Source organism: Aliifodinibius sp. S!AR15-10, from assembly GCF_031569985.1.
Classification (GTDB): Bacteria; Bacteroidota; Rhodothermia; order Balneolales; family Balneolaceae; genus JAMQKA01.
Window position 1 is genome coordinate 1 of sequence record NZ_JAMQKA010000036.1, and the last position, 57,671, is coordinate 57,671.

General features: G+C 46.5%; 43 protein-coding genes and 3 pseudogenes (1 of these 46 running past the window's edge). 15 read left to right on the forward strand and 31 right to left on the reverse strand.

Translation table 11 applies throughout. The features are described 5' to 3' along the window. The first annotated feature begins 312 nt into the window (after window positions 1-312). Complete coding sequence (locus NC796_RS18825; RefSeq protein WP_310686680.1) at window positions 313-1,515, forward strand: efflux RND transporter periplasmic adaptor subunit; 1,203 nt, start codon at window positions 313-315, stop codon at window positions 1,513-1,515. A gap of 51 nt (window positions 1,516-1,566) precedes the next feature. After that, window positions 1,567-4,710 (forward strand): efflux RND transporter permease subunit, encoded by a 3,144-nt coding sequence (locus tag NC796_RS18830; protein WP_310686681.1) that lies wholly within the window; start codon window positions 1,567-1,569, stop codon window positions 4,708-4,710. Window positions 4,711-5,534: 824 nt separating this feature from the next. Here NC796_RS18830 and mutY read toward each other — a convergent pair. After that, window positions 5,535-6,629 carry an A/G-specific adenine glycosylase gene (mutY, locus tag NC796_RS18835; RefSeq protein WP_310686682.1) on the reverse strand — a complete coding sequence of 365 codons (1,095 nt, stop codon included), beginning with the start codon at window positions 6,627-6,629 and terminating at the stop codon, window positions 5,535-5,537. A gap of 314 nt (window positions 6,630-6,943) precedes the next feature. Between mutY and NC796_RS18840 the strand changes: the two genes are divergently transcribed. Then, window positions 6,944-8,242: a peptidoglycan DD-metalloendopeptidase family protein gene (locus NC796_RS18840; protein WP_310686683.1), complete on the forward strand. Its 1,299-nt coding sequence runs from the start codon at window positions 6,944-6,946 to the stop codon at window positions 8,240-8,242. Between the two features lie 193 nt (window positions 8,243-8,435). Here NC796_RS18840 and NC796_RS18845 read toward each other — a convergent pair whose 3' ends face one another. Both NC796_RS18845 and NC796_RS18850 read right to left on the reverse strand, forming a co-directional pair. Continuing rightward, window positions 8,436-10,007, reverse strand: a complete 1,572-nt coding sequence (locus tag NC796_RS18845) for a putative Ig domain-containing protein (protein ID WP_310686684.1) — start codon at window positions 10,005-10,007, stop codon at window positions 8,436-8,438. A gap of 14 nt (window positions 10,008-10,021) precedes the next feature. After that, complete coding sequence (locus NC796_RS18850) at window positions 10,022-10,999, reverse strand: NAD-dependent epimerase/dehydratase family protein (protein ID WP_310686685.1); 978 nt, start codon at window positions 10,997-10,999, stop codon at window positions 10,022-10,024. Between the two features lie 83 nt (window positions 11,000-11,082). On the opposite strand from NC796_RS18850, the gene NC796_RS18855 reads away from it, so the two are divergent. The 6 genes from NC796_RS18855 (at window position 11,083) to NC796_RS18880 (ending at window position 20,022) form a co-directional block, all read left to right on the forward strand. Next, window positions 11,083-12,237: a glycosyltransferase family 1 protein gene (locus NC796_RS18855; protein WP_310686686.1), complete on the forward strand. Its 1,155-nt coding sequence runs from the start codon at window positions 11,083-11,085 to the stop codon at window positions 12,235-12,237. A 63-nt stretch (window positions 12,238-12,300) separates the two neighbouring features. Further along, entirely contained in the window at window positions 12,301-13,380 is a 1,080-nt protein-coding gene (locus NC796_RS18860; RefSeq protein WP_310686687.1) for a glycosyltransferase family 4 protein, read from the forward strand. Window positions 13,381-13,482: 102 nt separating this feature from the next. Further along, window positions 13,483-14,727 (forward strand): aminotransferase class I/II-fold pyridoxal phosphate-dependent enzyme, encoded by a 1,245-nt coding sequence (locus NC796_RS18865; protein ID WP_310686688.1) that lies wholly within the window; start codon window positions 13,483-13,485, stop codon window positions 14,725-14,727. 4 nt (window positions 14,728-14,731) lie between these two features. Continuing rightward, complete coding sequence (locus NC796_RS18870; protein WP_310686690.1) at window positions 14,732-15,877, forward strand: hypothetical protein; 1,146 nt, start codon at window positions 14,732-14,734, stop codon at window positions 15,875-15,877. A gap of 143 nt (window positions 15,878-16,020) precedes the next feature. After that, entirely contained in the window at window positions 16,021-17,406 is a 1,386-nt protein-coding gene (locus NC796_RS18875) for a class II fumarate hydratase (RefSeq protein WP_310686693.1), read from the forward strand. 156 nt (window positions 17,407-17,562) lie between these two features. Continuing rightward, window positions 17,563-20,022, forward strand: coding sequence for a thiamine pyrophosphate-dependent enzyme (locus NC796_RS18880; protein ID WP_310686695.1), 2,460 nt, complete (start codon window positions 17,563-17,565; stop codon window positions 20,020-20,022). 43 nt (window positions 20,023-20,065) lie between these two features. On the opposite strand, the gene NC796_RS18885 is transcribed toward NC796_RS18880, so the two are convergent. The 6 genes and pseudogenes from NC796_RS18885 to NC796_RS18910 form a co-directional block, all read right to left on the reverse strand. After that, window positions 20,066-21,349, reverse strand: a complete 1,284-nt coding sequence (locus NC796_RS18885; RefSeq protein ID WP_310686697.1) for a DUF58 domain-containing protein — start codon at window positions 21,347-21,349, stop codon at window positions 20,066-20,068. A gap of 47 nt (window positions 21,350-21,396) precedes the next feature. Then, window positions 21,397-22,413 carry a MoxR family ATPase gene (locus tag NC796_RS18890; protein WP_310686698.1) on the reverse strand — a complete coding sequence of 339 codons (1,017 nt, stop codon included), beginning with the start codon at window positions 22,411-22,413 and terminating at the stop codon, window positions 21,397-21,399. Beyond that, a complete protein-coding gene (locus tag NC796_RS18895; protein ID WP_310686699.1) occupies window positions 22,410-23,600 on the reverse strand; it encodes a DUF4350 domain-containing protein in 1,191 nt (396 codons plus the stop codon). Before NC796_RS18895 ends, NC796_RS18890 begins: the two co-directional genes overlap by 4 nt. Further along, window positions 23,597-24,331: a DUF4129 domain-containing protein gene (locus tag NC796_RS18900; protein ID WP_310686701.1), complete on the reverse strand. Its 735-nt coding sequence runs from the start codon at window positions 24,329-24,331 to the stop codon at window positions 23,597-23,599. The genes NC796_RS18895 and NC796_RS18900 overlap by 4 nt, the downstream gene beginning before the upstream one ends. A gap of 13 nt (window positions 24,332-24,344) precedes the next feature. Continuing rightward, on the reverse strand, window positions 24,345-25,208 hold the full coding sequence (locus NC796_RS18905; protein ID WP_310686703.1) for a hypothetical protein: 864 nt from the start codon (window positions 25,206-25,208) through the stop codon (window positions 24,345-24,347). A gap of 4 nt (window positions 25,209-25,212) precedes the next feature. Continuing rightward, window positions 25,213-26,167, reverse strand: a pseudogene (locus NC796_RS18910) (stage II sporulation protein M). A gap of 139 nt (window positions 26,168-26,306) precedes the next feature. Between NC796_RS18910 and NC796_RS18915 the strand changes: the two are divergent. Together NC796_RS18915 and NC796_RS18920 are read left to right on the forward strand one after the other, a co-directional pair. Next, window positions 26,307-27,038, forward strand: a complete 732-nt coding sequence (locus NC796_RS18915; protein ID WP_310686705.1) for an RDD family protein — start codon at window positions 26,307-26,309, stop codon at window positions 27,036-27,038. Window positions 27,039-27,218: 180 nt separating this feature from the next. After that, on the forward strand, window positions 27,219-27,965 hold the full coding sequence (locus NC796_RS18920) for an MBL fold metallo-hydrolase (RefSeq protein WP_310686707.1): 747 nt from the start codon (window positions 27,219-27,221) through the stop codon (window positions 27,963-27,965). A gap of 40 nt (window positions 27,966-28,005) precedes the next feature. On the opposite strand, the gene cyoE is transcribed toward NC796_RS18920, so the two are convergent. Next, complete coding sequence (gene cyoE / locus NC796_RS18925) at window positions 28,006-28,911, reverse strand: heme o synthase (RefSeq protein ID WP_310686708.1); 906 nt, start codon at window positions 28,909-28,911, stop codon at window positions 28,006-28,008. Between the two features lie 202 nt (window positions 28,912-29,113). Between cyoE and NC796_RS18930 the strand changes: the two genes are divergently transcribed. Next, window positions 29,114-30,052 (forward strand): COX15/CtaA family protein, encoded by a 939-nt coding sequence (locus NC796_RS18930; RefSeq protein ID WP_310686709.1) that lies wholly within the window; start codon window positions 29,114-29,116, stop codon window positions 30,050-30,052. A 403-nt stretch (window positions 30,053-30,455) separates the two neighbouring features. Here NC796_RS18930 and NC796_RS18935 read toward each other — a convergent pair whose 3' ends face one another. The 12 genes from NC796_RS18935 to NC796_RS18990 form a co-directional block, all read right to left on the reverse strand. Continuing rightward, window positions 30,456-30,758 carry a cytochrome C oxidase subunit IV family protein gene (locus tag NC796_RS18935; RefSeq protein WP_310686710.1) on the reverse strand — a complete coding sequence of 101 codons (303 nt, stop codon included), beginning with the start codon at window positions 30,756-30,758 and terminating at the stop codon, window positions 30,456-30,458. A 30-nt stretch (window positions 30,759-30,788) separates the two neighbouring features. Further along, window positions 30,789-31,433: a cytochrome c oxidase subunit 3 family protein gene (locus NC796_RS18940; protein WP_310686712.1), complete on the reverse strand. Its 645-nt coding sequence runs from the start codon at window positions 31,431-31,433 to the stop codon at window positions 30,789-30,791. Window positions 31,434-31,498: 65 nt separating this feature from the next. Next, complete coding sequence (gene ctaD / locus NC796_RS18945; RefSeq protein WP_310686714.1) at window positions 31,499-33,253, reverse strand: cytochrome c oxidase subunit I; 1,755 nt, start codon at window positions 33,251-33,253, stop codon at window positions 31,499-31,501. A 1-nt stretch (window position 33,254) separates the two neighbouring features. After that, complete coding sequence (gene coxB / locus NC796_RS18950; RefSeq protein ID WP_310686716.1) at window positions 33,255-34,205, reverse strand: cytochrome c oxidase subunit II; 951 nt, start codon at window positions 34,203-34,205, stop codon at window positions 33,255-33,257. Window position 34,206: 1 nt separating this feature from the next. Further along, a complete protein-coding gene (locus NC796_RS18955; protein ID WP_310686718.1) occupies window positions 34,207-35,064 on the reverse strand; it encodes an SCO family protein in 858 nt (285 codons plus the stop codon). Then, window positions 35,039-35,602 (reverse strand): hypothetical protein, encoded by a 564-nt coding sequence (locus tag NC796_RS18960; RefSeq protein WP_310686720.1) that lies wholly within the window; start codon window positions 35,600-35,602, stop codon window positions 35,039-35,041. Before NC796_RS18960 ends, NC796_RS18955 begins: the two co-directional genes overlap by 26 nt. Before the next feature lie 39 nt (window positions 35,603-35,641). Then, window positions 35,642-36,826, reverse strand: a complete 1,185-nt coding sequence (locus NC796_RS18965; protein ID WP_310686721.1) for a hypothetical protein — start codon at window positions 36,824-36,826, stop codon at window positions 35,642-35,644. 17 nt (window positions 36,827-36,843) lie between these two features. After that, entirely contained in the window at window positions 36,844-37,899 is a 1,056-nt protein-coding gene (locus NC796_RS18970; RefSeq protein ID WP_310686723.1) for a c-type cytochrome, read from the reverse strand. A 53-nt stretch (window positions 37,900-37,952) separates the two neighbouring features. Next, window positions 37,953-38,498, reverse strand: a complete 546-nt coding sequence (locus NC796_RS18975) for a DUF3341 domain-containing protein (RefSeq protein ID WP_310686724.1) — start codon at window positions 38,496-38,498, stop codon at window positions 37,953-37,955. 12 nt (window positions 38,499-38,510) lie between these two features. After that, on the reverse strand, window positions 38,511-39,944 hold the full coding sequence (gene nrfD, locus NC796_RS18980; RefSeq protein ID WP_310686725.1) for an NrfD/PsrC family molybdoenzyme membrane anchor subunit: 1,434 nt from the start codon (window positions 39,942-39,944) through the stop codon (window positions 38,511-38,513). Between the two features lie 23 nt (window positions 39,945-39,967). Then, window positions 39,968-43,033: a TAT-variant-translocated molybdopterin oxidoreductase gene (locus tag NC796_RS18985; protein ID WP_310686727.1), complete on the reverse strand. Its 3,066-nt coding sequence runs from the start codon at window positions 43,031-43,033 to the stop codon at window positions 39,968-39,970. Window positions 43,034-43,079: 46 nt separating this feature from the next. Then, on the reverse strand, window positions 43,080-43,727 hold the full coding sequence (locus tag NC796_RS18990; RefSeq protein WP_310686728.1) for a cytochrome c3 family protein: 648 nt from the start codon (window positions 43,725-43,727) through the stop codon (window positions 43,080-43,082). Window positions 43,728-44,062: 335 nt separating this feature from the next. On the opposite strand from NC796_RS18990, the gene NC796_RS18995 reads away from it, so the two are divergent. After that, window positions 44,063-44,632: a DUF420 domain-containing protein gene (locus NC796_RS18995; RefSeq protein ID WP_310686729.1), complete on the forward strand. Its 570-nt coding sequence runs from the start codon at window positions 44,063-44,065 to the stop codon at window positions 44,630-44,632. Window positions 44,633-44,724: 92 nt separating this feature from the next. Here NC796_RS18995 and ppk1 read toward each other — a convergent pair whose 3' ends face one another. Further along, window positions 44,725-47,130 (reverse strand): polyphosphate kinase 1, encoded by a 2,406-nt coding sequence (gene ppk1, locus NC796_RS19000; RefSeq protein WP_310686731.1) that lies wholly within the window; start codon window positions 47,128-47,130, stop codon window positions 44,725-44,727. A 159-nt stretch (window positions 47,131-47,289) separates the two neighbouring features. Then, window positions 47,290-47,991 carry a metal-dependent hydrolase gene (locus tag NC796_RS19005; protein ID WP_310686733.1) on the reverse strand — a complete coding sequence of 234 codons (702 nt, stop codon included), beginning with the start codon at window positions 47,989-47,991 and terminating at the stop codon, window positions 47,290-47,292. Window positions 47,992-48,236: 245 nt separating this feature from the next. Here NC796_RS19005 and NC796_RS19010 point away from each other — a divergent pair, with 245 nt between their 5' ends. Both NC796_RS19010 and NC796_RS19015 read left to right on the forward strand, forming a co-directional pair. Next, complete coding sequence (locus tag NC796_RS19010) at window positions 48,237-48,914, forward strand: L-threonylcarbamoyladenylate synthase (RefSeq protein WP_310686735.1); 678 nt, start codon at window positions 48,237-48,239, stop codon at window positions 48,912-48,914. After that, window positions 48,911-49,987, forward strand: coding sequence for an ATP-dependent 6-phosphofructokinase (locus NC796_RS19015; RefSeq protein WP_310686737.1), 1,077 nt, complete (start codon window positions 48,911-48,913; stop codon window positions 49,985-49,987). Before NC796_RS19010 ends, NC796_RS19015 begins: the two co-directional genes overlap by 4 nt. Window positions 49,988-50,024: 37 nt before the next feature. Here the strand turns inward: NC796_RS19015 and NC796_RS19020 are convergent, their stop codons facing one another. The 7 genes and pseudogenes from NC796_RS19020 to NC796_RS19045 all read right to left on the reverse strand — a co-directional run. Beyond that, window positions 50,025-52,502: a FlgO family outer membrane protein gene (locus NC796_RS19020; RefSeq protein ID WP_310686738.1), complete on the reverse strand. Its 2,478-nt coding sequence runs from the start codon at window positions 52,500-52,502 to the stop codon at window positions 50,025-50,027. A gap of 197 nt (window positions 52,503-52,699) precedes the next feature. Continuing rightward, window positions 52,700-53,758 (reverse strand): S-methyl-5-thioribose-1-phosphate isomerase, encoded by a 1,059-nt coding sequence (mtnA, locus tag NC796_RS19025; protein ID WP_310686739.1) that lies wholly within the window; start codon window positions 53,756-53,758, stop codon window positions 52,700-52,702. 454 nt (window positions 53,759-54,212) lie between these two features. Then, window positions 54,213-55,916 (reverse strand): gamma-glutamyltransferase, encoded by a 1,704-nt coding sequence (gene ggt, locus NC796_RS19030; RefSeq protein WP_310686740.1) that lies wholly within the window; start codon window positions 55,914-55,916, stop codon window positions 54,213-54,215. A 96-nt stretch (window positions 55,917-56,012) separates the two neighbouring features. Beyond that, on the reverse strand, window positions 56,013-56,198 hold the full coding sequence (locus NC796_RS19035; RefSeq protein ID WP_310686741.1) for a hypothetical protein: 186 nt from the start codon (window positions 56,196-56,198) through the stop codon (window positions 56,013-56,015). Between the two features lie 576 nt (window positions 56,199-56,774). Then, a complete protein-coding gene (locus NC796_RS19040; RefSeq protein WP_310686743.1) occupies window positions 56,775-56,903 on the reverse strand; it encodes a hypothetical protein in 129 nt (42 codons plus the stop codon). A gap of 3 nt (window positions 56,904-56,906) precedes the next feature. Continuing rightward, window positions 56,907-57,029 (reverse strand): annotated as a pseudogene (locus tag NC796_RS26860) (hypothetical protein); the annotation flags it as partial. 317 nt (window positions 57,030-57,346) lie between these two features. Beyond that, a pseudogene (locus NC796_RS19045) lies at window positions 57,347-57,671 on the reverse strand (protein kinase domain-containing protein) (its annotated part continues 1,517 nt past the right edge of the window); the annotation flags it as partial.

The following is a 57,671-nucleotide window of genomic DNA, read 5'->3' on the forward strand; positions in this document are numbered from 1 at the left end:
TAAGGAGTTGATCTTTGACTTGTTGAGAGAGGTCGGGAAAGGTGAGTTTATCCATGATGTTTTATTCGAAAAATACAAAAACCCAATCACATTTACCCCTTTTATTTAGTGGTAATGACACTAGTATGGCATTGTTTACAAGTGTTACCGCAATGTTGGCCAATACTGGCCCTGGCACATCATTTATATGAATTCGCATTTCAATGTGTTGTAAATGAAACCGTGTTTGTGGAATGATCTTCGGCACATTCCAATTACAACAATATAATTAATCGCAATTATTGGGGATCCAGCATTAAATATTAGGGTTATATGAATAAGAAAAAGACGCTTCTCATCTGTTTTATTATTCTGCTGGTGGGGGGAGCGTTCACAACGCTTATTTTCTCTACCGAACCAACGGCACAACGCTCTGGGGCAACGGCAGAAACGGCAATGCTTGTCAATGTTACCGAGGTTCAGCGGGATACATATCGTCCCACCATCCGTGTGATGGGCACGGTGGAACCTTCGCAGGATATCGTTCTGAGTCCACGAGTAGACGGTGAAATTATTGAACGGTCGGACTCTTTTACTCCTGGTGGTTATGTGGAGAAGGGGGACAAGTTGTTGCAGATCGATCCTTCAGATTATAAAAATGCCTTGCAGCAACGCAAGAGTGAGCTGACCCAGGCTTTATCCAATATGAAAGTGGAGATGGGACGGCAGGAGGCCGCACAACGGGAATACCAGCTGTATGGGGATACCCTCTCCAAACAGAGTGAATCACTTGTGCTGCGCGAACCCCAACTTGAAGCTGTTAAATCACAGGTGCAATCGGCGCGTGCAGCTGTTGAACAGGCAGAGCTTGAACTCCAGCGAGCGACGATAAGAGCCCCTTTTGATGCGCATATCCTCAGCCGTAATGTGAATGTTGGTTCGCTCGTGGGACCCGGGGACAGCCTCGGTCGCTTGATCGGTATGGATACCTACTGGGTGGAAGCAACGGTGCCGTTGTCACAGCTCCGCTGGCTCAACTTTCCCGATGGTAACCAGGAAGGTTCTGAGGTGCGGATACGAAATCGTACGGCTTGGCCACAGGATGAATATCGCGTCGGGCATCTCCACAAGCTGGTTGGTGCTCTTGAGAACCAGACACGGATGGCACAAGTACTGATATCGGTTCCAGACCCACAATCCCGAGATGCTGATAACCTGGGACAGCCTGCTCTCATGGTTGGTTCATTTGTTGAAGCGAGCATCAAGGCCCGGGAGCTGCCGGATGTTTTTCGGCTAAACCGCGATTATATCCGCACAGGAGAGACGGTATGGGTCATGGAGGACGGCAAGCTGCGCATCCGTGATGTCGATATCGTCTTTCGCGATGCCCAATATGCATATATCGGTGATGGTCTGAATGAGCAGGACCAGGTAGTGACCACGAACTTATCTACTGTCGTTGATGGGGCAAGCCTGAGACTGGAGGGTTCTGAAAGTGAAGCACAGCAGGATCCGCCACAAAATACGGCCGAGTAACAAGGAGCATTAGATGAGAAACAGAAATTTAACCTTCAGAATTTTTTCTAAATGAGTAATTCTGATTCAAGTAACGAACAGGGTAGCAGCTTCAGTGGGCCTATTGCGTATATGGCCCGTAACCCGATAGCCGCCAACCTGTTGATGATCATTTTGCTGGGCGGCGGTATCTGGACGATGTTCAATATCCAGAAAGAGGTTTTCCCCCAGTTCCAGCTTGATATCGTAGAAGTGAACGTGGTTTATCCGGGTGCCGCTCCGGCCGAGGTTGAGCAAGGTATTCTCCGACCAGTTGAAGAAGCGATACGGGGTGTGCAGGGCATCAAAGAGGTGACCTCTACGGCTGATGAAGGTTCCGGTGAAGTGATGATAGAGCTCGTGGCTGGAACCGACCGGATGAAGACGTTCCAGGATATCGACCAGGCCGTTAACCGAATCAATACCTTTCCTGACGATATTGAGGAACCTGAAGTGCGGCTTCAGTCGAACCAGCAGGAGGTAATGTCACTGGGATTATATGGCGATGCGGATGTATGGACGCTACGAAAGATGGCGGAAAATCTTCGCGACCGTTTACTTAGCAGTGAAGAGATAACGCAGGTTGAAATAGGCAATGTCCCCGATTACATGACGCATGTGGAAATTCCCAGGGATAAGCTTCGCGAATACAATCTTACACTAGGCGATGTTGCCAACCTGATTGCGGAATCAAGCGAAGATATTCCCGCAGGAGCCGTTGAGACCAATGCCGGAGAAATTCTTTTGCGCATGCAGGAGCGCAAGCAGTGGGCCGAGGAGTATGGGAATATAGAATTAGTAGCTTCACCAGAGGGCGGAACCGTAACACTGGCAGATATAGCCGAGATCACTGATGGTTTTGAGGAAACAGGTTTCCACGGGGAATTCAATCGCCAGCACTCCGTCGAACTTCAGATTTATCGCATTGGTGACCAGTCTCCCCTTGAGATCGCTTCCACCGTTCAGCAAATCATGGATGAGGCCCAGGCCTCATTCCCACCCGGCGTGCAGTATCGCATCGACAGCAACAGTGCCGATGATTACCGAGAGCGTCTCTCCTTACTAACTGAAAACGGGGTCATAGCAATTTTGATTGTGATGTTTATCCTGGCGCTGTTCCTGGAGTATCGCCTCGCGTTTTGGGTGATGATGGGAATGACAATCTCCTTTGTGGGTGCGCTGCTGTTTTTACCGATAGTTGGTTTGAGCATCAACATGATTTCGATGTTTGGATTCCTTGTAGTGCTCGGTATCGTGGTTGATGATGCCATTGTAGTGGGGGAGAATGTCTACGAGTACCGGCAGCGCGGCATGAGCTTTATTGAAGCTGCGATTGCTGGAACAAAGGATATAAGCAAGCCGGTTACATTCAGCATTTTGACAAATATTATCGCCTTTGTACCGCTTCTTTTTATCCCGGGTGCGACCGGTAAATACTGGTGGCCGCTGCCTGCTGTTGTTATCATTGTGCTGGCAGTCTCCCTGTTTGAAGCCCTCTTCATCCTGCCGGCCCATCTCGCTCACAGTTCTAAAGAGGAGAGTAAGTTCAAAATCGGGGCAACAGTGCATCGCTGGCAGCAGGCTTTTGCGGAGCGTTTCAACCGGTTTGTTGACACCTATTATCGCTCATTCCTTGAACTGTGTCTCAGTAATCGATATATCACCCTCTCATCGGCCATAGCCCTGCTGATTGTAGTTGGAGGCTACGGCTACAGCGATCACATGGGGATGGTGATGATGCCGGAAGTTTCTGCTGATGAGATCGAAGCCGGCGTGAGCCTACCGGTTGGAACCACCCCAGATCAGGCAGCTGTGGTTGCCAATGAAATTACCAACTCAACCTACCGGATGTTTGAAGAGCACAACCTGTTTGAGGTGGCTGAGGGTATTAAAACCAATGTCCGGGGACAGAGTTTCATTGATGTCGAGATCGTTATGAGACCTCCCAGTCAACGTGATATGTCGGCCCAGGAAGTGATCGAGTTGTGGCGTGATAATATTGGCGATATAGAGGGGCTGGACCAGATCACATTTGAAGCCGAGCGGGGCCCGGCCGGTTACCAGCAGGATATCAGTGTGGATCTGAGTCATTCCAACATTGAAGTACTGGAGAAGGCAAGCCAGGCCTTTTTTGAACGCGTGGAATCGTTTGAGGCCACCCGTGATGTCAACGACAATTATAACCGGGGCAAAACACAGTTCGATTTCCAACTCCTGCAGGAAGGCCGAAAGCTTGGTCTGACACCCTCGGATGTGGGAGAACAGATTCGGAATGCTTTTTATGGAGCTCTTGCCATGCGTCAGCTGCGTGGTACCAACGAAATTGAAGTACGTGTGAAGCTGCCGAAAGAGCAGCGAAAAGATATCCATCACCTGGAAGACCTGGTGATTCAGGCACCCAATGGTACGGAAGTTCCCCTGATGGATGTTGTGAGCCTTGAAGAGGGGGAAGCGTTTACTTCAATCAATCGCCGCGATGGGCGCCGGGTCGTAACAGTGGGGATGGATGCCGAACCGGCCAACGCCGTAACACGGGTGCTGGAATCGATTCAACAGGAAGTGTTGCCGCAGCTCAGGGCCGACTTCCCGGGAATTACCTGGAGCTTTGAAGGCAGCCAGGCCGAGATGCGAGAATCTACCCAGGCACTTTGGGGTGGATTTGCCCTGGCCATGGTGGTAATCTACGCGCTTCTTGCAATTGCATTCAACAGCTATATCCAGCCCCTTATTGTGATGGGGGCCATTCCGTTTGGAATAGTAGGTGCTGTAATCGGGCATATTCTGCTGGGCTATGACTTGTCGCTGGTAAGCCTGATGGGGGTAATCGCATTGTCGGGCGTGGTGCTTAACGACTCCCTGATTATGATTGATTATGCGAATAAGAAACTTGCCGATGATCACTCGGTGTTTGAGGCAATTCACGAGGCTGGACTGCGTCGATTCAGGCCCATTATGTTGACGACATTTACTACATTTGGTGGCCTCACGCCGATTATCCTTGAGACTTCACGACAGGCTTATCACCTCATCCCGATGGCGATCTCCCTCGGTTTCGGAATTGTTTTCGCTACCTCTATTATTCTGGTGATTGTCCCCTGCCTCTATATGATTTTGGATGATGTGGTTAAAAGCTTTAAGGAAGATAAACCCAAAGTTGTGGAAGAGACGGTATCCTAAATTTATTTGGAATATCTTTGTGTCTCTTCTGGGCGACTCAATAAAGTCAGCTTCATGGAGCCTGGAAAAGGTGTCCATTTTTTTAGCGACAAAATCCGCCGGTAGTCGGACTAAAGAAATGAACGAAAAAAGTCGCCGTTCTGACAGCTGTCGGAATAAAAAAATCACAGATTTTTTCTTTACGCCTCACTCCATTTCCTTCCGGGCGGTCAGCTTTTCAAGGCCAGAGATTGGATCACCCAGAGGTCAATAATCGTAACGCTACTGCTCCGTTCTCTTTGTACAGCGAAATTTACATTATGACGGATGGGGAGTTAAATCTTTAACCTTCCAGCTTTGGACTTTTTGACCTTCAAACCCTCTCGTATAACCTCACAGGGTTCGCCTCACCTTGCCTGGTGGTGACATAGTCTATGTCTACCCTAGACATTGCCTCCGTCTAGCCTAGACACAGCCTGTGCCTACCCTACGTAAAGCCTTTGCGTAGGGTAGGAGTGAGCTTTGCGTAGGCTACGTATAGTATCAAAATAGCTTTAAAATAAAGAACCAAAAAACTCAGGTGTAGGAAGGCAGTGAATGTTAGGCTTCAGCAGGTTTTGAAAAAGCAATATCCAAGTCTCCCTTACAAAAGAGTACGAAAGAGATCAATAATTGGTGAAAAAACAACAAAGCCGTGGTGTCATCCCGGACCTCGTTCCGGGATCTCGCGGGGAATCGAAGCGTTGATACGATTGGGTAAATGATCAAAGTTAAACGACCTTACCAGATCCTGAAACAAGTTCAGAATGACATGTGAATCGTGTGCTGGAAAGAAATGTTGATTATTAAAGATCCAATTGTTGCTGACCTTTCCCCAGTTTCATCAGTTTTTCGGTGAGTCGGCGGTTGGCTTTCGGGAAAGGATAATCCTCGAGCTCGTCGATTGAAATCCATTTAACCTGTTGACTGCTGTTCGGTTCGGGTGTGCCATCTTGTAGTTCGCAGAGAAAGGCATGCATGGTGATTTTGAAGTGAGAGTAGGCGTGGTCGAGTTTCATAAACGGTTTTGAGATCTCTACCTGTACGCCGAGCTCTTCTTGCAGTTCACGCACCACGGTTTCTTCGATCTCTTCACCGTCCTTTTGCTTCCCGCCCGGGAATTCCCACAGTCCACCAAGCATAGCGTCATCAGGTCGCAGGGCTATAAGCACCTGGTCATCTTTATTTTTTATGATGCCCACACCAATCTGGTGATGGGGCCGCTTTTTGGCGGGAGACTTATACGGAATTTCATCAGTTTTGACCGTCTTGTAGGCGACACATTCCGCATTGACAGCGCAGTTTTCGCAATCGGGATTAGATGGAGCACAGACCGTGGCCCCCAGCTCCATCAGCGCCTGGTTAAAATCGCCTGGACGCTCATCGTCAATCAGGTCATCCACCAACTCCTGTATCCTGTTTTTGGTAGCGGTCCGGCGCACGTCATCTTCAATACCAAAGTACCGGCTTATTACGCGGATGACGTTGCCATCTACTACGGCATAAGGTTTTTCAAAAGCAATGCTCAATATCGCCGAGGCGGTATAGGGTCCGATCCCTTTCAAGGAGGTGATCCCGTCCCAGGTTTCTGGTAATTGGCCATCGAAATCTTCAACTACTTTTTGTGCCGCATGATGCATATGTCGCGCCCGGCTGTAGTATCCAAGTCCTTCCCACACTTTGAGTACTTCCTGCTGGTCTGCTTCTGCCAGGTCTTCAACGGTAGGGAAGCGCTCGATAAATCGATGAAAATAGGGCGTCGCCTGGTCTACCCGCGTCTGTTGAAGCATAATTTCCGAAACCCAGACTTTATAGGAATCACCGCAGTCGCGCCACGGGAGGTCACGCTTGTGTTGATCGTACCAAGAGAGAAGTTTGTCACTAAAAAAATGTTCAGACACAGAACTTAAGGTTTGATTATATTAAAAATATTCATTCAACAGATTTGAAGCACAAAAATTCATTTTAAAGAAAATAAATATTTCCCAGCGTAGTTTTGTAGAGTGTATGGGATGTTTTCTTTATTATGCTGAAGTTAATGGATTGTTCAGGGATTGGAGTGATACAGAAGTCATTTCTACCCAAGGGAATACGCCGGTGAAAATAGAAAAATCTATCCGTTGTAAAAAAGTGGTAGACCAATTATAATGCACCGGTAAATTTGAATACAATTATACGGGACTAACTAGTAACTCTTCTAAAAATTCCAAGGTGCATGCGCGAACTGTTTTTACTATTTCTTATCCTCTCAACCGGCATTTTTATTTCTTGCAACAACCAGCAATCGCCTCAAAAGATGGCACAGGATGAGGAGTTAAAAGCTGATACGATCTCAACACAGCCGGTAAAAATAAATTATGATTCATTCGGTTTTCCCTTCGATTCCGCCCGTGTCAGTGATTATAAAGTAAAACGAAATGAAAGTCTCTATGAAATTCTGGCTCGGTATGAGGTCTCTCCACAACAGATCTATTCCATTACGCGCAAAGCCAATGATGTAGTGAACCTCCGCTCATTCAGGCCGGGACAAAACTACCGGATTTATGCCTCTGCAGATTCAAACAGTCAAATTTCACGGATGGTATGGCAACCCAGCCCGGTCGATTATGTAGTGTTTGACTGGCAGGATTCCCTCAAAGTGTATAAAGAGAAAAAAGAGATTACTACCAAGCGGGTCGGAGCTTCGGCCCTTATCACGAGCTCACTATACGAGGCGATGATGGAGCAAAAGCTGAGCCCGTTACTGGCAAACAAGCTATCTGAAATTTACGCATGGGAGATCGATTTTTTTGGTCTGCGGGATGGAGACAGCTTCAAGGTATTTTATGAACAAAAGTTTGTGGATGGGGATTTTTTCGGTACTGGCGAGATCCTGGCAGCGGAATTTACGCACCGCGGAGAAACCCATAAAGCGTTTAAGTTCGAGAATGAGGAGATCGATGGCTATTTCGACGAGGAGGGTAACAGCGTGCAAAAAGCACTGCTGAAGGCCCCGTTCAACTATAGCCAACGAATCAGCTCCGGGTTCAGCCACAACCGGTTCCATCCCGTGCTAAAACGCCGGATGCCACACTACGGCGTAGACTATGCCGCACCTCACGGGACCCCGGTGTTATCGGTAGGTGATGGCACGGTTACCGAAGCCCAGTACCGCGGCGCGAACGGCAATATTGTCAAGATTCGTCACAACAGCACCTACCGGACTGCCTATTTGCACCTGAGTGGGTTTGCAAACGGAATCAGGCGCGGAGCAACCGTAGAGCAGGGACAGGTGATTGGGTATGTCGGAAGGACCGGGAGGGTGACGGGCACGCATCTCGATTACCGAATCTACAAAAACAACCGGCCGGTGAACCCACTGACGGTGGACCTGCCTGCCTCTCGATCAGTCCCCGGGGAGAGTATGGATCAATTTATTCAAGTCAAAAGCTACCTCGCACAGATGCTCTACCAAATAAATGATCCGGTGAAACCGGAGTCTGTTGAGCCCGTAAGTGGCGGGCTGGCACGGTAGAAAGTGGCGTAATGCGTGATACGTAATACGTAATTAGGATGAGTTCGAAAAGTACATTTTCAGCACGAACTCTTTATTTTTTAGTGTCATCTCGACCGAGAGGGAGAGATCTTTGCTGAAGAGATTTATATAGTCAGGTATTTTGCACTGCAAATTAATGGCACTGTGTCACGCATCACGCATTACGTATCAATCACTCTCCAGCATCTTCGCTCCGTTTTATTTCAATTACTCGTATTGTAATATCGATTTGTGATGCTGCCCCATACTGATCGGTAGCCACCACCTGGAAACTGTTTTCACCAACCTGACGAGCCGTTGGCGTCCAGGTGAATCGTCCCGTCTTTTCATTTACCGTTCCACCTTCCGGAAGATCAACCCCAATATAACGTATCAGCTTGGGATCATTACCGTCGGGATCGGTGGCGTTGATCGGCAGGGTAAACGCTTCCCCCACCGGTATGGTAAGTTGTCGCACGGGACTGAACCGCGGCGGCGCGTTAAATGATCGCACATCTACCACAAAGCTGGTACTGTCGACCTGTCCGTCCGATGAAGTGGCGATAATTTTGAAACTGTGTCGACCGATCTCGTTTGATTGCGGCTGCCAGTAAAACCCATTGCCCCGTATCTTTGCATTCTGAATGTTGGACTGGTAAGCAAATTGCACCCTGTCAAGCGGATAGTTGCCTTCCAGCTGAATAGCTTGCAGCACGGGCTTGGGATAGGGAACCGTAATATTGTCAATTGGCCTGAGGTTTAGTGATGAAGTAGATTCGTTTGAGGTGTTTCTGGTAGAAGATGGGGCTTGTGCCTGTGCCTCAGTGGAAGTGGTGACAGGGCTTAACTGGCCATACTCGCAAAGCCAGAGTTTATTCTGCGTTACCGTAAAATAATTGCCGGCATCACGATCCTTCTTCCACAATTGCGGAGAGCGGTTTCGGTACGAAGTCCACAGCCGATTCGATTCTCCCTTAATAATCAGCCAGTCTTGCCACGATTCCATCTTTTGCACCGGTTCGCCAATGGAGCCAAACTCCGCGAGGTTTCCATTGCTGTCGATCTCATAAATTCCCCCCGAGGAATCAGAGCCAAGCAGTTCGCCGCCGATTACAAAAATATGCTCCAGCTCCTCATCTACCCGAAGCCGTTTGGAAAGTGAAACCTGCTCATCGGAATCATTTTCATTAAAAATCAGCAGGTTTCCCTCCGATGTAAGGACGAACAACTGGCTCCTGCTGGCTTCAATATCGATCACTTCCTGTCCCTGCAGGGTCTCCCGTTCAATGCGGGTAACAGCTGAATCCACGGAGGCCGGGGTGGAAAGATCCAGGCGACCGAGTCCCTCAATGCCCATCGCTACATACAGAAACTTGTTCATACGAATGGCATCTAACGGCTGCGAGGGAAGTTGCGTAGAGGAGTAAACGCCCAGCACCGAGGTAGGTTCCAGCACCGTGAGGCGACGGGAATCCCCAAACAGGTAAGCAAAACGGATGTCGGCCGTCATTTTGTATCCTCGCCGCTCCATCCCTGTAGATGAGTACAGCCACCGCACCGAATCGGGACTGCTGCGAAACAGGACCATACCCTCAGATTCAGAAAGTACGTACATATGTGCCGGCGAACTCTCCATGGCAATGACCGATGGAATCTCCATCACATAAGAATAGTCTTTAGTAAGGTTGGGCTGCGCACTCAAGTTAGCAACGGCTAGTGTCAAGAGTAACAGAATCGAAAAAAATACGGATTGTAACTTCATCATACCTAATGTGCTGATTATAACCAGTGATGCATTTTATACCAGTGGATAGTTCTGGAAATTCCTTCTGCCAGAGTATACTTCGGTTCAAAGTTGAGCTCCCTTTGAGCTTTGTCAATCGAACAGGTCCACTCCAAAACCAATTCATTCGCCTTTTCGCGGTTAATAACGGGATACGTTCCAAAAAATGATGCAGCCTTTTCAACAGCCCCGGCAATTTTCTTAACGACACCCGGCTTAATATAAATGGGAATGGCTTTTTTACCTAAAACCTTCGTGGATGTTTCTTTGATCTCATTCCACGTATGCAGCTGCTTGCCGGAAATAAAATAGGTGTGGACGCCCGGGACTTGTTGCTTGGCAGCTTGCAGCATTCCCAGGATCACATCCATTACATAAACCATCGAAATTTTTGGTGATTCTCCGTCCCCGATGATAGGACAGATGTGCTTGTCCATCATCTTGAAGAAAGAGTATATTTGATCCTCGCGGGGACCATACACGGCGGGTGGACGCAGGATGGTAATCGATTGTTCCTCTGAAGCCACTTGGTGAATCATCTCTTCCATCTCCTTTTTGGAGCGGCCATACATGCTTACGGGCCTCATGGGATCTCGCTCCGATACCGGAGTACCGTTCTCGCTGGGGCCGGCCGCGGCAAGCGAAGAAAGTATTACCATTTTTTTAACACCCTGTTTTTGGGCAATTCGCAGGATGTTTTCCGTGGCATCAATGTTGGCACGTTGAAACTGTTGCCAACTTGGTGCTTTGACGACTCCCGCCGCGTGGAAAATAACGTCCACATCGGTCATCGCATCTTTCAGTGTGTTGAGATCGTGGAGGTCGCCGGGAACTTTTATGTAATCATTTCCCTTCAACCATTTCTCATTATTTCGCACAAGACACCGGATTTCTGAAAACTTTTGTTCATTGATCAACGTATCTACCAAATGACTACCGATAAATCCGGTTCCGCCGGTTACGAAGGCCTTCATCAAATTTCGTATATTCCGAATTTCATAAATTAAAATTATAAAGCGTTACAAGATACGAATCACACCTGTCCTTTTGAAAATTTATGAGTCAGCTAAGAGTAGCAATTTTTACCGGGAATTATAACCACATCCGAGATGGCGTTTCATTGACGCTGAATCGCCTGGTCGATTTTCTTGAACGCAAGGGTATTGAAGTTCTGGTATTTGGGCCAACCATCGACGATCCACCAATCGACCACAACGGGGAGCTGGTACCGGTGCCCTCCATACCTATGCCCGGCCGATCAGAATACCGTGTAACCGTTGGATTTCCGGATGCGGTCCAGGAACGACTGGCAGCCTTTAATCCCAACCTTGTTCACATAGCCACACCGGATCTGCTGGGATTTCGGGCGATGCGTTATGCACAGTCACACAATATTCAGATTGTGGCCTCCTATCATACCCATTTCACGAGCTACCTAAAGTATTACAACCTTGAGATGCTGGAGATGCTGGGTTGGAAATACTTGGTCTGGTTTTACAGCCAGTGTAAACACGTGTACGTGCCTTCACCCTCAATGGCCGATGAGCTGAATGAGCAGGGTATAAACAACGGGGTCAGGATCTGGGCGCGCGGTGTAAATACAGAGAAGTTTCACCCGGACAAGCGGGACATGAAATGGAGAAAATCGTTGGGAATCGCAGATGATGAGCTGGTTGTCACATTTGTCTCGCGTTTGGTGTGGGAGAAAGATCTGCAAACCTATGTGGATACGATCAAGAAGCTAAAGAACAGGGATCTGAACATTCGGGCGATGGTTGTGGGCGACGGCCCTGCCAAGAAAGAGCTGCAGCAGATGTTGCCTGAAGCCCATTTCACCGGTTTTATAACGGGAGAAGAGCTGCACCGGGCATATGCCAGTAGTGATATTTTCCTGTTTCCCTCTGATACCGAAACATTTGGGAATGTAACGCTTGAAGCGATGTCCAGCGGGCTCCCGTGTGTGGTCGCTGATGCCACCGGCAGTAGATCACTGGTGGAGGCGGGCATCAATGGATTTTTGGCACCGCCGCGCAACACCAGTGAATTTGCGAATGGAGTGCAGAAAATTGCTGAAGATGAAGAACTTCGTAAGAAAATGGGGAAGACCGCGCGTCAAAAAGCGCTCGCATATTCGTGGGAAAATGTGAATGAGAAGCTGTTGGAAGACTATCGCGAAGCCCTCAGTGAGCCGATGCCAGAGCTGAAATTTTAAATGGCGGGAAATAATTTGAAAGTATTGTACGTCTCACATACGCACCCCCCAAGAGGGGCTATTATGGAAAATGTAGGCGGTATGCAGCGTGTCAGCCTCCATCTGATCAACGAGCTGGAAAAAATGCAGGGAGTTTCGGTTCATCAAGAAACGATTAATGTTTCGGGCAAAGGCTGGATTGGGCTGAGCACCTTCTCTTTTTTGTTACGTAATCTTTTTTCATTGCCAGCCCTCGCAAAAAGGGTCAATGCCGATGTGATCCTCTTTTCTTCCATGGTTACCGCAAGCCTGGCTGTTTTTATCAGGAACCGGGTATCGGTGCCTATGGTTACAATTAACCACGGGCGGGATGTTACGCTTCCCAACCCGTTATATCAGAATTTTGTCCCCCGGATTTTTGCCAGCCTCGACGGTGTGATCTCGGTATCATCCGCCACGCGCGAGGAGTGTATTAAACGAGGAATGGATCCGACAAAAGGTGTTGCGCTTGGGAACGGTTTTAATATGGAGCGGTTGAACAACTTTCCGGACAAGCTAAAGTCGAAGAACGATCTCCAGGAAGAGTTCGGAATAGATCTTGAGAACAAGTTTTTACTACTTTCGGTGGGGCGCCAAGTCAAAAGGAAAGGTCATGAGTGGTTTATCAGGAATGTGTTTCCCAAACTAAGGAAAGACCTGGTGTTTGTGGTTATCGGGGATGGTCCCGAAAAGGAAAATATCCGCCGAGCGGCTAAAGAAATTGAGGGTGGAGATCGCATTTTTTTGCTGGGCCGGCAGCCGGATGAGATTTTGAACAAGACCTATGCTGCTGCCGACCTGTTTATGATGCCTAATATTCCCGTGGAAGGTGATATGGAAGGTTTTGGGATTGTGCTCCTGGAAGCGAACATGGCCCGCACACCAGCTGTTGCCGCTGACTTGGAGGGCATCAAAGATGTCATCACCGATGGTGAAAACGGTTATCGCTTGCCGACGATGGACGACCAGGCTTTTGCTGACAAAATTAATACGATACTGGAGAACGGGTTGACCGAGTTTGCGGAACACACTCGTTCATTTGTGCTTGAGCAGTTCAGTTGGAACAATGTGGCAAAAAAGTATATTGAGTATATGCGTACAGTAATTGATAAGTATTCAACATAGCCACGCAAAATTAACACTATCATAATCATAATTTGATTGGTGCTTATAATGGAGGTATATTTGCCTAGATAAGCACCAATCAGAAGCCGAAACTTGGAAGGAATGGCCGAATCTAACACCGATCTGAAAAAAAACGATATTTTTTCAAAAGCTTTTGATTTCACGAAAGCGGATGAAGTGAAAGCTGAAGGCTTATACCCCTATTTTAAGCCTCTGCAGGCTACTGATGGGACCACAGTAAAAATTGAAGGCCGCGAAGTAATTATGGCCGGGTCCAACAACTATCTTGGTTTAACCAATGATCCGCGCGTGATAAAAGCTGCACAGGATGTCATTACGGACTACGGCACAGGCTGTACGGGCTCTCGATATCTGAACGGAACACTCGATCTTCATCTTGAGCTGGAAGAAAAGCTCGCGGATTTTATGCGTAAAGAGGCATGTGTGTTGTTCAGTACAGGATATCAAACCAATGAGGGTTCCATTCAGACTATTGCCGGTCGCAATGATGTCATCTTTTCTGACAAAGATAATCACGCTTGTATTGTCACAGGTACGCTGGTCTCCAATGCCAAGACGATGCGTTACCAACATAACGATATTGAGCAGCTCCGTATGCTGATGGAGCGGGCTGACGAGGACGCCGGCAAGCTGATTGTCAGCGATGGCGTTTTTTCTATGTCGGGAACTATTGCCAAAGTTCCCGAACTTGTGGAGCTAAAGAAAGAATTTGGAGCTCGTCTCTACCTGGATGATGCCCATGCTATCGGAGTTATCGGCGAAGGGGGGCGGGGTTCGGCTTCCACATTTGATCTGATGGACGAAGTTGACCTGATAAGTGGAACTTTCTCCAAATCATTTGCTTCTCTCGGTGGATTTATTGTTGGTGACAAAGAGGTTATCGAGTATATCCGACACCACTCTCCCGCTCACATCTTTAGTGCTTCGATGCCACCCGCTAATGTTGCTACTGTGCTAAAAGCGCTCGAAATACTGAAGGAAGAGACATGGCGCCTGGAACGGCTGCAGGAGATCTCTGACTACATGCGGAAAGAGCTCCGGGAGATGGGCTTTAATGTTTGGAGCAGTCAAACTCCCATTATTCCCGTAGTGATCGGTGAGATGATAGAGTGCTTTAAATTCTGGAAAGCTCTTTTTGAAGCCGGTGTCTATGTAAATGCTGTTGTGCCTCCGGGAGTGCCCAGGGGACAGTCCCTGATGCGTACCAGCTACATGGCTACTCACACCGATGAACATCTTAACCGGATTCTCGAGGCTTTCCGAAAGGTTGGGATCGAACGTGGTTTAATCGATAGAAATGGGCATTCACTTATAGATATCGATTAATTCTGTGGGGCAGACGAAAATAAACGGCGTTAGCATCGTCACTACCAAAAAGGAAAAACAGCAGTTCGTGGAATTTCCCTATCGGCACTATGACGGTGATGAACACTGGATAGCTCCACTGAAGATGGAGCAGAAAAAGTTGATCGACACTGAAAAAAATCCTTTCTACAACAACGCTGATATAGCCCTGTTTCTAGCGGAGCAAAATGGTGAAATCTGTGGCCGGATTGCTGCAATTGAAGACCGCCGGTATAATGAATTCCACAATTCCAAGACCGGTTTCTTCGGTTTTTTTGAGTGTATCAACGATCCTTCCGCGGTAAAACTGCTGTTTAAAGTGGCTACCGACTGGCTCAGGGACCGGGGCTTGAATAAGCTACTCGGGCCGACCAATCCCAGCATGATGGATGAAATCGGCATTTTGGTGGATGGGTTTGAATATGACCCCAGCATCCTGATGCCGTACAATAAACCCTATTATGATAATCTGCTTACCTCGGTGGGGTTTGAAAAAGAGATGGACCTGTTTGCCTTCCGGGTTAACCAGGATAATGTGGCACTGGACCGGATGAATCGGGCTGCCGAGATCATGAAGAAACGATATCCCTCACTGTCGGTTCGCAGCGTTGACCTGAAGAATATTAAAAAAGAAGTCGAGATTGTCCGCGAAATATTTAACAAGGCCTGGTCAGATAATTGGGGCTTCATACCGCTGACCAAAGAGGAATTGAAAACGTTGGCGGACGACTTGAAAATGATCCTGGATGAAGACTTTGCCCATATTGCAGAGATTGAAGGGGAGCCGGTGGCCTTTTCGATTGCGCTGCCTGATCTCAACCAAGCGCTGAAACATATGGACGGCACGCTCTTCCCGTTTGGCATTTTCAAACTGTTGTGGCACAAGAGGAACATCAACCAGGTCCGGACGGCCTTAATGGGCGTTTTACCGGAATACCAGGGAAAAGGATTTGACGCCCTGTTCCATCGCCTGGCCATTGTTAACGGTCGTGAAAAAGGAATCTACTCATCCGAACTTAGCTGGGTACTGGAGACTAACACCAATATGGTGCGTGTGGCCGAGCGTTTGGGAGCGGAAAAGGAGAAAACGTACCGTATGTACAAAATGAGTGATTTTGATTCGCGGTTTTAGCTTGCACCCGGATTTTTCAAGAAGTAGTATCGGCTTAGTTCATTTTTTATTCATAGAATTTCCCTACCTTTTAACTCCCGTGATCTGTTTGTGCCACAGGTCCTTGTAAGTAAAATCTTCAATTAATTAAGGATATTGTTATCATGAGCGAATTTCGTATCGAAAAAGATTCGATGGGCGAAGTACGAGTACCAAAAGATGCATATTACGGTGCACAAACACAGCGAGCTGTAGAAAACTTTCCCATTAGCGGAATAACATTTCAAAGGGAATTCCTGGAAGCACTTGGGCTGGTAAAGAAGACAGCTGCAAAGGTGAATGCTGAGCTTGAGATGATTGATTCAGAGCTTTCAAAAGCGATACAGCAGGCTGCCCAAGAGGTCATTGACGGCAAGCTGGATGACCATTTTCCCATCGATATTTTTCAGACCGGTTCCGGAACTTCTACTAATATGAACTCTAACGAGGTAATAGCCAGCCGGGCAAACGAAATTCTTGGAAAAGACAGTATCCATCCCAATGATCATGTCAATTTCGGGCAGAGCTCAAATGATGTGATTCCCACTACGATACGAATTGCAGCTGTACTTGGGGTCCGCAATAAACTGATCCCAGCCCTGCAGCATCTCAGGGAAGCGTTTCTTGCAAAAGGGAAAGAATTAGCTGATGTCGTAAAGACTGGTCGCACCCACCTGATGGATGCAATGCCGGTAACGATTGAACAGGAGTTCAGCGGTTATGCACGTCAGCTTGAGCTTGGCATTCAGCGACTTGAAAGTACACTGGAGCGTCTTCAGGAGCTACCCCAGGGTGGAACAGCCGTGGGTACGGGACTCAATACCAATCCCCAATTTGGTGAAGCATTTGCTCGGATCATTTCAGAGGAAACCGAGTTTACTTTTACTGAGGCTGCGAATCATTTTGAAGCACAGTCAACAGTCGACGCCCCGGTAGAGCTAAGCAGCCAGCTAAAGACCATCGCTGTTGGCCTGATGAAGATCGGCAATGATTTGCGATGGATGAACTCAGGTCCCAATAGCGGGATCGGGGAGCTTAAATTAGAGGCACTGCAACCAGGATCTTCCATTATGCCGGGTAAGGTCAATCCTGTGATTGAAGAAGCACTGACCATGGTCTGTGCCCAGGTTATCGGCAATGATTCTACGATCACAGTAGCAGGGCAGGCCGGTAATTTTGAGCTGAACGTTATGCTTCCTGTTGTGGCCCGTAACCTGTTGGAGTCAATAACTCTTTTAGCGAATGCAGCCCGGACCGAGGCTGACAAGAGTGTGTCTCTGCTTTCAGTCAACAAAGAACATATAGATGATATGGTTGGTCGAAATCCGGTGCTCGTTACGGCGTTGAATCCGATCATTGGATATGATAAAGCTGCAAAAATTGCTAAAAAGGCATTTGCTGAAAAACGGCCTGTGAAAGAAGTAGCCCGCGAGATGACGGATCTTTCTGACGAAGAACTTGATGAGGCGCTGGACCCGATTAAATTAACGAAGGGTGGATTCAGCTCATAATTTTGTATTTTGTTTAGAAAGCAGGTTAGCTAATACACCGGTTGCGACCAATGTTGTAAATATAAACCGATTCTTTTATAATACTGTCAATCTGCGTCGTCGACCTTTTCACAAGGTGATTTCCACCGATGGGTAAACCGAAGAAAACGAGAGATAATGAGTGATACTCACACGACAAAAGGTATCTCACAAAACGGGACCAACTCTAGGAGTGGGGTTAAAACCAGTGAGAAATCCAGTAAAGTGAAAGAGGTACTCGAGGACTATCGGTTAGCAGTTATAAGTCGTGAAGTCTCGTATTTGGGGAGGAAGGAAACCCTTACCGGGAAAGCGAAATTTGGCATCTTTGGAGATGGTAAAGAGCTGCCCCAGATAGCGATGGCCAAGCAGTTTAAAGAGGGGGATTTTCGGTCCGGCTATTATCGTGATCAAACATTTATGCTTGCTATCGGTGAGTTGACTGTTCGCCAATTTTTTGCCCAGCTTTACGCTCACCCCGATACTAAAGCCGATCCCAATTCCGGCGGTCGCCAGATGAATGCACACTTCAGCACCCATAGTCTCAACCGGGATGGTAGCTGGAAGGATCTCACATCCCAAAAAAATAGCTCTCCGGATATCTCTCCCACTGCAGGACAGATGTCGCGCCTGTTGGGTCTTGCTGAGGCCTCCAAAGTGTACCGGAATGAGGAGGTCCTAAATGAAGATAGATTCAAAAAGTTTTCGAATAATGGCAATGAAATAGCCTGGGGTACTATTGGAGATGCCAGTACTTCCGAAGGGGTATTCTGGGAAACTGTCAATGCCGCCGGGGTGCTACAGGTGCCGATGGTTTTATCGGTCTGGGATGACGGGTATGGTATTTCTGTACCGCGTAAGCTGCAGACGACAAAAGCCAGTATTTCGGAAGCTCTTTCCGGCATGCAGCGAACCAGCAAGAAAGAGGGTATTGAAATTCTAACTGTCAAAGGCTGGGATTACAGCGGGTTGCTGGATACTTACGAAAAGGCAGAAGAGATTGCACGAAATGAACACATTCCGGTACTGATTCATGTACAGGAGGTGACACAGCCCCAGGGCCATTCTACTTCGGGTTCTCACGAACGTTATAAATCAGATGAGCGGCTCGAGTGGGAGGATAAGTATTGCTGTGTTAGCCAGATGAGAAAGTGGATTTTAAAAGAAGGATATGTCGATGCCAGGGAACTGGATGATATTGAAGAAGAGGCTAAACAGCATGTAAAGAGCGAGCAGAAAGCAGCCTGGAAAGCGTTTACGGGAGAGATCAAAGCCGAGCAGAACCAAGTGGTAGAGATATTAGACAAAATGATCTCTGCAAGCGCAAACGCGAAAGCCCTGAAGGCGATTAAAAGGGAGATGAATGTTCCGACTGTTACGCTGCGAAGGCATGTCATGACTGGTGTTCGCAAAGCGTTGAGGGTTACACGTAATGAAAACCTAAAATCCAGACAAGAGCTTCTAAATTGGTTGGATGATAGCAAAAAGGAGAATTACAATCGCTATCATTCGCACCTGTACAGTGAATCCGACGATTCACCATTGAATGTGCCGGTGGTTGAGCCAATTTACAGTGACAACGCCGAAGAGGTAGACGGGCGCATTTTACTGCGTGATAATTTTGACAAGCTTTTTGAGAAATATCCCGAAGTGCTGGTGTTTGGTGAAGACAGCGGGAAGCTAGGGGACGTAAACAAGGGTCTTGAAGGACTGCAGGATAAATTTGGTGATATCCGGGTTGCCGACACCGGTATCCGCGAGGCCACGATTTTGGGCCAGGGTATCGGGCTGGCTCTCCGGGGACTACGCCCCATCACTGAAATTCAATATTTGGATTATCTTCTATATTGCTTTCAGGGCCTAAGCGATGACCTGGCAACGCTGCACTACCGCAGTGCGGGCTACCAGAAAGCACCAGTGATTGTGCGTACCCGCGGACACCGGTTGGAAGGGATCTGGCATACGGGCTCACCGATGGGTATGATTATCAACGGTATTCGTGGAGTTCACGTATGTGTACCGCGCAACCTCACCGAAGCGGCTGGCATGTACAACACGCTTCTACGGGGTGACGATCCCGCTCTTGTCATAGAACCGCTTAATGCATATCGCCTGAAAGAGAAGATCCCGGATAATCTTGGGGAATTTACGGTACCTCTGGGAATTCCAAATATCATCAGAGAGGGGACGGACATCACGATTGTGTCTTACGGCTCCACGCTCAATATTTGTAAATTTGTGCTTTCGGAATTGGAGCAGGTCGATATTTCTGCCGAGCTAATCGATGTTCGAACTCTGTTACCCTTCGATCGTAACCAGCTTATCGTCGATTCACTGAAAAAGACCAACCGTATCTTGTTTGTGGACGAGGACGTCCCCGGCGGTGCATCAGCCTATATGATGCAAAAAGTGTTACAGGAGCAGGATGGGTATTTTTATCTCGATTCTGAACCGACCTGCCTGACAGCCAAAGCCCATCGGGGGGCTTATGGATCTGACGGGGATTACTTCTCAAAACCCAATGCCGAGGATATTTTTGAGGCGGTCTATGAGATTATGAACGAGGCCAATCCCGCCAAATATCCGGCTATTTACTAATTGCTGATATATTCAGTTGGTGTTGTTCGATAGGTTTCTTCCTCTAAATTAAACCTCTGGCTTTTAACTCCAGATACTTATTGATGGTACTGATGGACAGCTCATTAGGTGGCGTCAGAATGGTCTGAATTCCCAACTGGCTGAGTTCTTGAACAATGCTCCTTTTCTCGAAAAAAAACTTTTCCGCGATTACCTTTCGATATATCTCTTCTTCTGTTTTGGCTTGGCTGGTTAATACCCTCTCGAGTTCCGTATTTTGGAAGAAAATAGTGACCAGCAGATGTTCCGAAGCGATTTTTTTCAGGTAGGGCAGATGCCGGTGCATTGCCGAGAGGCTCTCAAAATTGGTGTAGAGCAAGATCAGACTTCGTTGGCGGACGTGATGTTTTAACGAGAGATAAAGCCGTGAGAAGTCGGTTTCCTTGAAATCCGTTTCGAGGTTGTAAAGGGTTTCCTGGATCCGGTAGATGTGTGTCTTTTTCGTTTGGGCGGGCACCTTGGGCCCCTCTTTGTTGGAAAAGGTGATCAGGCCTGCTTTGTCATGCTTTCGTATCGCAATATTTGAAATAACCAGGCTGGTGTTGATGGCGTAATCCAGCAGAGATAGCTCGTCAAATGGCATCTTCATAGTGCGTCCCATGTCGATGGCGCTGTATACTTGCTGGGAGCGTTCGTCTTGGAATTGATTGACCATCAGGTCATTGTGCCGCGCAGTAGCTTTCCAGTTGATTGAGCGGATATCGTCGCCGCGTACGTATTCTCTGATCTGATCGAACTCAAGTGTATGCCCGATCCGTCGTATTTTCTTGATGCCCACTTCCGTCAGCCGGTCAGAAATGGCAAACAGTTCAAATTTGTGCATCTGGATGAATGAGGGATAGACCGGTATCGTTTGTTGCTCCTCGAATTGAAACCTGCGCTGTACCAGTCCGATGGGAGAGCCTGCATATACGTTAAGAGCTCCAAAAGTGTAATCTCCCCGTTCGGTGGGGTGAAGTGTATAGGTGATTTTTTCCTGGCTCTCGGAATTCAAAGTGAGATCTGTGCCGCTGTCACGGATCTGAAATTGATAGGGCTGCTCATCGATAATCTGCAGTGTGCTTTTGAATGGATAGAAATTCTGTACCAGGATAGTGATTAGATTTGGATCGCCGTTGGAGAGTCGCTCTGGAGTCTTCCGTTGAGCATGAATGGGACTGTCGGGGCGAAATAGTAGCAACAGGTCGATCAGCAACAGCATACCGCTGCCCAGCAAAAGAGGCTTGCCGAGTGTACCAATTACGGGATAGAGATATCCCAATACGAAAATAAAAACAATCCCCGCCATGATATAGAACAGTCGGTTCGTCAGGTATAGATCTTTGAATAAGCGGATTATCGTGGCACCTCCACCTTTTCGAGCAACCTTTTAATGACCTTTTTCTCGTCCAGACCTTCCATCTCTTTTTCAGGTGTCAAAATAATACGATGGTGCAGGACTGGATAAATCATAGTTTGGATATCCTCCGGAATTACGAAATCTCGGCCATGCATGGCTGCCCACGCCTGGGAAGCACGCATGATAAATACCGAAGCCCGGGGAGAGGCCCCGATATAGATTGCAGAATCGTTACGCGAGTATTGTACGATCTCCGCAATATATTTCATTAATGACTTGTCAACATGTACCACACTAACGGTTTCTTGATTCTTGACGATCTCTTCAGCAGAAACAATTGGGTCCAGCAGGCCGGGATCATTGACGTTTTTACGCTGATGGAATCCTTCAAGAATATCGGTTTCTTCCTCCAGGTTGGGGTAAGGGACCTCAATCTTGAACAGAAATCGGTCCATCTGGGCCTCGGGCAGTTTATAGGTCCCTTCATGCTCAATTGGATTCTGCGTGGCCATGATAAAGTAGGGCCTGGCCATCTCATACGTTTTACCGTCAACGGTAACCTGCATTTCTTGCATCACTTCAAATAATGCCGCCTGTGTTTTTGCCGGGGACCGGTTGATCTCATCCACCAGAACTACATTCGAAAAAATGGGTCCTTCCTTGAAGGTAAACTCCGTAGTATCCGGATTAAAGACCGAAGTACCGATAATATCCGCCGGCATCAGGTCTGGCGTGAACTGGATGCGGGAGAAGTCCATTGATAGCACGCGTGCAAGTAGCCGGGCAGTGAGAGTTTTTGCTACGCCAGGGACACCCTCAATTAAAACGTGACCATTGGCTAGTAAGGCCGCAATAAGCTGATCAACCATCTTCTGCTGACCGACAATAATTTTACTAATTTCATTACGGATTTCGTCTGTTGTTTTTTTAATACCGGAAAGGTCGGTACGTTCTTCAAAAGAGGGAGCAAATGAGTTGTCTGCTGGCTTTTGATTGTTTTGAACTGTGCTCATCTCGAGGTTTTCTGATAAAAGTGTTCGATTTTACGATTTAATGACTGTAGTTCCCGTGAACTAAGACTCGATTTTTCCTGAACCGCGGAAATTTCGTTAAAAAGCTCGACAGCAGTGTCATAATCAATGCCCGTCCGGCTAGCTACATTGTTGAGAAACCCTTGGTCGAATGTTTCAGTATCCAGCCGGAGCCGGGTACGAATATATTGTAGAAAATAGGTAATTTTCTTTTCGGCGATATTTTTCCGGCTTCCGTGTTCAAAATAAAGTCGCCCGATTGTTTTGGTAAACTCCAGCGTGGTATTTTTGGGTCGATCAATAGCTGGGATGATCCGTTGTCGGCGTTTGGCACGAAATATCATAAACAGCAAGAGGGCGAGAAGCGCTGTCCCCCATCCCCACCGCAGGTACTCATGAGAGATAATGTACCGCATGGGAGAGCTTGTCGTCGATCTTCCCAGCTTGTAATACTCATCCCATGTTGTGGGCTGAATGGGAAGGTAGGAGAGGGCCTTGAATGCATAATTCACTCTTCTTTTATGCAGCATATGAAAATTTGAAAATACCTCTGGCATGCTGTGAAGGTACAGCGCTCCATCTCCACGGCTGATCTTAATATAGTTAATCCGATTCTGAACTGTTTTGCCGAGAATGGTAGTATTGAGAGAATCAAAACTGGTAAAATAGGCATTGGTAATCGCCTCGGAGTAAATCCACGGTTTTTCCTCTCGAAGTTGTCGATTTTGGAAATTTAGGGACAGGGAATCGGTGCCCGTACTATCTTCGAAAAAAGGGGCGGGGCGGTAGATTTTAATACCGAGTGTATCTGCCAGATTCCCAGAGATACTGTTGGCGGCGATAAAGATGTTATAGCCCATGTTGACCTGTTGGACCAATTTATCAGCCTCATATTCATCTGGTGCAAAAGATTGGTTGATGTAGATCACGTTGCGGGAGGTGGTGGAATCCCATTCTGCTGTAAAAATGGGCTCATTCTGGTTGGACAATTCTTCGCCGGGGAACAGTTGCGGCAGCATATCGCGTATGATGTAGCACCCGTATGGAATTTTATCCAGTCCTGAATAGCTCTCCGTCCAGTCGATTGGTTGAGGTTTCATCCACTCATATGTGACAAACAGGAGCAGCGAAAGGATAAAAATGCCGATATAGATACGTTCTTTATTCAATTCTGATCGGAAATAAGCTTATGTAATTGTTTAAAACGTTGATGTACAGTGCCAAACAACTCTTGGTCGAACGGGAAGTGCCCGTATTCCGCATACTCGTAGTATCGGGTAATATCCTGAAAGAGCGATCTCATGTTTTCTGTACTGAGTTCATAAAGATAATCTCGGTTTGTCTTATCTTTTTTCCAGGTGATATGTCCCGCTTCTGCCAGTTGCTTTAGAGACCTACGATACAGATGGCAAATTGCATCCCGATACCGGTTTTGTTCAATCGCTTTGTTGATTAAGGCGTTGAGTTCATCAAAAACAAGGGGTCCTGCTTCCTTAGTCGCAGGCAGCCCGTTATGGACCTTGTTTTTCGTCATCATATCGGCCAGATTACCCTTGAAATATTGCTGTATGAGTAGGATTAGGAGGGATATAAAAATCAGGTATGCAGCTATCTCAAAAATAATAGCCGCTGTTGGATTCTGCATGATATCCCCAAACCAGGAGAACAGCCAGCGTAGTACTTTTGAGATAAACGATTCGTTAGCCACCGCTTCCTGCGAATAGTCAAAAGCATTTTGTTGAGAATACGTGTCCAACTGTTGCTCAGAAGGCAACCGTACTTCAACTGCGGACGTATCAGCTGTTTGACTGAGGATGTGCGCGGTGCTGTTAATTGGTTGCAAGCATACCGTAACCACCAGAACTGCAATAAGTAAAATAACCTGTTTCAATAGGGACAAAGTAAAGTGGTGATTAAATTCCAGAAGTTTCGGTGCTAATCTGTTCGATGCGTTCTTTCATGGAAGCCCCTTCTTTGCGCTCTACCAAATTGAAGTAGTGCAGACCAAATGTGATATACAAAAGCGCATAGAATATATAGCCCAGAACAATGGCTGTACTGTAGATAACAGAAATCAGTGTATTGGCAGATGCAAGGTCACCACTGGCGAAACCTGTGAACATGGATACAATCGTAATCGGGATGGTAAGAAAATAGGACATAAAGGAAACTATCAGCCCTATTACGATGGTCAAGCCAAAGGTGAACCACCAGTGATTGGTGGTGAGGTTCCAGGATCTGGAAAATGATTTACTGATTCCCTGACGCTCATTTACATATGTAGCGGGGATGAGGGTGAACTTTACAAACAGAAAGATGCCCGGGATGATTAAAAATATCATTCCAAAAAGAATAATTAGACCGGATAGAATACTGATCCCGATCATCGCCCATATATCCTTTTTATATCGATCCCAAATTTGGTGAACGGTTGCACTGTTAGTTTCAGACTCAGAGATCAGGGCCATATGGTTATAGATTACTGCTGACATCGCCGCCGAAGCAAGCATTCCTAAAATACTTGCTCCTCCCATAGAAGAAATCATAGAGAAAAGATTGTCGATAGCATTAATAGAATCCGGATTACTGCTCATTGCTAACGTCTGTTGCATATATTGACCAAAAAAGATGCTGGCCAAAACCACTATTGGAATGACGAAGTAAAGTATGCTTTTACCGAGCGATTTGTAATAAACCCGGACATAGGTAAATGTATCTGAAATGAGATTCCCAAAATTCCGTGTGCGTGTAAGATCGATTTTAGACATTTGATTCATAGCTTTATTGTTGTTGAAAGTAGCGGTTCGGATAAAACACAAAATACCAAAGGACAAAAACCAACGATCCGCCGATGACGGCAAGGCTAAGGAGCAGGGGCATTTCAGTATGCCGGGTAACAAAAGCTTCCAGGAAACCAGCCACAATAAAAATCGGGACCAGACCAATAGTCATCTTCAGCCCCTCTTTGGCACTTTTCTGAAATGATCTCATTCGAGTGTATGTCCCTGGATACAGGATACCGCTTCCGAGGGTTAGTCCGGCTGCTCCTGCAATGATGATCGCAGATATTTCGAGCGTCCCATGAATAAGTACCACAAGCAGCGATTCAGTAATAAATCCCTGCTGAAAGAAAAGGTGAAAGAACGAACCGATCATGATTCAGTTTTGCATAAGCACCACCCCGGTGCCTAGTGAGGCCAGCAGGCCGAACACAAAGACGATAAAAGATACCCGAATATTGTTGAGTGTGATCCCCAAAAACATATCCATCTCATTGGCGGATTTATACACTGCCATCGGGTCATTATTCTGGATGTTGTGCAGTGTCATGTTCACGTAATGGTCCCCGAGTATCGATCGTACGAACATCGGATCATTTGTCGCCGAAACCACCCCGATGATAACGGCCACCGAAAATATAATTAGAGACGTCAACAGTTTGCGCCGGTGTTTAGAAAAGAGAATGGGAAGTTCATCCCGCCAGAACGTTATGATACGTTTTCGATCTTCCTTTTTGTTCCGGTAGATACTCTCATGTGCACGGATGGCTAACTGATTCAGGTACTCGGTAGTTTTTACTGTCCGGATAGTTCGTGCGCGCCCAGGAAAGATCATCTGTCAGTTGAATATACAAGTCGGCCAGCTTGTCGGGGTTTTGGGCCTTTCTTTTTTTTAACAGAGATTCAAACTCTTCCCACCGGTCTCGATTGTTTTGTAAAAATTCAACTTCTCTCACTAGAATCTTCCTGATTTCAAGTAGAGTCTTTTGTACCCCGTTATCAAATTATCACTTTAAAAGAAATAACAGAAAATCTTGAATCAAGCAAAATTTTACTGTAAAGTTATTTCTAAACCTTAAAAAATATCATTTCGGGATGCAGAGCGTAAGTATAGATACGACCCAGCAAGTACAAATTGATTATAAAATTGCCAGTATAGGTGATCGCATATTTGCTTTTATTTTGGATGCAGTAATCATGACTATTTATTTTGTGATAGCCATAATCCTGATCGTTGATCTGTCTGAAAGAATGAACTCAGTCGTAATTTTTTTGGGCATTATGTTGCCTCCGGTACTCTATCATTTCTTATTTGAGTTTTTCTGGAATGGACAGTCGCCGGGTAAACGTGCCTTGGGTATAAAAGTAGTAAAGATGGATGGTGGACGTCCTGGAATTGGAAGTTACCTGATTCGCTGGATATTGAGGATCTTCGAAATTACCTTTACGAGTGGTATGGCAGCGCTGGTCAATATTCTTTTTAACGGTAAGGGACAACGGCTGGGCGATATGGCGGCTGGAACGACAGTCATCAAAAACAAAGCTAAAACATCGCTAAGCCAAACGGTGCTAGCTGATACTGAAGCCGGGTATGAACCAAAGTTCACCTCGGTGGACAAACTGAGTGATGCTGATGTCTCCATTATCAAAGAGTTGTTGAATGCGCGATCTGAGTACGACCGAAGTACCTATTTTGTGATGCTGGTAAAGATCCAAAAGCGAATTGCCCAAAAGCTGGACCTCAATCTTTCTAAAGACATCGATTCCCACCAGTTTTTGCACACTATATTGAAGGATTATAATTACCTGCATGGCAGGAAAGCATAAAGGAATATAGGAGAGGAAAACAACAAACTCCTCCATTTGGCCGTACTGATCTATAGAAAGAGACTTACACACAAAATATTGGAGATTAATCAACGATAGCAGGGAATTATCTATCGAAGATATTTTTTGTATAAATACTTTGTTTTTAATCACTTATTAACCTGTTTCCGGGAGATTAATATGAAGTTCAATATTATTGCAATTCTTTTTCTCTTTTTAAGCACAACTGTGTATGCCCAGCGCCCATCCCCTGATCAAATTCCAACTGATAACGGCGAACTTACCATCCAGCCGATTCAGCATGGAACGCTAGTGCTCAGCTGGAATGGTACTACTGTTTATGTTGATGCCACCGGCGGGGCGGAGGCATTTGAAGGAATAGCTGCCCCGGATATTATTTTGATTACGCACGCCCATGGGGATCACATGAATATTGAATCTCTTCAAGCGCTGGATACGGAAGATGCTGTAATGATTGTTCCCCAATCAGTAGCTGATGAATTGCCGGGTGATTTCAGTGATCAGCTGGTAATTCTGGCGAATAGTGAAAATACTGATCAATCTGGCATTTCTGTCAGGGCCGTACCGATGTATAATCTACCTGATGACGATGATTCACGGCATCCCAAAGGATGGGGCAACGGGTACGTGCTGAATGTTGCCGGCAAAAATGTGTACATATCAGGTGATACAGAGGGCATACCAGAGATGCGGTCGCTGGAGAATATTGATGTTGCTTTTGTGTGCATGAACCTGCCATACACTATGGATGTAAACCAAGCCGCCAGTGCCGTGCTCGATTTTGAACCGACGATTATCTATCCGTATCACTACCGGGGACAGGACACCGAGAAGTTCAAGGAGTTAGTGAACACAAAAAACGAAAGTATCGAGGTGAGATTGAAAGATTGGTACCCAGGAGACTAGTGACAGCTCAAAGAACTCCCAATATAGATGTTATCCAATTTTACTGGATCAACTGGTCAATGAATATGATAGCCCAAACAGCCGGTAGGTAAAAGAATGAGGCAAACATCAATTTTTTTGCCTTCTCCTTGGTGCGGTCTAAGCTGAAACGAATGCCATACCAGAGAAATGCGACAGCACACAACATCCCGCCAATAAGATAGGTGATTCCGCTTAATTCAACGGCATATAGGGCCCATGTGGCGGGTAGCAGCAACAGGAGGCAACCAAGGATGAGTAGAACGGCCTTCGTGCCATTCTCATCATTTCTGGGTAGCATACGAAACCCTGCATTCCGGTAGTCATCTTTGCATACCCAGGCGATGGCCATGACATGAGGTACCTGCCACAAAAACACGATTGCAAACAGTGCCCACATACCGGCATGGCCCAAGTGTCCCACGGCGGCAGCCCATCCGCCAACTGGTGGTAATGCACCTGGTATAGCCCCGATAAACACGTTTACAGCTGATACACGCTTCATGGGGGTATATGCCCCCAGGTATATGACAGTAGTCGCTATAGAGATTAATCCTGCCAGCAGATTGACCATAAATATCATATAAGCAGACCCTGCAAATATCAAAACCAGAGAAAATGCCATACTCTGTTTCGGGGTGACTTTGCTGGAGGGCAGGGGACGTGTTTGGGTGCGCTTCATTTGGCCGTCTAACCGCCATTCAAGGAACTGGTTATGAGCCGCAGTCCCAGAGGCTATCAGCCACGTCCCAAGCGCAGCGTGAGCCATGAGTATAAAATCAATATTACTGCCGGATCCCAATAGAAAACCGATCAGCATGCTGGCCAGTACAGTAAATGTGATACCGGGTTTAGTCAACTCGTAGTAAGCTGCCAGGGTCTCAGTATCAAGCCATTTTGAAAGGGTTGTTTCGGTATGTAACTTCATGCGGAATTTCAGGTTTTATAACGGCTCAAATTTAGGGAATAATTTGTTGAATTGTTACCTGAATTGGCTTGGTTTGAAGAGCAGGAATTTCGAGACGAATATTTCACTTTGGGAACTCAAAATGAGTATAATTGTTGTCCTGTTACTGTATGAATGTGAATGAGGCGTAGTCCCCAAAAGTATAGAATAGCAAAACAGAGAAATGAAATTTAATACCTACCAAAAGACCGCAATAACAACTGTTGGTGCCACTATTTTCTTAATCTTTGTGGGGGGGCTGGTGCGAGCCGCCGGGGCCGGCCTGGGATGTCCCGACTGGCCCAAATGCTTCGGGATGTGGATTCCCCCTACCAGTGTGGCCGAGCTCCCCTCCCAATTCGATGCCTCTCAGTTTAATGTCTTTAAAACCTGGACAGAGTACCTCAATCGATTGGTAGGGGTTGTCATTGGGCTGCTAATTACGGCTACATTTTTACTTTCATTCCAATACAGAAAAAAAGAACCGCATGTGTTTTATAGTTCAGCGGCGGCCTTCGTGCTGGTTCTGGTCCAGGGTTGGCTAGGGGGACAGGTCGTGATGACAGGACTTGATGAGTGGCTCATTTCGCTCCACATGGTCTTGGCTATGATCATAATGACTGTACTACTCTATGCTGTGTTTAAAGCCACAAGTACTGATTTGAAAATTAAGGTTAAACCCAAAATTCAGAAAATCCTTTTTTGGTCCGGGCTAGGACTGCTGGTATTGACAATGGTGCAGCTGGTGCTGGGTACTCAGGTGCGGGAGGCAATTGATATTATCAAGAATAGTGTGAACCCCCCGCCACGGCAGCTTTGGATTCAGCAGGTCGGATTTACCGATGAAATACACAGGAGCTTCTCGTGGGCTCTATTCATTTTGGGAGGTGTTGTACTTTATTTCTCTAAATGGAGAAGTGAATCAAAACTGGTTAATAAGTTAGGGTTATCCATTTTTGGACTGATTCTTTTCCAAATACTGGTGGGTACAGGATTATATTATCTGGGAATGCCGCCTGTTTACCAGGTTTTTCACCTTGTAGGTGTTGCCTTTCTGATCTGTGCGGAAGTTTTATTTTTACTCGTCTTGTGGAAAGGTATGAGGGATATACGGCAGATATGAGAAGAATCTTGTAGTCAGAGGTACTGATTTTTATATGACTAAGTGTATGCCAGTAGCAAGCTCAGTTTGAGCTATGAATTTTCAAATCGTGCGGTCAATCCTCCTGTCCTCTTTCTCCAAGAGCCTGCACCGACTGCTGTTGGTGAGGAACTCTTTGAACCATGTGGTGTCAACGATAGCACTTGAAGCCCATATCCCCCCAAAGTCCTTCTTGGAGACGAGGGGTTTAGGGAGGTTGAACTTCTAAAAAATATCGTAGCTATTTTTCACAATTAACTGGTAGAACTTTTCTATCGGCGGCTGGACTTTTGTGGCCAATTAACAAAGTGGGGGATATTTCACGCCAACACAAAAGGCAGCTTCCAAGCGAAAGCTACCTTTTAAACTATTAAAACAGATCTATCTAGAATCCTGGAACGGGGTCAACCCGGAAGAGCGTATCAAGCATGGAAAGTCCCACCAAGAGCGCGAGAAATAGTATGGATGCCACAAATAGCATGGAGTTGAACTTCGCATCCCAGTAGAGGTTCATAAAGAAGAGTGCTACCAGGCTAGCCTTCATCACAGCCACGATCATAGCTACGAAAATAGACCATGGGTGGGGTAGCGCAAGGTAGTGGACAGCAACTGTTAATACTGTCAATACAAAAAGTGCTCCCGCTACTGAGAGTAATGTTTTATCCGTTGATATGTGATGTCCGCTCATGGATTAAAAATCGTTTTGAGTTATCAGTAATCAGTCAATTAAGTAGAACAATGGGAAAAGGAAAATCCAGATGATGTCGACCAGGTGCCAGTAGAGCCCGGTGATCTCAACAGGAGTGTAGTACTCACTGTGAAAAGCCCCTTTGGAAGCCTTGATAAGCAACCATATCATTAATCCAATTCCTACTAGTACGTGAATACCGTGCAAACCGGTCATCATGTAGTATAAACTGAAAAAGATATTTGCCTTGGGATGATCAATACCTTCATAGGTGTAAAATTCACCGGGAAAGATCCCAAGGTGGAATTTATGTGTATATTCAAAATACTTGATCACCATAAATACACATGCCAGGGCGATGGTAATACCCAGGTTGATGATAATCCCCTTCTTTTGATTCAGCTGGGCTGATTTAATGGCCATGGCAACAGTAAGACTACTACCGATGAGTACGATAGTGTTTACCCCACCCCATAGTGTGTCCAGTTCTTCAGATGCCATTGTATACAGTTCGGGGTACCATGCCCGGTAAATGATATATGCAGCAAATAATCCACCGAAAAAGAGGATCTCAGTTACCAAAAAGATCCACATTCCCATCTTTGCTGAATCAAATTGCTGCTCGCTGTCAACAAAGTGATGTTGAACGTGGCTTGCTGTTGAGTGATTCGCCATGATTATTGTTTGTTTTCTAAGTTGTTAAATCTTTGTTCTGGCAATTGCCGTTGTTTCAATTCCTTTTACTCTTCAGCTTCTACTTCTTCAGAATCTGACTGAACCTCCACACCATGATGCGCAGAGTGTCCATTTTGAATGAGTCCCAGTTGGAAATCTTCCATGGGCTGGTGGTAGTCGTACGGACCGTGGATGACCACTGGAGTGTGCTCAAAGTTATGAGGCGGTGCGGGGGAGGCAATTTGCCATTCCATAGCGCGACTATTCCACGGATTAGCTCCCGCTTTTTTCCCTTTGATAAGAGAATGGGTCAGATAGATAAGTACGAGAAAGAATCCGGCACCGAGGATGAATGCTCCCACGGTTGAAACCTGGTGGTAGGCAGTGAACTGTTCGAGATAGTTGTAATAACGTCGCGGCATTCCTTGCGCTCCCATAACGAACTGGGGCAGGAAGGTGACGTTAAATCCGAGCAGGATAAGTCCACAGGCAATTTTTGCCAGGGTCTCGTTGTACATTTTTCCAAACATTTTGGGCCACCAGTAGTGCAGGCCGGCCAGGAACGCCATCACCATACCACCGACCATTACAAAGTGGAAGTGTGCAACGACATAGTAGGTATCGTGCAGGTGAATATCGAGGGCTATGGTAGCCAGTACAATTCCCGTCAAACCACCAATTAAGAACAGGAAGAAAAATCCTAACACATATAACAGTGGGGTTTGTAGCGATATCGATCCCTTGTGCATGGTAGCAAGCCAGTTGAACATCTTAATGCCGGTAGGAATACCAACAAGGAAGGTAAGGAATGAGAAAATAGTTGAGGCCAATGAAGCCTGACCGGAAGTGAACATGTGGTGTCCCCAAACCAGGAAGCCGATAAAGGCGATCGCCAGTGAAGAAAGTGCAATAGCCCAGTACCCAAAAACAGTTTTCTTTGAGAAGGTCGATACCACTTCAGAAACAATACCAAAGCCAGGAACAATCATAATGTAAACGGCAGGGTGGGAGTAGAACCAGAAAAAGTGCTGGTAGAGCACAGGGTCACCGCCCAGTGCGGGATCAAAGATTCCAACACCCAGGATTCGTTCCATTCCAACCAGAAGAAGGGTAATCGCTAATACCGGCGTCGCAAGAATTTGGATAATGCTTGTGGCATAGAGCCCCCAGCAGAACAGCGGTAACTTACCCCAGGTGAGCCCTGGAGCCCGCATTTTGTGGATAGTCGTAATAAAGTTAACACCAGTGAGAATCGATGAGAATCCAATAATAAAGACGCCAAACGTCATCGCCGTCACCGCACCGCCCGTTGACGAGGAGTAGGGCGTATAGAAGGTCCAGCCGGTGTCGATGCCGCCGGCAATGATAACATAGACCGTCCCGATTGCTCCTATCATGTAAAGATACCAGCTCATCAGGTTGAGCCTGGGAAAAGCCACGTCCTTGGCTCCAAGCTGTATAGGCATAATAAAGTTACCCAGTACAGCGGGCACCGAGGGCACAAGGAACAGGAAAATCATAATAGCCCCGTGCAGGGTGAACATCTGGTTGTATCCATCTGCTGTGAGGAAACCGAGTGTTGGACCCGGTGTCCAAAGTTCCATCCGCACTAACAGTGCAAGGATTCCACCGACCGCAAAGAAGAGAGAGATGCCTGCCAGGTACAGCAAACCAATTCGCTTATGATCCAGCGTTGTCAGCCATGACCATATGCCTTTTGTAATGTTAATATAATTCTTTTCTGCTCGTTCATCCGGCTTATACCGGCGAACCTGTAGTTTTTTGGTATTAGAACCGGAGCTTGCTTCTGCCGTTGCCATGTTACTTCAGTGTTTTTATGTATTCGATAATTGCATTAATCTGTTCATCCGAGAGCACGCCCTGATAAGGAGGCATCACATTATCATATCCCTGTACAATGTGAGCACCCGGTTGCAGAATAGATTCTCTGAGGTAGTTTTCATCAACTGTTACAGTCGATCCGTCGCTCAAAGGCTCTTCACTGCCGAACTTGCCTTGCCAGGTGGGACCTGTCAATTCAGTACCGTCAGTGGAGTGACAGGTGTTACAAGCGTTTTCCTGCACCAGTTGTTCTCCCCATTCAGCAGGTGTTAAATCATCAGGTTTTGTGCCTCCACCGGCATTTTCGGCCAGCCATGTTTCAAATTCATCTTCCTCATGGACAACCACACTACCGGTCATATTCGAGTGATCGGTCCCGCAGTATTCGGTACAAAAGATCGTAGATTCTCCAGTTTCAGGGGCGTTAAACCAAACGGATGTATATCGGCCTGGCACGACATCCTGTTTGATGCGGTAATCAGGCACAAAGAAGGAGTGAATTACGTCATTGGAACTCATAACCAATCGAACCGGTCGATCAGCGGGAACATGTAGTTCTCCGGTTGAAGATGCCCCATTTTCGTATTGAAATCTCCATAGCCACTTTTGTGCGGTTACTTGCACTTCGTAGGCATCATCAGGGGGAGAGGTCATATCCAGGAAGACCTGGAATCCCCATCCAAAAATAAAAAGTACCAGAACCAGCGGTACGACCGACCAGGTAATCTCGAGAGCATTGTTATGCGTGATCACAGGGGTCACTTCATTCTCGGATTTACGCCGATACTTGATGATGAAATAGATAATGGCAGCAAGAACAGCGATTGTCAAAAGCAGGCTGCTCATGTGCACAAACTCAAAGAGCTGATCGTAATTGTCAGCTACCGTCGATTTTGCGGGAGGTAATAAGAGATCTTTAAATAAATCCATTCTAATCGTTTAACTTCCTGTCGTTGTTAGAGCCTTTTTCTTTCAGCCACAATAAACCGAGGAATATACCCAGAATTAAAAATGTTGCCAAGCCGCCAAGCTGCATAATACGCCAGGCAACTGGTACATAACTGTTGGAACTCGGATCATATTGATAGCAATACATCACAATCTTGTCTACGGTACTGCCAATTTCCCCGTCAGCCGCATCATATAATCCATTTCTTACCTGGAACTCATTAAACTTAATACCATAGAGGTATCTGGTGATGGTTCCTTTTGGGCTGAGAAAGATAATAGCAGCACTGTGTGCATACTGGCCGTTGCGTTCCACTTTTTCATATTGGAAACCAACGGCATTCGTCAATTTTTCAATAGCTTGCTGTCTTCCGGTTAAAAAATGCCAGCCGTCACCCACCTTGTCCTTGCCAAGCCTATCGATATAAACCTGCTTGGTCGAGTCAGCCAGCTGCGGATGCTCATTGGGATCAAAACTAAACGTTATGATCTCAAACTCGTTGCCGAGATTCCATTTTATATCTTGAATCCCGGAATAGATCGCATCGGTTACCATACTGCACAACATCGGGCAGTGGTAATAGACCGGGTTCAGAATAACCGGCTTGTCATTTTTCATTAACTGCCTGATGGTAACAGAATCACCGGCAGATGTCGCAAACTTCAGATCAAGCGGGATGGTGTCTCCCAAATGCTCTACAATTTCAACATTCTGGACATTTGCCGGCTTTTTATTATTCAGTTGTGCAAATGATGCTGCCGGTAGCAATAACAAGCACCCTACAAGCAAAAATTGCGTTGCAGAGATAAAAATTCTATTGTTGACCTTCTGCCATTTCATTAATAGCACTGTCGATTGGAATTCTATAGATACCGTTCTCCAAATCAACAACTCCGAAGGTATTTAACGTTTCAGTTGCCTGTCGCTTTTGCTGATTTACCTCATAATATTCCGTGCTGCCTAGTGCCGTTTCTTCAGATATAAGTCTGTTGTATTGGTACATTTCGCGCAGGGCAAAGACAAAAAGGACTACAAGCACGGTTCCCAGGACACTCCAAAACATCAGGCGGCGAATGTTGAGCCTGTCAAACATAACGCCATGTTGCAGAGAGTCTGCAATTTGTTTGTCGGAAACCTCCACCTCTACATCTTCGTGGTCGCTGATATGTTCATCCGCAGTATCCACTTCTTCACTGCTTTCAAATGCTGATTCAGCGTCTGCATGTTTCTCGAGCCGGACAGCCCAGGTGAGAATCGTGGAAACTGGCACTTCATATTTTTCAGACAGGCTATCCAGGTTCTTTTTCCCCTGGTCAATTGCCGCTTTAGCAACCTTCGTTTTAAATTCGGCGCTGTATGTTTGGTCTTCTTTCGACATATCAATCAGTTATTTGACTTCCAAAAACGTTTATCCCAATTAATGCTTACGTAACGATTTTTCCAGTTTTGGGTCGTTGACTGGTATCATTTTTTGCTGCTTAAATCGGCGGAAGAACAGTCCAAAGAATATTCCGCCCAATCCAAGGAATGTCGTTACGTCCAGCCAATTGAAGTGAATGCCATGTTCATGCAATACCGGCATGGCGATCCAGTAGAGCTCTATAAAGTGTGTCACCAAAATCAGTATCGACACACTCATAACAACCGTGTAGTTGGTTTTTGCATTCTTGTTGAGCAATACAACAAAAGGAATAACAAATCGTCCCAATAGTATTATCCAGGCCAAGTACTCATAGCCACCCTCGAAGCGGTGCAAATACCAGAGTGTTTCTTCAGGAATTGAAGCATAATAAATGAGCAGAAACTGGCTGAAAGCGATGTACGCATAAAATATTGTGAATCCAAACATTTGAACGCCAAGGTCATAGATATGACTTTCCTGGATGGTATCGGTCAGTATTCCTTTTTTCCAAAGGAAGAAAACGAGCAGAATAAAGAAAGCAAACAATCCCTGGAAGCTCATTGCAAAATAGTAGACCCCAAAAATTGTGGAATACCAGTGGGGATCAAGAGCCATAAGCCAGTCAAATGATGCAAAAGCAAGGGTAATAGCAAAAAAGAAAATTCCGGGACCACTAGTTCTTCTCAATAGCGTTTGAAGACCCCAGTCACCGGTTTTATCCATTTTTACAGAATTTTTATACAGCCGGTACCCCAGAAAACCCCAAAGGCCGAAGTAGATAACTTGTCGAACAATATAAAAGGGGACATTGAGATACGGCACTTTTACCTGAAGTATGGGATCATGCGCTACAGCGTCTGCGTGTGTCCAGTGATACAGTGAGTGCATCCCAAATAAGATGGGAATCAAGAAAAGAGCCCAGATATACAAGTTGGATGAGATCGCTTCCGGAATACGTCGAATAACAACGCTCCATTCGGAACGTGTAATATGCTGAAGCATGACAAAAAAGAGGCTTCCCAGAGCGAGACTTGAGAAAAACGTGAAGCTAACGAGGTATGAGAAGAAAAACTGGTCGTGATTAAGGAAATATCCCACACCGCTGGCCAGGAGTCCTACAATACCAACCCCAAACAGAGCATTAGTTAAGTTCTGATCGGATGAAAACTCCAGTTTGTCTGTAATTTTGGGCTTGCTCATGTTATTTTCAGAAGTTCTTACTGGTTATCACTTAATGTTTTCAGGTATTCGATGAGTGATTGGATCTCAGAATCGCTTAAATAGCTGTATGGCGCCATAACCGGGTCGTAGCCTTCAACAATCTTTGCTGATGGATTGACAATAGATTCCCTCAGGTATTCTTCATCAACAGTTATGGAAGAACCATCGGCAAGCTGTTCAGTGCGACCCATGACACCTTGATGAGTGGGTCCAATTCCGTCAGAGCCGTCACGAGAGTGGCAGGCCTGGCAGCCGTTGGCTACATAAAGCTCTTCACCACGAGCAGCAGAGACGTCTCCACCCGCAGCTGCAGCAGCTTCTTGTTGTGCCTGCTCTTTCTTTTGCTGATCTGCAAAATCACTCTGCAAACTGGCCAAGTCAACATCGTACTCCTGGATATCTTCCTCAGGAACATACTGGCTACGTTGCAGGGCTCTGATATAAGCCACAATTGCCCATCGATCTTGTACTTTAATTTGATGCGCGTATGCAGGCATATTCCGGATGCCGTTGGCAATTACCGAATAGAGATAGCCGTTTTCTACATTTCTTAGCCGCTCTTGGTGGAATGTGGGAGCTGGAACAAATCCATATTGACCAGTCATGACGATACCTTGGCCGTCCCCAACTTTGCCGTGACAGGGAGTACAGTAAACCTCATAACCATTTTGTCCCCGGTAGAGAAACGCCTTGTCTACCTCAACAGGAATTTCTGATACAAAAGAGCTGTCTTCATTGATACCCTGGTAGAAAACGGGATCCTGCCGGAGATTTCCACGTGAGATCGTCCCTTCAACTGGTTGACGCATTGAGCGATTGTCAGCAAAGAAAGAATTCTGCTCCTGTGCTTCAAAGCGTTCTTGCTGGTCCATATTCATGTTGGGATGAACAGGCTCTTGCTCAAATCGCTGTCCGCGACAAGCACCTAGAAACAGTACTACAATCAAGATGGCCAGAATCTTGGATGATTCCAGGAACATGCGAAATCCACTATTTCCCTTTGCACGGGAAACAACGGCAGATGATTCTGAGACTTTGGGTCCTTCTTTCATATTGAGTATCAATTCAGAATTTTCTTATAAGATATTTTAGATACCTACTTTAACTACTCGTCGTAAATAGTCTCGATGTGGGTTGCCCCGGCATCGCTAAACAATTTGTTTGCTTTTTCCTCATCAAAAAGATCGTCAGTGGCTTCAATGCATACGAAGAAGCCGTCATCCGTCGCTTTTTCAAATCGTTCGGAGTTAAACAGCGGATTATGCAAGCGAGGTAGCTTGTTAAGGGCGATCATACCAAAGGTGGCGGCAAATGCCGACAACAGTACGGTAAGCTCAAAGGTAATAGGGACCATAACAGGTAGATTAATATATGGTTTACCACTGATGTTCATGGGATACTCGTACCCCATAACCCATACCATAAGAGTGATTGCACCCAAAAAACCTACTAGTGCCCCGCCAAAGACAATCCATCCAAGGAAGGACTTTTTAATTCCCATCGCTTTTTCCATCCCGTGAATAGGGAAGGGAGCATAGGTGTCAAACTTTTCGTAGCCCGACTTTTCAACAGCTTCTGCTGCATCAATCAGCTCTTTCGGGTTTTGGAATTCGGCTAGAACGCCGTAAATATTTTTGTTATTCGTACTCATACTTGTTCTGTTCTAAACAGTTTCCGCTTGTTCCGGAACCACTGGTTTAGCTTTTGATTCGATAAATTCTTTGGTCTCGTCGTCGTAGTTGTGAGGATCAGCCTGTGGCATCACGCCTTTAACTTCTGCAATAGCCACCATCGGGAGGAATCGCAGGAACAGCAGGAACATGGTAAAAAAGAGACCAAATGTTCCCAGGTACGTCAGGATATCCCAGAGGGTGGGGGAATAGTAATCCCAGTTAGAAGGCATAAAGTCGGTTGCCAGGGATGCTACAGCAATTATAAACCGTTCAAACCACATCCCTACATTCACAATGATAGAGATGATAAAGGTGAGCGCAACATTACGACGAATATATTTGCTCCACAGGAACTGCGGGGTTATAACGTTACAGAACATCAAGATATAGAAGCCCCATGCATAAGGACCTGTGGCATATAACCAGAAAATTCCTTGTTCATAGATATAGCCGCTGTACCAGGCAACAAAGCCCTCCATAAGGTAGGCAAAAGCGACCAGGTTACCGGTCACCATCATCACGATATTCATTTTCTCCATGATATCGATGTTCATGATATCCTCAAGGCCATAAATTTTTCTGGCAATAAGCATCAGGGTTAATACCATGGCAAAGCCGGAATAAATAGCACCGGCAACAAAATAGGGTGGGAAAATTGTACTGTGCCACCCGGGGATTACAGAAACGGCGAAGTCAAACGATACAATAGTGTGAACAGAAAGAACCAGGGGCGTTGCCAGTCCGGCCAGGATCATATAGGCTTTTTCGTAATTCCACCAGTGGCGGAAACTACCCGTCCAGCCAAGTGAGGCGATACCATAAGATATTTTGGCAACTTTGCTCTTGGCTTTGTCCCGAAGTGTAGCAAAATCGGGAATAAGCCCAACGTACCAGAAGAGAAGAGAAACAGTGAAATAAGTACTTACCGCAAATACGTCCCATAGAAGTGGACTACTGAAGTTCGGCCAAGCCGCCATCTGGTTTGGAACCGGGAACACCCAGTAGATAACCCAGATACGACCAACGTGAATAGCAGGGAACAGGCCCGCACACATCACGGCAAAAATGGTCATAGCCTCCGCAAAACGGTTAATGGCAGTTCGCCAGCCCTGTCTGAACAGGAAGAGAATAGCAGAAATAAGAGTCCCTGCGTGACCAATACCAACCCACCATACGAAGTTAATAATAGCCCAACCCCATCCGGCCGGGTTATTGAGACCCCAGATACCGGTTCCTTCCCAGATCAGGTACCCGACAGCACCCAACATGACGATAAGCAGCAGGTTTGCAAGTCCGAATGCGAGGTACCACAGCTTGGGAGCCGGGGAAAGCGGCGTTTTGGCAATCATATCGGTGATACTGGAAAAGGAGTGATCACCTTTTACAAGCGCGGGTTCTGGTACGTATTCGTAAGATTTACTCATTTTATATGAAAAGAGATTTCGTGTTATGCCAATTTGGGATTCGGATTTCTCAGTTTCGCCAGGTAAGACGTTCTGGGCCGGGTGTTGACCTCTTCAAGCAGGAGATAATTGCGCTCGTTGCTCTTCGCTTCAACAACTTTGCTATTATCATCCGTCAGATCGCCAAATTCAATAGCCTTGGCTGGGCAAGCCTGCTGACAAGCAGTCTGGACGGCTCCATCTTCTGGCTTAGGTGATCCCGTTTCTTTTTTGGCTTCGATTTTCGCCTTGTTCACACGCTGTACGCAGTAGGTGCATTTTTCCATCACTCCACGGAAGCGTACAGTCACATCCGGATTCATCGCCATTTGAACAACTTCGGGATCATCTCCGGTCGTCAAATACTCTTTGGTGTAGTTGAAGAAATTGAATCGACGAACCTTGTATGGACAGTTGTTGGCACAGTAACGAGTACCGATGCAGCGGTTGTAGGTCATTTGGTTCATGCCGTCATCGCTGTGTGTTGTAGCCGCTACCGGACAAACCTGCTCACAGGGCGCCAGCTCACAGTGCATACACGGAACCGGCTGGTGCAGCGCTTGCGGATCGTCAACATCGCCTTCAAAGTAGCGGTCATTACGAATCCAGTGCATCTCGCGACCGTTGCTTACCTCTCGTTTCCCAACAACAGGGATATTGTTTTCCGCCTGGCAGGCCACGGTACAAGCACCACAACCGATGCACGAGTTCAAGTCAATGGTCATACCCCATTGCGGCTCGTAATCAGGATATTCTTCATCATCCTGGGAGTCGAAAAGCGTCATCGGGCGATCGCTGCCCTTTTCTTCTGCATACGATTCCCCGGGGAGTTCAGCTTCATAAGAAGATTCATAGGAGGCGAACTCTGGTTCCTCGCGATATTCCTGCAGGGTGGCATGGCGGAGTAGAGAACGACCCTCCATGCTGTTGTGGTCCTGCGTACAGGCTATTTCGTATGCTCCCCCTGCATTTTCAACGGAAACATCAGTAGCATAAAGCATAGATCCCGTTTTACGCAACGGATAGGTATCGATGCCTGTTTGGTTGGCTACTTTCCCAATTCCTTCACGGCCATAACCGACAGTTATCGTGATGCTGTCGTCGGCGTGACCCGGTTGAACCCAGGCAGGAATCTCAACCGTGGTTCCATCAATTGTTATAGAAACTTTTTCAACTTCTGCTACACCCAGTCCTGCTTGTTGTATGCCAAGTTTTTCAGCGGTGGCTTTACTCATCAGGGCCACATTATCCCAGGTAATCTTGGTCATGGGATCCGGCAACTCTTGCAGCCAGCCGTTGTTGGCATAGCGCCCATCATAAAGCTTGGAATCCGGCCGGATAACGACCTCCATTTCACTAGTTTCGGAGGCGCGATTCAAAAAGCCACTGACACTGGCCTGGAAATCAGAGCTGATATCTACTGAGGCCTGTGGGAATGTAGCTTCTTCATCCAATCCATCATGGAGAATGCGTTCCCAATTTGACTGGAAGCTTCCACTAATGAACTCATTCCATGTTTCCTGTACAAGATCGTAACCTTTTGTTTTTTCAGAGGTTACAATGCTGTTTAAAAATTCAATATCACTAATGCCGGAAAAGAGGGGCTCAATCTGTGGCTGAACAATGGACCGCGTCCCGGTGAAGGAGTAGCCATCACTCCATGCTTCCAGGAAGTGTGCGCGGTTGATATGCCAGTTGGCCAGTTTTGATGTCTCATCATAATAATCAGCCAGATGAATGACCGTATTGGCATTCTGGAGATTTTCGCTAAAATTCAGGTCAGCCGGTGCTGTAAATGCTGGATTTGTGCCCACCAATACAACGGTATCAATATTACCAGCCTGCAGATCTGAAACTACACTTTCAAAAGCGTCTTTATTGTATTGATCCTGCAGGTATGGAACTTCGTGATAGGTAACGGTATTGCCGGCATTCCCCAGAGCTTGGTTGAGGGCCGCCACTGTAGCATGAATGCTGGGCGCGTGTTCATTACCAACGGTCAACACAGAAGAGCCTTGGTTTGCAAGCAGATCTTCAGCTAGTGCGCCAATCCAGTCGTGATCAGTAAATTTATTGCTGTATCCACTGAATTCTGTAAGTCCATCTACAGAACCGGAGAGTTCTGCTGCCAGTGCATATAGAAAGAGTTCAATTTCGCTGGATTTCAAACGCAACCGGTTGTCGGCATTGGAGCCCGTCATTGAAAAAGTGCTCTCAATGGCGTAAAAGCGCGTCATATTATCCTCAGGGGATTCAACTTTACGTCCCTGGGTGTAATTGCGCGTATCTTGAACCGAATTCTTGTTGGCGGCCGGATTCAGGAAATCGTCATCCAAAGCAACGATAACATCAGCTTGGTCAAAGTGGTTGACGGTTCGAAGTCGTTCGCCAAACGCAATATTCGTTCCTTCAAGTGCATTATCTTCGCCAAAGGGCTCATAGGTCACCCACTGGGCATTAGAAAATTGATCCAGCGCTTGATCCCTCAGTCTGTTATAGGTGGGAGAGGAGTTGGCCTCCGAAATGAATGCAATGTTTCGGTCCGTATCAGAGAAATGTTCTTTGCAAAAACTTAGAAATTCGTTGTAAGAGGAGCGTTCCCCATCTCGACGCACATAACGCGAGCGATCAGGATCATACATATTAAGGATGGCACCCTGATTGAAGATACTGGAAGACCCGCTACTTGCCGGATGCATCTCATTTCCTTCAATTTTGGTCGGGCGCCCTTCGTGATTTTCAACAACAATGCCTGTCAATGCATCCTGAAACGGCATCGCAGAAGCATAATAGAGCGGTTCGCCGGGAATAACCTCTTCAGGTTGATTACTATAAGGAAGAATTTTTTGAACTGGTCGACGACAAGAAGCAAATCCAGCCAAGGCAATAGATGCTCCCATTACGCGGAGGAAGCTGCGGCGAGATACTTTGTCCGTCAATTCGGTCGCCTCTTCAGGGAACTCGCGGTCAACGAACTTCTTATACTCGTCGTTTTTAGCCAGCTGATTCAGGCTTTTCCAGTAATTGGCTTTTTTGCCCTCGCCGTTTAATTGCGTTACATCTTCGCTCATCGATTGCTATATCTGCTTGGTTTATAAATTCCGTTAACTGATACGATTAATAATGGCATCCCTGGCAATAGGTAGGTGGATGCACATTGTGCTTGGCAATCAGCTTTTTGCCCAGCTCAACTTGGTTTTCAACTTGATAACCCATCGTTGTTACTTCTTCAACGGGACGCAGATGTTGCTCTGGATTTCGGTGGCAGTCAAGACACCAGCTCATACTCAACGGCTCTTGCTGCGATACAACGTCCATTTTGTCAACACGCCCATGGCACGATTCGCATCCAACACCAACATTCACGTGGGCTTCGTGACTAAAGTATGCATAATCAGGCAAGTTATGGACCCGGACCCACTCAATAGGTTCACCGGAGTTCCAGCTGTCGCGAATTTTTTGAATTTCTTCAGGTCGCTGCGAGTCAATTTGACTGTGACAGTTCATGCATGTCTGTGTAGGAGGAACGTTTGCCTGCTTGGAATTGAACACTTCCGTGTGGCAATATTGGCAATCCAGCCCCAGCTGTCCTGCGTGAATTTTGTGACTGTAGTCAACAGGTTGTTGGGGTGCGTATCCCACGTCAGTATATTCCGGGGAGAAGAAGTACCATACTCCTGCAACAATCGCTGTTAAAAATACAATTGCCCCTACTAAAAGCCGCCTTGGAATTTCATCTGCCCACTTAGGAAAAATCTGAGCCATAAATCAATAGAAAATCGAATTAACAGTTGCTTTTTTTCTGTCATACCAAAATTACGACGGGTCGTCGAGTCGGCATGAATGTATGGAAAAAATCGGTCTTAAAGAACCCTAGAGGAGACCTTCAAGGTATTTATATCAAATCTAAATAAAGTCCCCGTCCTTCATTTTAATGCGGTTTCGAGAATGAATTTAAGATAAAATCTATTATAGAAAATGCCTAAAAAAAATATCGGAATATCAGGAATAGTGAATGGTTCCTGTAAACGGTTTGTTCGGCTGAATTTAGTAGAATAACTAGCTACATATTTTGTATTTTTGCGATCAAAAAAATACCTATGTCAAATCCCGGAAACGAGTTCACCCTTGAGTTTTTAAAAGATTTGAGCCTTGTAAAAGCGCTGGGTGTCATTGTATTAATAAGCGGTGCTGCGTTCGCGTTCTTAATTTGGCTCATATATTATAAAGGAGGGAGTGATTACAGTTCGACCCTGATTACCAGCCTGCCGGCGCTCAATGCATTGCTGAATGCCACCAGCGCAGTTCTAATCGTTTTGGGATACAAAGCGATTCGTGAGCGGAAATTTCGAAAGCATATGAAACTGATGCTGACGGCTTTTTTTACCTCCACACTTTTTTTGATCAGCTATGTTATCTATCACAATTTTCATGGAAGCACTCCATTCGAAGGCCAGGGCCTGATTCGCCCGATCTACTTCTTTATATTAATAACTCACATCATACTTTCGGCCCTTGTCGTGCCGTTCATACTCACTAGTTTCTACTTCGCGTTTTCTGGAAAGCTTGCCTATCACCGCAAATATTCAAAAATAACACTCCCGGTTTGGCTCTATGTTTCTGTGACCGGAGTGCTTATTTTTGGGATATTGAAGGTTTTTAACCAATAAGTGGAAACCGGGGGCAACGGAGACCGGGAACCGGAAATATCTGGAAAATCTAAAAATTGATTTGACTGCAGGGAATTAGAAAATATATCCCGTCACCGCCTCGCCCGCTTCCAGGCGTTTTTCATCATCATATGATGGAAATTCTTCTCTTTTTGTCCCTCTTCCGGACGACGTTGGGTATAACTGCCATCGGGATGCATGTCCCACGCCAGCCGGTTATCATTGAGTGCTTTTTTCAAGATAGATATAATACGCTTCTGCAGCGACGGCAGTGTGATCGGGACTATCGCTTCCACCCGCTCATTCAGGTTGCGTGAGCGCCAGTCTGCACTGCCGATAAATATTTTGGGATCTCCATCATTGCCAAAATAGAAGATACGATCATGCTCGAGGAACCTGCCAATAATGCTAATAATGCGAATATTATCGCTATAACCCTTTAGTTGCGGACGCAGCCGGGAGTGCCCCCGCACAATCAGGTCAATCTGTACACCTGCCTGGGAGGCTTCATACAACCGCTGGATAATGCCCACATCATCCAGTGCATTCATTTTGGCAATGATCCGGCCCTCTTTTCCTTGTTTGGCCAGCTCTGTCTCACAGTCTATCAGGTTATAGAAATCGGTGCGCAGGCTGTGCGGTGCCACCATCAGTTTCTGAAATTTTTGATCGGGGGCGTATCCTGTAAGGTAGTGGAACAGGTTGGTCACATCGTGGCATAACACCGGGTCGTTGGTCAGAAGTCCCAGGTCGGTATAAATCTCGGCCGTTTGCGTGTGATAGTTGCCCGTACCGATATGGCAGTATGTAATATGTTCATCCCCTTCGCGGCGTACAATGAGCGCTACTTTCGCGTGTGTCTTTAATCCCACCAGCCCGTAAGCTACGTGGACACCGGCATTTTCCAGCATTTTTCCCCATTCAATATTACTGGCCTCGTCGAAACGGGCTTTCACCTCTACAAGCACTGCAACCTGCTTGCCTTGCTCCGCCGCTTTGATGAGCGACTTAACGATCGGGGAGTCATCGGAAGTGCGATACAGGGTTTGCTTGATCGCCAATACATCGGGATCGTTGGCAGCTTCTTCAATAAGGCGTTGTACACTTGAGGAAAAAGACTCGTAAGGGTGATGAACCAGGATATCGCCCTTGCGGATAATATCAAATATATTTTGTTCCTGTTCGGTTTCCCCCTCATGATACAGGGGCTTGGGTATCGGGGGATTCCATTTCTCATAGCGTTTGCCCGGGATGTTGAGATTTGCAATGCTGAAACACATGGTAAGGTCAAGCAGACCTTCAACATGTTGGATGTCGCTGTCTTCCAGCCGTATCTCATTTTTCAGCAGTTTTTCGACTTCTGGATCTACGTTGTTCTCAATTTCCAGCCGCACAACTTCCGCAAATCGGCGTTCCCGGAGTTCCTCAGAGATCATCGCCAGCAGATCTTCCGCTTCCTCTTCATTTCTTCGCAGGTCGGCATTGCGCGTTACCCGGAAAAGGCAAGTGCTTTCTATCTTCATGCCGGGAAACAATTTGCCGATGTTCTTACGTATCACCTCTTCAATCGGAACATAGTGGTATGCGGTTGAGCCACCAGCCACTCGCAACAGCCGCGGTTGGTTGGTGGGAATCTTAACGCGGGCAAAGTTAAAAGCCTGGCGATTTGGTTTTTTTAGCTTGACTGCAAGAGACAAACTCAGATTTGAAATAAAGGGAAAGGGATGCCCCGGATCGACCGCAAGAGGAGTGAGCGTCGGGTAGATATGATCCAGGAAGTACTCATCCAGATTATTCTGCTGTTCACTGTCGAGTTCAGCGTAATCAGTTATCTGAATTGAGGCCTCTTCTTTCAGCAGCGGCTGCAGTTCATGGTTCCATACTTCAGCCATCTTCTGCTGCATTTCATTTATTTTTCGCTGCAGCAATTCTATCTGAGTTTCCGGGGTGCGTCCGTCAGGACTCAGGTCATCTACACCGGCCGCCTCCTGCCGTTTTAACCCACCGACACGTTTTTGGATGAATTCATCCAGGTTACTGGCAGTAATACCCAAAAACCGAACGCGTTCAAGCAAAGGAGTCCGCGGGTCCATTGCCTGGTACAACACCCGCCAGTTAAAATCCATCCATCCCAGCTCACGGTTCAGGTAGAGTGAGGGATGCACGTTGGAGGTTCCTTCTGGAATATCTTGCGCTTCAACGGCAGTTGGGATACTGGGAATACTCTCTAAATCCTCTTTTTCCTGTTGATCTCCGTTGGTTTTAAAAAACCACGCCTGCTCTCCGGCATTCCATATGATGGAATCGTCGCGCAGGCTGCGAAAATCCCTGAGCAGATGCTGGGCTAGCGATTTATTTCCATTGGGAGTCTGGGAAATAAAACCTGAATCGAAAGTTGATTCGACAAAGTTTGCCGCTTCCTCTCTTTCGAGACGACCTTTGTCCTTAATTAGATTAATCAACCAAACCGCTACTTCTTCCGTGCTGAAACTAGACACTGTTTTAAATTTATTTTCCCTTAATAAAAAGTAAATATAACAAACTAAGCCGGGTTTTATGGCTGTCTTCGCATTCTTAGTAATTTCTTAACATTGACCTATATAGTAAAGCCGTGCTTCCACGTTGTTGGAAGCACGGTAGAATAAGATGCTGTTTATCTATTCCAGGAAGTTCTCACCTGCCTGAGGTATAAGGACTTCGGTATCGGAGGCATCTTCAGTGAACTTTTTGAACTCCTTGGGGGAGCCGGTCAGCACCGGAAATGTACCATAGTGGATGGGTATCGCGTATTCGGCACCAATTAGTTCGGCAGCCCAGGCAGCTTCTTCTGGACCCATCGTATAATGATCGCCCATTGGCACGGCAATAAGGTCGGGGTTATAAAGTTCACCATACAGCTCAAGATCGGCAAAAATGTTTGTATCTCCCAAGTGATAAAAAGTAAAATCATTAAAGGCTACTACCAGCCCTCCCGGATCGCCGGCATATTCCCCCTGGTATGATGAGCTGTGATTTGCAGAGACCAGTGTGACACTGAAGTCATCAAAATCCAGGGTTCCTCCTTTGTTAAATTCAACTGCCTGGTCCTCCGGCAATCCATGCTTTTTCAGCAGGCCGGACAGCTCTACGATAGATACGACTTGGCAGCCTGTTTGTTTTGCAATATCTATTGTTTCGCCGACATGATCGGCATGACCGTGGGTCAGAAGTATGAAATCGACTTCTTCGGGCTCCTTCCACTCGTCCGGGGTGGTGGGATTATTTTTTAAAAAGGGATCTATGTAAATATTATTTCCCTCAGGAGATTCCAATTTGAATGCCGAATGTCCCAGCCAAAAAGCATTGACAGAAGTTTCCATGATGTATGAGTAATTTTGCTTACTATTCAAATTTTAGTTGACTATCCTAGTTCAATATGTTATTAATTAGTTCCAGTTGGTCACATATCATCGTTCTTAACTTTTAAACTTATGGGTACTAACAGCTTTTCTTTTTTAACAGTTTCAGAACCCATTGTTGACTGCAGGTTCTGAGTTTATTAAGAATCTTATATAAAATATTTCAACTCTGAAGATTAAATCGAAAAAATACAGAGGTATGTTTTATGGCTGAACGCATTAAACTCCATCCTGAGACTCCACATGTAAAACGAATCTTTGAAATAGCAGATATGCTAAAACAGGGAAGCATTGCCCTTTTCCCTACCGACAGCCAGTATGCCCTGGGTTGTGAATACACAAATAAAAAGGGAATTAAGCGAATACGCGAGATCCGTGATATGAACAATGATGATCACCTGACCATTTTGTGTGATTCCCTGTCAGGTATTGCCAAGTTTGCCCATATCTCTGATCACAATTTTAAGTTGATTAAACGACTTATTCCAGGACCCTTCACATTTATCTTGCCGGCAACAAAAGAAGTTCCCAAACTGTTGGTGCACCCCAAGAAAAAGACCGTCGGTATTCGGGTGCCCGATTATCCTATTTGTGAACTACTCGGCAGGGAAGTGGGCAATCCGCTTGTCTCCATAACAGCGAAAAAGCCGAATTTGGGTGACGAGGAACTAGCGAACTATGAAAGAGAACCGTTTTTGAGAGAGTTTGAAAAATTGGTCGATGTCATTATTGACAATCAGCAAGAACTACCGAGTAAGGAGACAACTATTATTGATATGACAGAAGAACGGGCTAAAGTATTGCGACGTGGTCTTGGGGCTGAAAGGGTCGAAGAGGTGTTTTTAAGCCAGGGCGAACCACTTGAGGAGGTGGCCGCAGAATGAGAATAGCCATCAATACCGGGGGGGGAGACGCGCCAGGACTTAACGCAGCTATTAGATCTGCTACCCTTGCTGCACTGAAGCGGGGGTGGGAGGTCTTTGGCATAAAAAATGGGTATGGCTCGGTCTATACTGAAAAACCCTTCATAAAAATGGACGAAGAATCGGTCCGTGGCATTACCTTGTTGGGTGGTACTATTTTAGGTACCGCCAACAGGGGGAATCCTTTCGAGATGCCTTATGAAAAAGAAGATGGCACACAGGGATTGAAAGATGTATCCGACCACTTGGTTGCTAAATTCAATGAATATAATATTGATGCGCTGGTGGCCATCGGTGGAGACGGCTCTATGCACATCGCCCATAAGTTAACACAGAAAGGCATTAAGATCGTGGGCGTGCCCAAAACCATTGACAACGATCTTTGGGGCTGCGATGTCACGCTCGGTTTTGACACCGCCCGTAGCATTGCGACTGAAGCGATCGACCGAATTACCACAACGGCTGAATCGCACGAGCGGCTGATGGTTGTGGAAGTGATGGGACGGTATGCCGGATGGATTGCCCTGTATTCCGGTCTCGCCTCAACCGCAGACGTCATCCTCATTCCCGAAATACCCTTCAGCTATGATTCTATCGTTGAAAAAATTAAGGAGCGAAGATCCAAGGGTAAAAACTACACAATGATTGTAGTTGCCGAGGGAGCCAAGCCGGAAGGCGGAGACATTGTAACAAAAGGGAAAACTTTAGGACAGCAGGAACAACTAGGCGGTATTGCCAGCCAAGTTGCCCATGAACTTTCGGAGCGAACAGGACAGGAATCACGTTCGGTAGTCCTTGGCCACCTGCAGCGCGGAGGATCCCCCACGACGTATGACCGACTCATTTCGATGCGATATGGAGCGTCGGCCATTCGTTGTGTTGAGAATGGCGACTTTAATGAACTGGTGGTCTTGCAAGACAACAAGTTGACGACCATCCCACTGTCGGAAGTAGCGGGTAAAATGAAGTACGTGCCACTGGACAGTGACATTGTACAGACTGCTCGCGATGTGGGCATCTGCATGGGAGATTAGGCGTCTAAACATTCTAAGTGCGTTGCACCTATTTTCCTCACTTATCCCAAAAATCTTCCATGAACATTTTCCACTTATTCCGGTTGGTTTCGTGTACCCGTTTTAGGTCGGATGTTACTTTTTGGAATTCCGGGTGATCATGCAGGGAGCTCCAGGCGGGATTCGACGTAATCCATGGATAGTTTTCATATCCTAGGTATATCGTTTTACGGAGCCAGTGCAGCGCTTCGGATTTGTTTCCTTCTACAACGCAATAAGTCGCCATACGATACGCCATCTCACAATCGGTTGCCGAAATCGCCAGTAGTTCATCGGTAATTAACTCGGCGGCCTTGTCCGGATCTCCATTCTTGACGTAGCACATCGCCAGCGTCGGGTAGCTCATTCGCCGGGAGGGTTCTTTCTTAATAACGGACTCCAGTATCGTAATCGCTTTTTTGTATTCCCCGTTGCGGAAATAGAGGTAGCCTTTGGTAGTTCGCAACAGCGATTGGTCCGGCTCCAGCGACAGCCCTTTTTCGACCTGTTGCCAGGCCTTGTCCAGTTCTCCCATGTAGTGATAGACCCGGGCCCGTCGATTATATATTTGTGTGGCAGCAGTGGGATTGTTTTGCAGTGCCATCCCAAAAAGGCGGAGGGCATCATCATAAATACCATCGAGCTGGAAGATGATACCAGCACCAAGGAAGACTTCGGCATCATGCTTTGTTCGTTTTAGCAGAACCTGGATGTCCCGCCGTGCCTGCTCTTTTTCACCTCTCCACAGGTAGGTGTAAGCGCGTTGTAGTTTCGCCTCCACATTCGTTTTGTCGATCTCCAGGGCTTTTTCAAGATGGCGTTGGGCTGCCATAAAGTGCGTGTGTCCCCCAAATCCATTGACCACGTAATTAAGATGTACGCGTCCCAGTCCCGCATGGGCGGGTGCGAAATCAGGAGCCTTTTGCAATACGGTTTTAAACTTTTTTTTACTCTCTTCCAGGTCCCGCTGATTGCTCGATCCCCACAAAAAGCGGGACAACAGGGCGCGTGCTTCCAGGTATTCCTCCGAAACCTGGTCTGGCAGCGACTCCGATTCTTCCTCGGGTTCTTCCATATCCAGGTTTTCGAGGTTAAACAGTGCCTGTTCCACCTCATCGGTGATATCGCTCTGCACCTTGACCAAGTCAAAAGAAGGCACTTTGATTGTACTACCGGCAGCAATTGATTTGTCTGCTACTTCCAACAGCTGCCAGTTGAGGTTGAATCCCTCGTCAGACCTGAAATAGGAGCCGGTCAGGATATATTCTGATTCCAGCTGGTGGCCTACCTGGATTTCGTCCAGGTTGCGGTTGGTCAGTGATAAAAAGGCTCCCGGGGGACGCACCCTTACTGAGGTATTTTGGGCCAGACGGTTGGCGATGGCATCGGCCATGGCCAGGCCAAAATACCGGTTTTGCTGGTTAGTGGCTTCTTCCGCCTGTTTGAACGGGAGTACTGCAATGGAGTTTTTGGGTGCTTCCTTATTTTCGGATTGGTCAAAAAAGTCCGTGAGCTTTGATAACAGGCTTGTACGTTGCCGGTTTTCCGATTGGGATTTAGGTGCCGGAGTTGGTAAGACGGCCGAGTGTTCGCCCGGAACAGTCCCCACCTCGAAATCCATACTCTTCATAATGGTTTTGAGCGCCTCATAGATTTCTGTCACCGACTTGAACCGGTTGGATGGTTGTTTATCCAGCGCTTTCAGTATCACATTCTGCATCGATTCCGGGACGTCATCACGGAGCGTCTGCGGACGAATTGGCTCGGTGTTCTTGATCTGGTGAATAAGGCCTCCCTGCCCCGCACTTTCCGGTACCCAAAAAGGATGCCGGCCGGTAATGATTTCATAAAGAATGACGCCGAGTGAAAAAATATCGGAGTGCTCCGTGCTGCGACGTGTAACAAAAAGTTCGGGCGCCATATAGGCGATGGTGCCCATCTGGTTGGTCTGGGATCCCTGTCCATTTTGGTGGGCGGTGAAACCAAACTCCGATTCGTGCACCGGTTTCGGCTCCTCCTCTTCATCCCTGCGGCGCCGCGCCAGCCCAAAATCAAGGATTTTAACCAGGCCTGCTTCCGTAATCATAATATTCGCGGGCTTCAGGTCGCGGTGCAGAATCCCCATTTTGTGGGCCTCTGCGAGTCCCTCCGAAATCTGGATGCCGATGGACAGGGCAAAACGCAGGTTCAGCGGTTCTTTTTGTATTAGTTCTTTCAGTGTTTTACCGGGCACGTGCTGCATCACCATGTACGGTCGTTTCTCATACTCACTGACTTCGTAAATGGCACACACATTTGGATGCTGAATAGCTGAAGCAAGGCGGGCTTCCTCCAAAATTTTGAGCCGCACTCGCTTTTCCCAGGCACGTTCCGGGTGAACAATTTTGATCACCACCGGCCGCATCAGCTTGGTGTCCGTTGCCAGGTACACCGTGCCCTGCGAACCGGATCCCAGCTTTTGGTGGATGTCGTAATGGTCTATTTTTTCTAGCTTCATAGCTCCCCAAAATAACTGTAATCCGCTCTAACTGCTATCTCTTTTTTAAAATGAATTTGGGAAAGGAGTGAGTTGGAGAAGAGAATATGCCCGATTTAAGAGTAATTACGGGTAAAGCGAATAAAAGGGGATAAAGGGAAGTTAGGGAACCTCCACTTCCTACTTTGTAACCCTCTAAAGTGACCTTTATCCAATTATTAATCCGTAAAGAGCTTTTCGAACTCCTCTTTAAAATCCGGCTTAATAATTCCTCTTTCAGTGATAAAGCCAGTGATATATTTATGGGGCGTTACGTCGAAAGCAGGGTTATAGGTCTCTACCTTGTCAGGGGCCACTTGTGAGCCGTTGAAGGATGCGATTTCGTCGCCTTCTCTTTCTTCAATAGGGATTTTATCCCCGGATTCCAGCTCCATGTCGATGGTGGAAAGCGGCACGGCTACATAGAAGGGGACGTCATTCTCTTTAGCCAGGACAGCCAAGGGATAGGTACCGATTTTATTGGCGGTATCTCCATTAGCGGCGACGCGGTCAGCTCCAACAATAATAAGATCTACCTTGCCTTGCTGCATCAGGGATCCCGCCATGGAATCGGTAATTAGTTTCATCGGTATTTCTGCGTTCATAAGCTCCCAGGAGGTAAGTCGTGCTCCCTGCAAGAGCGGACGCGTCTCATCCACCCATACGTGTATATCCTTAGCGGCCTGATGGGCATGAAAAATGACGGAGAGAGCGGTCCCATACTGCCCGGTTGCCAGGCTGCCGGTGTTACAGTGCGTCAAGATGTTCGATTTCTTTTTTACTAGCTCCAGCCCATTTTCGCCAATCTTTTTGTTGATCCGCTTGTCTTCATCGTGAATCGTTTTTGCGGTCTTCAGAACGATCTCTTTGATCTCTGAAATATCCTTGTCCTTGTGCGCCTGGATGGTACTCTTCAGTCGGCTCAGGGCCCAGTGCAGATTTACCGCTGTGGGACGAGCTGTTTCCAGGTATTCAGCGATGCGCTCAACCTCCACCCAGAAACTTTCAAATGTACTTTCAGGCAGTTCTTTTATCCCGAGGTAGAATCCATAGGCAGCTGCGATTCCAATAGCCGGGGCGCCGCGTACTCGCAGTTTCTTTATCGCCTCCCAAATGCGCCCCACATCCTCTATATCGCTGTACACTTCACGATTGGGGAGATAGGTTTGATCTAAAATTCGCAGATGATCGCCGCGCCATTCAATTGCCTTTATTGCAGTGTCCGTATCGCTTCCCATATGATTCACTTAATTAACTTTGCAAATGTTCTCTGGTATAATTGATTTCAGTAATCAGTAATATAAACTGATCAATCTTAACTATTTGTATAATTGTTAGATATAGAATCTATAACTACAAACTTTTTCCACAGATCTTTTTTTGACCTGCAGTTCCCTTTCAGAGCTTAGTGGCCAATATGAGGGTTGGCAGATGGTAATACAAATTATTTATCTCCTAACGCGTTTAGCGGTTGAGTTATGAATCCATAATCTAAAATAGAATCTCTCAGTCATCCTGAACCTTTAGTCCTGAGCTTGACTCAGGATCTCATTCAGGATCTCGTAAAGATGACAAACGTTGATATTAAATCGAAATAGAATCAACGCATATATCCATGCGAGATCCTGCGTCGGGGTGCAGGATGACTGAGAGGCATTTCCTAACCGCTCAATGCAATATCTCCTATTATAACTAGTAGCCAGCTACATTGCCATCTCCCCTGGGGTCGGCCGCTCCGTGTCGTTTTCCTTCCTCATCCACAAAGATAACATGGGATCGCCCGATATTGTCCATAGTAGCAAGCTGGTGACCCTTCCGCTCTATCAAACGCTTGGAATCGACCGTAATGCCAAAAGGTTCATAGGACAGTTGGTCGGGCAGCCATTGGTGGTGAAAACGGGGCGCATTCACTGCCTGCTGCGCATTCATTCCAAAGATGGCCATATTTAAAAAGTTTTGCAGCGTTGCGGTAATGATGCGGGGTCCACCAGCGGCTCCAAGCACCATTCGCAATTTACCGTCCTGGGTGACGATGGTGGGAGACATACTGCTCAGCATCCGTTTACCTGGTTCAATAGCGTTGGCTTTACCCTGGATCAAGCCAAACATATTCGGTTCCCCCGGTTCTGCTGTAAAATCATCCATCTCATTATTCAGCAAAAAGCCGGCCCCATCGACACTGAATTTATTTCCAAATGAGCCGTTCAGCGTTGTGGTGACGGCCACAGCATTTCCGTCTTTGTCTACAATGGAGAAATGGGTGGTCTCGGAAGATTCACTGTATTGAAAGCCGGGAATGGTGCCGTGTCCGATCTCATCGCTGTCAGATGCGCTGTTGGGATCATAACTCTTCATTCGTTCTTTATTGTAGGATCTGCTCAGAAGCCGCTCCGAGGGGATATCTACAAAGTCGGGATCTCCCAGGAAATGAGCACGATCGGCAAAAGCCCGCCGCATCGCTTCCGTCAACAGGTGGATATAATCCGGGGAGTTGAACCCAACCTGCTCAAGATCGTAATTTTCTATCATTTGCAGTATTTGAGCAATAGCGATGCTACCACTGCTGGGCGGGGGCATGATATTGAGCTCATACTCCCGAAATTGAGCTCGAACCGGATCGCGCCACTTGCTTTTGTAGTTTCGGAGATCGCGATAGGTGATACGCCCCCCGTGCTGTTGCATTTCCCGGATAATCATTTCAGCGGTCTGACCGGAGTAAAACCCACTGCGTCCAAAACGGGCAATGCGTTCCAGCGTTTCAGCCAAATCTTCCTGAACAAAGAGGTCGCCTTCATGGTATGGCGTGCCACTTGATTTGGTAAAGTAGTGCAGGGAGGATCGATCTCTTTTGAAAGATTCGGCGTGGGTGTAGAGGTCATTGGCCTGGGTCCATGAGAGCCGGTATCCCTCACGGGCGAGCTTTATTGCCGGGGCAATCACTGCTTCGAGTGGCAGACGGCCGTAGCGTTCTGTAGCCCTGACCATGCCGTCAACCACACCCGGCACCCCGGAAGCCAGGATCGATCGGCGACTCATGTCGGGTTGATATTCCCCATTCCTGATGAACATATCATTCGTTGCCCCGGAGGGCGCTTGTTCACGAAAATCCAACGCACGCGTTGTGCCATCTGCCATGTGCAAAACCATGAAGCCGCCCCCGCCTATGTTTCCGGCCCTTGGCAGAGTTACCGACAGGGCAAACTGCACGGCCACGGCGGCATCCACCGCATTGCCACCCTGTTCAAGGATTTGTCGCCCGATTTCTGAAGCGTGACGCTCGGCCGTTACAACTGCAGCCTCATCGTAGGACTTGGCCCAGCCAACCTGGGCAGATGTTTTTGGAGAGGTGGAAATAAAGAGAATTAGGATCAGGAGTAGTTGAAACAGGTACCTCATTGAACAAAAAATTTCATTTCTTTGTGGCGTAATCTCGATTAATATAAGAAAATAAGATTGATGCGTGTTGGCTACAGGTTCAGAATATACTAACAGTCAGAGCTCCAGAAAATTGTTTTCGTCCGCTTGGGTTATCGCTTCGAGGAGTTTTATGACTTGCTGGTGGAGTTGCTCATCGTTTTTACAGGCCCTCTCGACGTAGAGCTTTTTTTCTTGTTTTGTCTGTAATTTAAGGGCATTATCTACAATCTCTTCTATCTCTTGCCAGCGCAGTTTGTCCATATGGATCCTTGTTTGTCCTTCCTTTGCTAGTATGTATGCGAAATATGGAAGGGGAATAGGCCATATTGTTATTCTTTAGACCATTTGTCACTTCTTCCTCATCCTTATGCCCGATTTTATTCATGTAGACACTACCAATTTTGAGGTCTTTACTATTTATTTAACGTCAGTTTGAGGATTACAAAAATTATAGCTGTCATCGCGAGGAGGCGCCTTTGATAGTAGTGGGTTCCATCTTGAGGTCGACGTGGCGATCTCCCCGTCCGTTTTCTGTTCAGTCACCGGGAGATTGCCTCCCGACAGGTGTCGAGATCCCGATGGTCACTTAATCCCTCAATGACAGGTTTTATATCGAATTGATGTTCCTTTAGATAATTTGTCACCATTCTGCTTGGTATTACGCAATTCTACTATGTAGCGAAATGGGTATTCCATTTAGGAGTGACTACTAAAATCCATCAAACAATTGATTGAGACTGAAGAAGTGAGAAAAGATTAGCCTGCTTGGGCGGAATAGATTGGCGCGAATTTTACTACCTGCTGGGGCTTTGAGGGCCGTTGCAGGACTTTATCATTTTATGCTTGTGTAACTTGTTCCAAATAGGATTTTGCCTGCTTAGTTCGGTTGCTGCTTTCTCCAAAAATATCGAGATAGATGCTGTATGCTTGCTGAAAATATTTCCGGGCTTCCTGTGGCTCATCCATATCCTGTTTCAACTTGGCGAAATGAAAGTAAAATTCGGCTTGTTGATGGTTGTTTCCCGGAACCACTTTCTGGTGAATAGATTGGACCTGCTGAAAATATTCCCGGGCCGGTTTATACTTGCCCATCTCCCGATAGGCTGAAGCCAGTTTAATCTTTGCTCTCGCAACACGACGGTTATATTCCCCCAGCTTTCTCTTATAAGCCAAATACTTTTCTTGAGGAGTGAAATTGCTTTTTTGTAGTTTTCTTGTTTTTGATAAACAACTGCTAAATGAGAAAAAGGACCGGCCAGGTTAAAATTATCTTCACCCATATGCTTTGTTCTTGAGGTGATGATCTCTTGTAGCAATTGTTTAGCTTCTGACAGTTTATTTTGATTGTACTTGGCTATCGCAACATATTTTTTTGCCCCATTTATATAATCATTTGTAGGTTCCAATAGCTTTTGATAAGTATGCAATACTTCTTGAGCAAGTTGTTCTGCTTTCTTGTAGTCTGCTGATAAGAAATAATTGATAGAAAGATGATACATAGAAAGTGCCGCGGGCATACTTTCTTCACCTGTCAGCCTGCTATTCAGTTCAATTGATTTTAAAAAATAGTGGTTTGATTGCTTAAAGTTACCCCAATCGCGGTTCACCCATCCGAGGAATTTGTAATTCTCAGCAATCGTCATTGTGGGATTGGAGAACGCCTTCCGATGTAGTTTGTTCGATTGCAGAAGGACTTGTTTGGCCTTTCTAAAATCGGATACATAAATAAGCGAT

Coding starts and splice junctions, on each gene's coding strand:
- NC796_RS18825 (WP_310686680.1), top strand. CDS start 313: ATGAATAAGAAAAAGACGCTTCTCATCTGTTTTATTATTCTGCTGGTG.
- NC796_RS18830 (WP_310686681.1), top strand. CDS start 1,567: ATGAGTAATTCTGATTCAAGTAACGAACAGGGTAGCAGCTTCAGTGGG.
- NC796_RS18840 (WP_310686683.1), top strand. CDS start 6,944: ATGCGCGAACTGTTTTTACTATTTCTTATCCTCTCAACCGGCATTTTT.
- NC796_RS18845 (WP_310686684.1), bottom strand. CDS start 10,007: ATGATGAAGTTACAATCCGTATTTTTTTCGATTCTGTTACTCTTGACA.
- NC796_RS18850 (WP_310686685.1), bottom strand. CDS start 10,999: ATGAAGGCCTTCGTAACCGGCGGAACCGGATTTATCGGTAGTCATTTG.
- NC796_RS18855 (WP_310686686.1), top strand. CDS start 11,083: ATGAGTCAGCTAAGAGTAGCAATTTTTACCGGGAATTATAACCACATC.
- NC796_RS18860 (WP_310686687.1), top strand. CDS start 12,301: ATGGAAAATGTAGGCGGTATGCAGCGTGTCAGCCTCCATCTGATCAAC.
- NC796_RS18865 (WP_310686688.1), top strand. CDS start 13,483: ATGGCCGAATCTAACACCGATCTGAAAAAAAACGATATTTTTTCAAAA.
- NC796_RS18875 (WP_310686693.1), top strand. CDS start 16,021: ATGAGCGAATTTCGTATCGAAAAAGATTCGATGGGCGAAGTACGAGTA.
- NC796_RS18880 (WP_310686695.1), top strand. CDS start 17,563: ATGAGTGATACTCACACGACAAAAGGTATCTCACAAAACGGGACCAAC.
- NC796_RS18885 (WP_310686697.1), bottom strand. CDS start 21,349: ATGGCGGGGATTGTTTTTATTTTCGTATTGGGATATCTCTATCCCGTA.
- NC796_RS18890 (WP_310686698.1), bottom strand. CDS start 22,413: ATGAGCACAGTTCAAAACAATCAAAAGCCAGCAGACAACTCATTTGCT.
- NC796_RS18905 (WP_310686703.1), bottom strand. CDS start 25,208: ATGAATCAAATGTCTAAAATCGATCTTACACGCACACGGAATTTTGGG.
- NC796_RS18915 (WP_310686705.1), top strand. CDS start 26,307: ATGCAGAGCGTAAGTATAGATACGACCCAGCAAGTACAAATTGATTAT.
- NC796_RS18920 (WP_310686707.1), top strand. CDS start 27,219: ATGAAGTTCAATATTATTGCAATTCTTTTTCTCTTTTTAAGCACAACT.
- cyoE (WP_310686708.1), bottom strand. CDS start 28,911: ATGAAGTTACATACCGAAACAACCCTTTCAAAATGGCTTGATACTGAG.
- NC796_RS18930 (WP_310686709.1), top strand. CDS start 29,114: ATGAAATTTAATACCTACCAAAAGACCGCAATAACAACTGTTGGTGCC.
- NC796_RS18935 (WP_310686710.1), bottom strand. CDS start 30,758: ATGAGCGGACATCACATATCAACGGATAAAACATTACTCTCAGTAGCG.
- NC796_RS18940 (WP_310686712.1), bottom strand. CDS start 31,433: ATGGCGAATCACTCAACAGCAAGCCACGTTCAACATCACTTTGTTGAC.
- ctaD (WP_310686714.1), bottom strand. CDS start 33,253: ATGGCAACGGCAGAAGCAAGCTCCGGTTCTAATACCAAAAAACTACAG.
- coxB (WP_310686716.1), bottom strand. CDS start 34,205: ATGGATTTATTTAAAGATCTCTTATTACCTCCCGCAAAATCGACGGTA.
- NC796_RS18955 (WP_310686718.1), bottom strand. CDS start 35,064: ATGAAATGGCAGAAGGTCAACAATAGAATTTTTATCTCTGCAACGCAA.
- NC796_RS18960 (WP_310686720.1), bottom strand. CDS start 35,602: ATGTCGAAAGAAGACCAAACATACAGCGCCGAATTTAAAACGAAGGTT.
- NC796_RS18965 (WP_310686721.1), bottom strand. CDS start 36,826: ATGAGCAAGCCCAAAATTACAGACAAACTGGAGTTTTCATCCGATCAG.
- NC796_RS18970 (WP_310686723.1), bottom strand. CDS start 37,899: ATGAAAGAAGGACCCAAAGTCTCAGAATCATCTGCCGTTGTTTCCCGT.
- NC796_RS18975 (WP_310686724.1), bottom strand. CDS start 38,498: ATGAGTACGAATAACAAAAATATTTACGGCGTTCTAGCCGAATTCCAA.
- nrfD (WP_310686725.1), bottom strand. CDS start 39,944: ATGAGTAAATCTTACGAATACGTACCAGAACCCGCGCTTGTAAAAGGT.
- NC796_RS18985 (WP_310686727.1), bottom strand. CDS start 43,033: ATGAGCGAAGATGTAACGCAATTAAACGGCGAGGGCAAAAAAGCCAAT.
- NC796_RS18990 (WP_310686728.1), bottom strand. CDS start 43,727: ATGGCTCAGATTTTTCCTAAGTGGGCAGATGAAATTCCAAGGCGGCTT.
- NC796_RS18995 (WP_310686729.1), top strand. CDS start 44,063: ATGTCAAATCCCGGAAACGAGTTCACCCTTGAGTTTTTAAAAGATTTG.
- NC796_RS19005 (WP_310686733.1), bottom strand. CDS start 47,991: ATGGAAACTTCTGTCAATGCTTTTTGGCTGGGACATTCGGCATTCAAA.
- NC796_RS19010 (WP_310686735.1), top strand. CDS start 48,237: ATGGCTGAACGCATTAAACTCCATCCTGAGACTCCACATGTAAAACGA.
- NC796_RS19015 (WP_310686737.1), top strand. CDS start 48,911: ATGAGAATAGCCATCAATACCGGGGGGGGAGACGCGCCAGGACTTAAC.
- NC796_RS19020 (WP_310686738.1), bottom strand. CDS start 52,502: ATGAAGCTAGAAAAAATAGACCATTACGACATCCACCAAAAGCTGGGA.
- mtnA (WP_310686739.1), bottom strand. CDS start 53,758: ATGGGAAGCGATACGGACACTGCAATAAAGGCAATTGAATGGCGCGGC.
- ggt (WP_310686740.1), bottom strand. CDS start 55,916: ATGAGGTACCTGTTTCAACTACTCCTGATCCTAATTCTCTTTATTTCC.
- NC796_RS19035 (WP_310686741.1), bottom strand. CDS start 56,198: ATGGACAAACTGCGCTGGCAAGAGATAGAAGAGATTGTAGATAATGCC.
- NC796_RS19040 (WP_310686743.1), bottom strand. CDS start 56,903: ATGGATGAGCCACAGGAAGCCCGGAAATATTTTCAGCAAGCATACAGC.